Source organism: Sphaerotilus sp., assembly GCF_013299175.1.
In the GTDB taxonomy this organism is placed as follows: Bacteria; Pseudomonadota; Gammaproteobacteria; order Burkholderiales; family Burkholderiaceae_C; genus Sphaerotilus.
Genome location: NZ_JAAFKF010000018.1, coordinates 1 through 46349, shown reverse-complemented (window position 1 = coordinate 46349; position 46349 = coordinate 1). Strand labels below are relative to the sequence as shown.

Genomic DNA, 46349 nt, shown 5'->3' with positions numbered 1-46349 from the left:
CCCAGGTGTCCTTGGTGCCACCGCCCTGCGACGAGTTGACCACCAGGGAGCCTTCCTTGAGGGCCACGCGGGTCAGGCCGCCCGCCACCATCTGCACCGACTTGCCCGACAGCACGAAGGGTCGCAGGTCAATGTGACGCGGCGCCACGCCCGACTCGACGAACGTCGGGCAGGTGGACAGGCTCAGCGTCGGCTGGGCGATGTAGTTGCTCGGGTTGGCGACGAGCTGCGCGCGAAAGGCGGCGATCTCGGCCTTGGTGGACGCCGGGCCGACCAGCATCCCGTAGCCGCCCGCGCCGTGGACCTCCTTCACCACCAGCTCGTGCAGGTGGTCAAGCACGTACTGGTAGTCGTCCTTCTCACGGCAAAGGTAGGTCGGGACGTTGTTCAGGATCGGTTTTTCCCCGAGGTAGAACTCGATCATCTTGGGCACGTAGGCGTAGATCGACTTGTCGTCGGCGACCCCCGTGCCGACCGCGTTCGACAGCGTGACGTTGCCGGCCCGGTAGACCGACAGCAGCCCCGGGCAACCCAGCGTCGTGTCCGGGCGGAACACCAACGGATCGAGGAAGTCGTCGTCCAGCCGGCGGTAGATGACATCCACGCGCTTCGGGCCGCGCGTGGTGCGCATGAAGACGAAGTTGTCCTTCACGAACAGGTCCTGGCCCTCGACCAGCTCGACGCCCATCTGCTGGGCCAGGAAGGCGTGCTCGAAGTAGGCCGAGTTGTACATGCCGGGGGTCAGCACCACGACCGTCGGGTCGTTGACGCCGTTCGGGGCGACCTCGCGCAGCGTCTCCAGCAGCAGGTCGGGGTAATGCGCGACGGGGGCAATGCGGTGGTTGGCGAACAGGTCCGGGAACAGCCGCATCATCATCTTGCGGTTTTCGAGCATGTAGCTCACGCCGCTGGGCACGCGCAGGTTGTCCTCCAGCACGTAGTAGTTGCCGCTGCCATCCGGGTTGGCCGCCCGCACGATGTCGATGCCGGAGATGTGCGAGTACACGCCGCCGGGCACGTCCACGCCGATCATCTCGGGGCGGAACTGCGCGTTGGAGAGGATCTGGTCGGCCGGCACGATGCCCGCCTTGACGATCTCCTGCCCGTGGTAGACATCGTGGATGAAGCGGTTGAGCGCCGTGACCCGCTGCTTCAGCCCCTGTTCCATCTCGCGCCACTCGTGGGCGGGGATGACGCGCGGAATCAGGTCGAAGGGGATCAGCCGCTCGGTGCCTTCGCCGGAATCCTTGTCGCCGTAGACGGCGAAGGTGATCCCGACGCGCCGGAAGATCATCTCCGCCTCTTCGCGCCGTGCATGCATCACCTCGGGCGGCTGCTGGGCCAGCCAGCGCGCATAGGTCCGATAGTGTTCCCGCACCGCAGCGCCACTGGCTGCGGCCTCGGCATCGGTGGAATTCATTTCGTCGAACATCGGTCTCATGGGGGTGGTGGATCGTTGAAAGCGTTGGAGCCGGTGGAAGAAGACTTAGCAATATCAGGGCCATCCTTCAGCGCCTCCACCACCACGGGCACCGACTCGGGTCGCTGCCAGTAGCGCGGACGCTGCCTGCGGGTGCAGTCTTGGGCGCCATCGGCACTGCGCCAGTGCCATGCACCACAATGGGGCGTCTGAACCACCGCGATGCCTTGTGCGCCGTAACGCGCCATCACCGCAGGCGCCGGATGCCCGTAGCGGTTGTGCCGCCCCGCCTGCACGATAGCCCAGGTCGGCTGCACCGATTTGAGAAAATGCACCGTCGAGGAGGAGCCGCTGCCGTGGTGCGGCACCAGCAGCACCTCGGCCTTCAGGCGCTCCGGCTGTCGGATGACCAGGCGCAGCTCCTGGTCGATGCCGATGTCGGCCGTCAACAGCGCCGCCCGCCCGCGGGCCGACGCGATCCGCAGCACGCACGACACCGCGTTGGGCCGCAGCACGGCGATGCCCGGCCGGTCATGGTCAGCGGCCTCGGGGTGCAGGAACTCGAAGGCCACGCCGTCCCACACCCAGCGCGTGCCGGCGGTGCAACGCTGGTGCGGCGCGTGCTGGCGCAGCGGGTGGCCCGGCTCCAGCGAACTCTGCACCAGGCCGACCGGCAGCGCCTGGAGCACCGCCGCTGCGCCGCCGCTGTGGTCCGTGTCGCGGTGGGTGATGACCATCTGGTCTAGCCTGCGCACGCCCAGTGCCCGCAGCAGCGGCACCAGCACCCGCTCCCCCGCATTGCCCGCCTCGCCATGGCGGCCATAGGCGGGGCCGGTGTCGTAGAGCAGGGTGTGGTGTGCGGTGCGCAGGAGCACGGCGTTGCCCTGGCCGATGTCGGCGGCGAGCAGCTCGAATTCTCCTTGCGGCGGCACCGGCAACACGGGCCACCCCATCGGCAGCAGCAGCGGCAACCCCGCCAGCCGCCACCCCAGCGGCAGCGGCGCCACCAGCAAGGCGGCAGCCGCGACACCCAGCGCCTGCGCCCACAGCGGCACCGCCGGCAGATGCACGCTCGCCCAGGGCCACGCCGCCAGCGTCTGCAGCACCGCCATCAAGCCCTCGACCACCGGCAGCGCCCAGCCCCACAGCGGCGCGTACACCAGCCCGAGCAAGGCCAGCGGCGTGACCAGCAGCGTCACCACCGGAATCGCCACCGCATTGGCCAGCAGCGACACCAGCGACACCTGCTGGAAGAACAGCAGCGTCCACGGCGCCAGCCCGACCGTGACCACCCACTGCGTGCGCCAGAGGCTGCGCAGCTCGGCCAGGGCGCGTCCACGCCAACCGAGGGCCCTCGCTGTCGTGCCCGTGTCGGACGGCGCCGTGCCACCCAGCATCAGCAGCGCCACCGCGACGAAGGACAGCCAGAACCCCGCCTGCAGCAGCGCCCACGGGTCCAGCGTCACCACGCCGACGGCCGCCGCCAGCAGGATGCGCCCGCCCGACCAGCGCCACGCCCCGCTGCGCAGCCCCACGACGATGGCCAGCATCCCCACCGTGCGCTGCGCCGGCACGCCCCAGCCCGCCAGCAGGGCATACCCCACCGCCACCCCCAGCCCGCCCCAGCGCGCCACCACCGGTGCCGGCCGCACCAGCAGCCACGCACTGCGCAGCCGCCAGCACCGCCCGATCACCAGCCCGCCCAGCCAGCCCAGCAGCGTGACGTGCAGCCCGCTGATCGACACCAGATGCGCGACACCCGTGGTGCGGAACACGGCCCAGTCCCCGCGCTCGATCGCCGCCTGGTCGCCCACCGCGAGCGCGGCCAGCAGCCCCGCCGCCGGGGTGTCGCCCAGCGTCTGGCGCAGGCGGTCGCGCAGGTTCTGGCGCAACCGATCGATGGGTTCACGGCCGGTTTCCGCCAGCAGCACGGCGTTCTGTACCGTGCCCACCGCCCCCACCCCGCGCTCGAACAGCGCCAGCACCATGTCGAACCCGTGCGGATTGACCGGCCCGTCCGGCAGGCGCAGCCGCACCGACAGGCGCCACCGCTGGCCCGCCCGCGGCATGGTCTTCGCGGTGAAGCCCGCCCCATCGCCTGCGGGATACCACGCCAGACTCAGGCGAGACGGCACGCCCTGGGGTGGCACCGGATCGGCCGCATCGACCACCAGATCGAAGCGCACGCCATCCGGCCGCCACACGGGCAAACCGGACACCACACCGGTGACGGACAGCGTCTGCAGCTCCAGCGCCGGGTCCAGCCGGTCGGCCAGCCGCTGCCCGGCGCGCCAGTCGGTCAGCGACCACGCGAGCAGAGCCGCCGCCAGCAGGGTCCACACCGCGGCCCGCCATCCGGCCGTCCAGCCCGACACCTTGCCCGCCACCACCAGCCCCAGCGCCACGCTGACCGCCAGCCAGCGCCCATCCGGGCCGGCCAGCGTGGCTTGCTGCAACTGCCACGCCGTGCCGAGCAAGCCCCCGGCCCCGGCCCACACGACCCCACCGCTCCCCCGGTCTGACGCCCGCATCCGTCCTGCCCTTCCGCTCAGTTCCGCTCAGTTCCGCTCAGTTCGATTGAGCTGCGACCAGTGTAGGATCGTGCAGATGGCACACCATGGCCACTGTAGTTTTTTTCATTTTCAGCATTCCATTCCATTCCCTTCCTCTTCCCCACTGCCATGAACATCTCCGAACGCCTCCAGGACCTGGGCATCACGCTGCCGCCCGTGGCCATCCCCGCCGCTGCCTACGTGCCCTTCGTGCAGACCGGCAACCTGGTCTTCCTGTCCGGCCACATCGCCAAGCGCGACGGCCAGCCCTGGGTCGGCCAGCTCGGCAAGACCATGACCACCGCAGAGGGGCAGCAGGCCGCCCGCGCCATCGCCATCGACCTGCTCGGCACGCTGCAAGCCGCCGTGGGCGATCTGGGCCGCGTGCGCCGCATCGTCAAGGTGATGAGCCTGGTCAACAGCACCGGCGACTACACCGAGCAGCACCTCGTCACCAACGGCGCGTCGCAGCTCTTCGCGCAGGTCTTCGGCGACCAGATCGGCGCCCACGCCCGCAGCGCCTTCGGTGTGGCGCAGATTCCGCTGGGCGCCTGCGTCGAGATCGAGCTGATCGCCGAGATCGCCGACACCGAATGACCCCGATCCGCCTGTTGCAGCGCCACACCCGGCTCGCCCTGGCGCTGGTCGCGCTGGCGTGTCTGGCCAGCGTGGGTGGCGCGCTCTACGCGCAGCATGTCCACGGGATGGAGCCGTGCCCGTGGTGCATCCTGCAGCGCATCCTGTACCTGGCGATCGCCGCCGTGGCCTTGCTGGCCGCCGCACTGCCGGCCAGAAGCGCGGGGCGTGTCTCGACGGCGCTGTCCGCGGTGCTGATGGCCGCACTCGGGCTGGCGGGGGTCGCCGCGGCGCTCTACCAGAACCTGGTCGCCGCCAAGCTGCCCTCCTGTGACATGACGCTGGCCGACCGGATCGTCTCGGGCCTCGGGCTGGATGCGTGGCAACCCGAGGTGTTCGAGGTGCGCTCGTCGTGCGCGGACGCGGCGGTGTCGCTGCTGGGCGTGCCGTTCGAGCTGTGGAGTGCGGCGCTGTTCGGGCTGGTGGCGGGGCTGTCGGCCGGGCTGGTGTGGGCCGTCCTTGCCCCGGAGCCTGGGGATGCGGACCCGTGGGCACGGGGCGTTGCGGGCCGCCAGACTGGGGCTTAATGGCGCCATGAGCGAGAGCGAGCAGGAACAGACCAGAGCACTGGCGCAGGAACAGGCCGAACGGGTCGTCCAGCGCCTGATGCGGCGTTACAGCGCCGACACCCACCGCCCCGTGCCGCCGTCCGCGCAGGACAGCGCCTTCCGCGACTGGCTGGGACTCGCCAGCGGCATGCCCCCGGCCGAGCTGAGCCGGGCCACGGTCGCGCAGGTCGATACCCGCCTGATTCCCCTGGAGGTCAGCCGACAGCGCCTGTGCGTGGCCTTGCGGGCAGCGGATGGCGCGGTCGCCCTGGTGCTGGCCGACCCCTTCGACCGCGACCACCGCCTCTGGCTCGAAGCCCGCCTGCGCGACGCCGGCCACCCGCGCACGCGCTGGTATGTCACGCCAGTACAGGCACTGCTCGGCTTCGTGGACCGCATCGAGCACACCCGCCTCGCCGACGAGGCCCGCCACACGGGCGTGCGCCGGCCCGGTCGTGACGTGCCGGCCGAATCGGACGCGCTGCGCCACATCAACGGCGTGCTGCGCCAGGCCCTGAGCGCCCGCGCCACCCATGTCCACTGGCTGCAGGCTGAAGCGGGGGAAACCGGCCGCGAGGCACCTGGCACATGGCGGATGCGCGTCGAAGGCGTGCTGCACCGCGCACCGCCCCCCGCCGCCGCCGCCGCCGATCTTGACGCATCGGCACCGTCGTTCAACGCCGTGTTCGACGCACTGCAGTCGGCGGCGACGCGGGACGGGCACCTGCCGGTCGTCCACGCCGGACGGCAGTTGACGGCACAGATCACCGTGCTGTCCCGCGACACGGCGGACGGGCGCACCGAACGGGCGGCCGTGCTGCGCCTGCCGACGCACGTTGCGGCGGACCACACCCCCAGCCTCGACGCGCTCGGCCACGACAGCTCCACGCTCGACCGGCTGCGCAGCGCCCTGCAACGCGCACATGGCCTGTGGCTGCTGGTGTCGCCGCCTGGTGCAGGCAAGTCCGAGACGCTGCAGGCGCTGGCCCGCGAGCGGACAGCGGCCGGCCAGCGGGTGCTGCTGTTGCCGCAACCGACCCCGGACGTGCTGGACGCGGCCTTCGCGCAGGATCTGGATCTCCTGCTCATCGACGAGCTGGACGGGCCGGTGTCGGCGGTGCGGCTGGCCGACGAGGTGCTGCGGGGCCGGCCGGTGGTGCTGTGCGTGGCGGCGCCGGACCCGTGGTCGGCGCTGGTGCGGCTGGAGCGCCAGGGCTGGCCGGCACCGCTGCTGGCGAGTGCGCTGCGCGGGGTGCTGATGCAGAGTCTGCTGCGCCTGAATTGCCCGTCGTGCAGCCGCCCGGTGGCGCCGGCACGGGCCGGGCAGCCGCCCTCGGTGCGCGGCGCAGGCTGCGCGGACTGCGACCACACCGGGCAGATCGGCCGGCAGGTGGTGAGCCGCTGGCTGACCGTGACGCCGCTGCTGGCCGACCTGCTCGCCACGCACGCCTCGCCGCAGGCATGGAACGCCGCCGCGGCACGGGACGGCTACACCGGCCTGCACGACGCCGCGCTCGACTGGGTCACCGCCGGGCTGGTGTCGCGGGAGGAAGCGCAACGTGTCGCTGCGCTGGCGGTCTGAGCTGCTGCTGGAGCTGCGGATGCGGGGCTGCCAGGCGCAGTTGCTGGGCGCGGGCTGGACAGCGCACAGCCAGGCCTCGGCCAGCGCCGGCGGCAGTGGCGGTGCGGCCCTCTCCGCTGCGCTGGCGGCGCTGCGGCTGGCCGACGTGGACACGCTGCCCTCCATCGCCCGGCTGCGCGTCGCCGACGAATACGTGCTGCACCGGTTGATCGAGGGGGAAGGCTCGCGGGCCATGGTGCTCGCGCAGGCCCGTGCCCACTTCGACCAGGCGCTCGGGCCGGGCGAGCGCCACGTGATGCTGCTGCCGCTGGGCCGCAAGCGCCACCGCTGGCTGGCCAGCGCCATCAACACCAGTGATCTGGCGGCCTGGACGGATGCGCTCTCGCAGTCCGGGGTGTACCTGGCGGACATGCAGCCCATGCTGTTCGACGAATGGCAGCGGCTGCGCGACCAGATCCGTGACCAGGACGCCGTGCTGGTGCTGCTGCGCGACGAGGGGGCGACGCTGATCCGCCTGATCGACGGGCTGCCGGTGGACCTGCTGTGGGAGCGGTTCGATCCGGGCGATGCGGCCACGCTCGATCGCCGCCTGCGGGCCTTTGCGCGCACGCCGCAGGGCCGCAGCCTGCGCCCGGTCTGGGCACAGAGCGACCACGCCGACACTGCGCCACCGCCGACCGAGTCCACCCAGGTGATCTACCTGCTGCCCGAAAGCAAGACGCTGTGCCGCTATGTCTGGGACCGGGACGCTGTGGATCTGGCGGGCGACAGGGCGGCGGACGCAGGCGCCGCCACACCCTGAGGCGCGGTGTCGGTCGGCTCGTCGGGGTCGGAACCCGCCAGCCGCATGCCCACTTGCACCCGCAGGCCGCCCAGCTCCGGCGAGCGGTCCACCTCCACCGACAGGTGCAGCGCCAGCGCGATGCGGCGCACGATGGACCAGCCCAGGCCGCTGCCCGGCCGCTCGTTGCCCAGCGCGCGGAAGAAGCGTTCGCCCAGCCGCGCCAGGTGTTCGGGCGGCAAGCCGGGGCCGCTGTCCTCGACCACCAGCATCACCCAGTCCGGCATCACCGGCACCACGGAAACACGCACCGTCGCCCCCCGCGGGCTGTAGCGCAGCGCGTTGTCGATCAGGTTACGCAGCAGCACTGCCAGCAGCGTCGGTTCGGCCCGCACCTGCAGCCAGCCCACGTCCTCCGGCGCGTCGAGCTGCAGCTCCTGCCCTTCGTCGAAGGCGCACGAGGCGATCTCGACCACTTCGTCCCGCGCCAGCACCACCAGATCGACATGGCCCAGGCGCGCCTGCGGCTCGGCCTCCAGGCGGGCCAGCGTGAGCAACTGCTGCACCAGCCGCGTGGCCCGGTCGCAGCCGACCAGCGTGGCCTGGAGCGCATGGCGGCGCGCAGCCGGGTCGTGGACGGCCAGCGCCGCCTGCGCCTGGGCGCGGATGCCGGCGATCGGCGTGCGCAGCTCGTGCGCGGCGTCGGCGGTGAAGCGGCGCTCGGACGCCAGCAGCGCGGTCGTCCGGTCGAACAGCTCGTTGAGGGCGCTCACCAGGGGCAGCAGCTCGGTGGGGGCGTCGTGCATCTGGATGGGGTCGAGCGCGGCCGGGTCGCGGCCCGCCAGCTCCTTGCCGAGCCGGTCCAGCGGCACCAGCCCGAGCCGCACCGCCCACCACACGCTCAACCCCAGCAGCGGCAGCGCCACCAGCAACGGCAGGAGCGAGCTGCGCAGCACCGCCTGGAGGATCTCGGCCCGCGAATAGCTCAGCTCGCCGACCAGCACGATCACGTCGGACTGGCTGGGCCGCGCCGCGAAGACACGCCAGTCCCGTCCGGCCAGCCGTGTGGCGTGGAAACCGGGTTGCAGGGGCGCCAGCGGCTCGGCCGGCGCGTTCCACGAGTGCAGGTCGAGCTGGCCCGCTCGCCAGACCTGGAAGGCCACCCGCGGCGAGTACCGGTGCAGGTTGTTGGCCGGCGGCAGCAGCACTTCGCCACCGTCCTGCAACTGCAGCGCCACCAGCAGCGCCGCCGACTGCGCCAGGTGGCCGTCAAGCAGGTCATCGAGTTCGCGGCGCGTGTCGGCCCAGGCCAGCACCGCCGCCAGCAACCACAGCAGCGACACTCCCGCCAGCACCCGCCGCAGCAGCCGCGTGCGCAGCGAGCTGCTGGCCACGCGGGTGGTCACAGCGGTGCGAGACCGCTGTCGGTGCCGGTGACGGTGTCGCCCGTGCCTGCCGGGCTGGACTGGGCGGCAAACGCGTAGCCGACACCGCGCACGGTGCGGATGCGGTGGGAGCCGAGCTTGCGCCGCAGGTGGTGGACGTGGACCTCGATGGTGTTGCTGCCGACTTCCTCGCCCCAGCCGTAGAGGTGGTTTTCGAGCTGCTCGCGGGTGAGCACCCGGCCGGGGCGCAGCATCAGCACATGCAGCAGGCTGAACTCGCGGCTGGAGAGCTTGACCACCTCGCCGTCCGCCCAGACTTCACGGGACGCGGGTTGCAGATCGACGCCGTTGCAGCTCAGGCGGTCCTGGGCCTGTCCATGCGAGCGGCGCACCAGAGCGCGCAGGCGGGCGGCAAGTTCATGCAGATCGACGGGCTTGACCACGTAATCGTCTGCCCCGAGGTCGAGCGCCTGGATGCGCTGGGGCACGGCGTCGCGCGCCGTCAGCACCAGCACGGGGGTCGCCACGCCGCGGGTGCGCAGGTTGTGCAGCACGTCCATGCCATCGACGCGGGGCAGGCCCAGATCGAGGATTGCCGCGGTGTAGGTCTGGTTCAGCAGCTCCCGTTCGGCGGCCACCCCATCGCGCACCCAATCGACCTGGAAGCCCAGGGCTTTCAACCCGGCGCGCAAACCATCGCCCAGCAAGGGGTCGTCTTCCGCCAGCAGCAATCGCATGATTTGAAAATATCCCTCAGTCTCGGTGAATGCCCCGATGGTACCGGCTGGGAATGAAGGCGGCCTTAGTTTGAAACAAAAAGAAGGCCCGACCAAAATGGGCCGGGCCTGAAAGCCCGCGCCACCGGAGTGGCACGGTGCGGGGGAACTGGAGAATCAAACTAAATTCACGACAGTTACGAATTTAACACAACAATGCGCGTGAAACCAACAGCAGCCTACACAGACCACCTTAACGAAGATTAACCAAATCGGCGATTTATCAGTTACAGCGCCCGTAATATCAAAATCCATCCCAATCGTGGTACTCGCTTAATCAAACTGCTGGCGAGGGTGCAGAAATCGCCTGCACCTTCATCGTGGTGTCGATGGCGCGGCCCTTGCGCGCACGCCGGCCCACATAGGCAGCAAGCGCCGCCGGCCGCAAATCCTCGTCGCGGGCCTTGGCGCCGCGCCCGACACCGCTGACCCGCAATCCGGTCGAAAACGGCACCACCATGCGCAGCGGATCGGCGGCATCGACCTCCATCAGCGTCAGCCCGCGACCACCGTTGGGCTGGTGCTTGAGTTCACCCAGCCCGAACACCAGCAACCGCCCGCCTGCGGACAAACAGGCCACCTGCGTGTGCTTCGGCTCCACCGCGACCGGCGGGAACCACTGCTCGCCCGCCTCCAGCGCGAGGTAGCTCTTGCCGCCCTTCTGCCGCGTGACGAGATCGCCGAGTTTCGCCAGCAAGCCCGTGCCGCCGCTGTGGGCCAGCAGCAGCAGCCGGTCGGCCGACCCCGCCAGGTAATGCAGGATCTGCGTGCCCGACTCCATCTCGACCAGCGAGGTGATCGGCGCACCATCGCCCCGCGCCCCCGGCAAGGCGCTGACCGGCACCGAATACACCCGCCCGTTGCTGCCGCAGACGATGAGCGGATCGACCGTGCGGCACTCGAACGTCCCGTACAGCCCGTCGCCCGCCTTGAACGCGAAACCCGCCGCGTCATGCCCGTGGCCGGTACGCGCCCGCACCCAGCCCTTCTGGCTCACCACCACCGTCACCGGCTCATCGATCACCTTCACCTCGGCGACGGCTTTCTTCTCGGCCTGGATCAGCGTGCGGCGGTCGTCGCCGAACTGCTTGGTGTCGGCCTCGATCTCGCGGATGACCAGCCGGCGCAGCGAATTCGGGTTGCCGAGGATGTCGTCGAGCTTGCCCTGCTCGGTGCGCAGCTCCGACAGCTCCTGCTCGATCTTGATCGCCTCCAGACGGGCGAGCTGGCGCAGGCGGATCTCCAGGATGTCTTCGGCCTGCCGGTCGCTCAAGCGGAAGCGTTCGATCAACGCCGCCTTCGGCTCGTCGCTCTCGCGGATGATGCGGATCACCTCGTCGAGGTTGAGCAGGACCGTCTGCCGCCCTTCGAGGATGTGGATCCGGTCGTGTACGCGGGCCAGCCGGTGTTCGGTGCGTCGGCGCACGGTGGCGAGCCTGAAGCCGATCCACTCGGCAAGCATCTGACGCAGGCTCTTCTGCGTCGGGCGGCCGTCCGCGCCGACCATGGTGAGGTTGACCGGGGCGGAGCTTTCGAGACTGGTGTGCGCCAGCAGCGTGGTGATCAGCTCCTGCTGGTCGATGGCACGGCTCTTCGGCTCGAACACCAGCCGCACGGCCGCGTCCTTGCTCGACTCGTCGCGCACGCCATCGAGCACCGACAGCACCGTCGTCTTGAGCTGCACCTGCTCGGGGGTGAGCGCCTTCTTGCCGGTCTTGACCTTCGGGTTGGTCAGCTCCTCGATCTCTTCGAGCACGCGCTGGCTGCTGGCGCCGGGCGGCAGTTCGGTGACGACCAACTGCCACTGCCCCCGCGCCAGATCCTCGATCTTCCAGCGGGCGCGCACCTTGAGCGAGCCGCGGCCGGTGCGGTAGGCGTCGCGGATGTCGCTCTCGCTGCTGATGAGCTGGCCACCACCGGGGTAGTCCGGGCCGGGCAGCAGGGCGTGCAGCGCGTCGTCGCCGAGGTGCTCGTCGCGGATCAGCGCCACCACGGCGGCCGAGACCTCGCGCAGGTTGTGGCTGGGAATCTCCGTGGCCAGCCCGACCGCGATGCCGGACGCACCGTTGAGCAGCACGAACGGCAAGCGGGCCGGCAACTGGCGCGGCTCCTCGGTCGAGCCGTCGTAGTTGGGGATGAACTCGACCGTGCCCTCGTCGATCTCGTCGAGCAGCAGGCGGGAGATCGGGGCCAGCCGCGCCTCGGTGTAGCGCATCGCCGCGGCGCCGTCGCCATCGCGCGAACCGAAGTTGCCCTGGCCGTCGATGAGCGGGTAGCGCAGCGCGAAGTCCTGCGCCATGCGGACCAGCGCGTCGTAGGCCGCGGTGTCGCCGTGCGGGTGGTAGCGGCCGAGCACGTCACCGACGACACGGGCACTCTTGACCGGCCGGGCGCCGCTGGTCTGGCCGCTGGTGCTGCGCGAGGTGGTCAGACCCATGCGCTGCATCGCGTAGAGGATGCGGCGCTGCACGGGCTTCTGTCCGTCGCACACATCGGGGAGTGCCCGGCCCTTGACGACGCTGAGCGCGTATTCCAGATAGGCACGCTCGGCGTAGTGCGCGAGTGTCAGGGCGTCATCGCCGGGGCCAGGGTGGCGGGCGGGCGCGGAAGAGAAATCGATCGTGGTCTGGTCCATCTTGCGGCAGTCGGGTCACGGCATGACCCGCCGCCTCAGCGGAAACCGGCACGGGTCACGTCAGGCAAAGGGATGCGCCTGCGGCACGATTGTGCAGGACATTGCCGCCGCCATCGCCCGCAGCGGGGTGGGCCGCACCACGCGCGGGGTCTGCACCGGTGCGTCGATCGCCCAGCCGAGGTCCACCGGATCGGGCGTGCTGTCCAGCGCAACGTGGTCGGTCTGGGCCGACCAGTCGGACAGGCTGAAGCGGGTGTCGGGCGCTTTGCCGGTGGCCGGTGCGACCTGCGCCCAGTCGGCACAGGTGTCCGCGAAACACGGCGGCAGCAAGTCCTCGCAGACCAGGCTGTCGGCGGACAACTGCCTCGGCGGACGGGCCACCGTCGGCGGCAGCTCGGCCAGAACGGGCACAGACGGCAGCGAGGGGCGGGGCATGGGCACACCCATGGCGGCAACCGGCAGCAGGGCCGCACTGCCAGGGTGCTGGTTGCGCTGCTCGCGCCGGGCCTTCAGGTGGCGCTGCCCGGCGAACAAGGTCACGAGGACAAAGATGAGCAGCAGTTGGGCCAAGATCGAGGCGGTACCGAGTTCCATGTGCAGTGTTCCCCTGCGTGTGTAGGTGTGTGTGTTGGTGCTGTAGCCACTGACACTGCCGCATTCACACCGCGGTCTGCGCATCAGCTTCCATCCCCCGACAGTCGTCTTTCTCGTTGTTCTGGAAAAAGACCCTCCCTGTCAGTTGTCGTTACCTGCGAGCCATCCGCGGGGGGGAGGATGTGCAGCTCGCCAATGGATGGTAGGTGGCCCTGTTCTGCACAGTACCGGGCAGAGGTCCGGTCGGCGCCAAGACTTTGGTCTGGACAACCCTCGCCCACCAAACCACACCACACCTCACCTCACCATGCTGCCTGGTACGAGCGCGGGTTGAAGCGCGGGTGCCGCGTGATCGCGCCGATGTCCACGAACTCGAAGTCGTTGAGCTTCATGTGCTGGATCTGCCAGACCGTCAGGGGGTTCCAGCGTTCGTCCGGGTCGCCTTGCACGAAGAAGTCCGAGCCGATGTCCGCCACGTACAGGCCGTATTTCTGCATCGCGCGCGCCAGCACCTTGGCCTGTGCCGTCCACCAGAACGGGATGTCGAAGTCCGCCCGCAACCGCAGCAGCGCGCCGAAGGGGATGCCGTCGGCGCGGGTCGTGCCGGCGGAGTGGCTGGCGGGCCAGGTGTGGCGGCGGTCCAGCACGGCATCGCGGAAGGTCACGCGCAGCGCATGGGGGATGACGCCCGCCTCCACCTCGTCGATGCGCGCCAGCAGCGGCAGGATGGGCAAGCCCGCCGCGTCGGCCGAGGTCCAGCCGTCCGGGCGCATCTCCATCGACTTCAAGTCCCAGGCGGCGGTGGCGTAGGCGCTCCAGCGGCCGTTGACCTGGTAGCTGAAGTAGCTTTCCCAGAGGCGGCAGGCGCCCTGCTCCAGCACCAGCACATGGCGGTCACCGCAGGTGGCGGGGTCGTTGCAGGCGCCGCGTTCGGCCTTCAGCAAGGCGTCGAGCGGATAGGGAAAGCGCCGCCGTGTCGGGATCACGCCATCGCAGCCGCGCAGGATCGCCGGCGTGCCCTGGTCGCCGACGGCGCAGTCGCTCTCGGCGGGCACGCCCTGGCCATTGGAGTCGCGCACATCCTGGATGCCGTGGCTCACCAGCGGCCAGCGGGTGGTGGCGGGGGTGCCATCGACCACGTTGACGGGGATGCCGTAATAACGCTCGGTCTGCAGGGGATCGACGGTGCGGCCCCAGTCGGCGTGCAGCTTGCGGCCCGGGCCGATGGAGCCGAGCCAGGCGGTGCTGCGGGCGTGGGGCGGGAAACGCTGCACATCGTCGATGCGCTGGCTGAAGATGGCACCGGGGGGGAAGAGTTCGCAGCCGGCGAGGGCCGGTGCGGCCTGCGCGGCCGGTGCGAGCAGCGGGGTCAGTGCGCAAAGCACCCTGGACGCGGCCAGCACGGCGGAGCGGAAAAACGGATGGACAGACATGGGCAGAGCGGCAGCAGCCGGGTGGAGACATCGATCACCCAGTATCGATCCATCGCCACTGCCCCGAGAACCCGAAGCGAGAATCTGGCAGATTCCTGTTGTTTGAAAAAATTCCTCCCTGCCAGTTATGTTCCCTGCGAGCCGTCCGCGGGGGGGAGGACATTGCAGCTCGCAGACAGCATGGTAGGCGGGAGCCTCGGCCGCACCGCCAGCCCAAGGGTGGGTGCGGACCCAGACCTAAGTCGGGACTCAGTTGGGTGGCACCAGCTTGTGGCGCAGCGCCAGCAGCACCGCCTCGGTGCGGTTGCTCACCCCCAGCTTGCTGAGGATGTTGGTGATGTGGAACTTGACGGTGGGCAGCGCGATGCCGAGCTGGTCCGAGATGTCCTGGTTGCTCAGGCCGCGCGCCATCAGCGCCAGCAGCCCGCGCTCGCGCTGGGTCAGGTCGGCACCCGGTGCGGCGTTCTGCGACACGCTGATCAGCGCCTCGGTCGCCTCGGCGGACAACACGCGCCGCCCGCCATACGCCGCGCGGATCGTGTTGACCAGCTCGTGCGCCGACGCCGTCTTGGTCAGGTAGCCGACCGCCCCGGCCGCCAGTGCCCGCTGCACCTCGCCCGGCTCGGTCAGGCTGGTCAGGATGAGGAACCGCGTCTGCGGCGCCAGCGGGCGCAACTGCCGGATGGCCTCGATGCCGTCCATCTGGGGCATCAGCAGGTCCATCAGCACGACATCGGGCTGCAGCGCCGGGATCATCCGCACGGCATCCGCGCCGTGCCCGGCTTCGCCGACGCAGTGGAAGTCGCTCTCGCCCATGATCATCCCCACCAGACCGGCGCGGATCATGGGGTGGTCATCGACGATGAAGACGCTGATGCGCGCCGAAGGAGTAGCGTGGGTAGCGTGTGGGGTCATGTGAGTTCCAGCCGGATGTCAGTGCCCTCGTCCGGTCCCGAGGTGATGAGCCAGGTCGCGCCGATTTCGGCGGCCCGCTCGGCCATGTTGCTCAGGCCGAAATGGCCCGGCGGCGACACACCGGGGTCGAAACCATGCCCGTCGTCGGCGATGCGCAGCCGCCCGCCCCGCCCCTGTTCGGGCACGATCCATTCGATCACGGCGTGGCTGGCGCCGCTGTGGCGGGCGATGTTGGACAGCGCCTCCTGGGCGATGCGGTAGATCTGGATGCGCGTGGCGCTGGGCAGGCGGTCTTCGCGGGCCAGCCGGTGGGTGACGTCGATCGCGCCACGGCAGGCGAGCGCGTCGATGGCGTGCTGGAGCAGATCGGCCAGCGGCAGGTGCTGCAGCGCGTCCGGCCGCAGCTCGAACATCAGCAGCCGCATCTCGGACAGCGCGCCCTTGTTGAGCCGCTCCAGCGCCTCGGCCTGCTGCTGCAGCGCCGCCGCCGCACAGGCGTCCTCGCCCTCCAGCAGCCGCGCCGCCAGCCGGCCGAGCGTGCCAGCGATCACGTTGGCAGCGAACAGCGTCTGCGACACCGCGTCGTGCAGGTCGCGCGCGATGCGGTTGCGCTCGGCCACCACCGCCTGGTCCTTTTGCTGGGCCAGCAGTTGCGCGTGCCGCATCGCCAGTCCCGTCTGGCTGCCCACCGCGGTGAGCAGGCGAATGCGCTCCGCGTCGAAAAAGTCAGGCTCTTCGTGGTCCACCCGCAGCACGCCCATCACCGCCTCGCGTGACTTCAGCGGCACGGCCATCCATGCCTTCGTGCCCCGGTACAACCCCGAGGTGCGCGCATCGTCCGACAGCCACGACAACAGCCACGACAACAGGCTCTGGCGCACGCGGTTCTCGACGATGGCTTCACCTTCGCGCTCGATGTGCTCGTAATGTTGCAGGTTGGAGCGCGAAAGACGCATGCCGGTCAGGTCATCCTCGGGTGCCTGACTGGCGTCGTCGTTCTGCCTGTAGCCCATCAGCACGACCTGGCCGCCCTCGTCGCGGGCGGTGCGTGACCAGACCGAGGCGCTGGTGTAGGCCATGGTCTGCTCCAGCGCGCTCAGGGCTTCGGCGACCAGCTCGTGCAGCTCCGTCTTGCTGGCCAGCCCGATCGAGAGATCCTGCAAGGTGGAGAGTTCGTGCGTGCGCAGGGCCAGCCGGCGGCCCAGCGACTCGGTTTGGGCCAGCAGATCGCGCTGACGCCGGCGCCAGACCTCGATCAGCCGGCGCAGACCCGCGCTGGCGCGCTGCAGCTCCGAACTGCCAGTCTGCAGGGGCAGGTTGATGTCATCGACCGGCTCGCTGCGCCGCACCAACTGGGTCGCCGCGATGAGCTGCCGCAGCGAATGGCTCACCCGGTAGGCCAGCGCGGCGCTGGCAGCGGCGCACAGGGTGGCGGTGACCAGCATCGTCCCGACCAGCTCGGGCGAGACCCGTCCACCCCAGTGCAACCCGGCCGCCGCCAGCAGCGCCGGCAGCAGGATCACGGCCACGGACTGCCACACCAGCGAGTGGCTGTCGAAATGGCGGCGGCGCAGTCGGACCCACATGCCGTGCTCCACCCGCACTCAGTCGGGGAACTGGATCGGCGGGGTGTCGGTATCGGGCGGCGTGGTGCGCAGGGCCTCCACGGCTTCTTCGAGCAGACGCCCTGCCACATGCCGACCTCCGACACCCACGGCCACCGCCGCACCCACCGCGATCGCCCCCACCACCGAACCGAAGGCGATGCCCACGATGTCGCCCGGCAGCCCCGCCTGGCGCAGCGCCAGCGCCGCCGTGAAGAACAGGATCGCGCCGCGCACCAGATTGGCCAGCGCGGGGGCATTGGCGGCCGATCCCGCCTTGATGAGTCCGGCCACCCAGTTCGACAGCCACAACCCGCCAATCATCACGACGCCCGCCACGGCCACCCCTGCCAGCACCGCGCCAAGATTGACCACGAGCTTCGTCAGGATGGCAAAACCGAGCACCTCGCACGCCTGCATCACCGCCACGATCACGATGGAGAACATCACGACCGAGCCGGCCAGCTCCGAGGGGGTGCGGGCGCCGGCGCGGGTGGTGCTGCCCAGCCCGAGGTGTTGCGAGAGCTTGTTGAAGCCCATGCCGCTGAGCACGCCGGTGACGATGCCGGCGACCGCCCGCCCGATCAGCGCCGCCACCGCGATGATGATGGTCGAGGCCGTCACCTTCGGGATCAGCGCGATCACGGTGTCCAGCAGGTTGCTCACCGGCTTGGTCACGGCGTCCAGCCCGAGCGGCTCCAGCGCCGCGGCCAGCACCGGCAGCATGATGAACGAGAACACCACCGCGCCAACCAGCCCGGCCAGCCCGCCCTCGCCCAGCGACGCGGCCAGCCCCATGCGCTCGGCCACCTTCTCGGAGCCGGCGGCGCGCAGCATGCCGGTGGTGATCTGCCGCACGATCCGGGCCACGAGGAAGCCGATGCCGAACACCACGATGGTGCCGACCAGATTCGGCACGAACCCCATGATGCGCGACACCATGACGTTGACCGGGTCGAGCAGGCCCTTGAGTTCGAGTGTCTCCAGCAGCCCCGGCAGCGTGAACAGCCACACCACGCCGACGCCGACATTGGCCAGCATCGCCGAGAAACCCGGTGACTGCAGCTTCTCGTCCAGCCCGCGCGTCTGGCACAGCCGCCCGATCGCCGTCCGCACCAGCCGACTGCCGATCCACGCGACCAGCACCATCACCAGCGCGCCGATCACCTTGGGCGCATACGGCCCCAGACCACTCGCCACCGAACCCAACACACCACTGAATTGATCCATCGCTCTATCCCCGATCCCCGATCCCCGTCCCGGCGCCAGCCAGAACCCTCAGACATCCACGTCCACGGCGTCCCCGTGCAGCTCCATCAGCTCGCGCCGCGAGGCCGCCTCCCCCTTGCCCATCAGCTTGGTCAGCGCGGCGGTCGTGGCCGCCGTGCCGAGCGCGCCGCAGTCCACGCGCAGCAGCCGGCGCGTGTCCGGATTCAGCGTCGTTTCCCACAACTGCTCGGCGTTCATCTCGCCCAGCCCCTTGAAGCGGCTGATGTTCCATGACCCGTCGCGCGCGCCTTCCTTGCGCAGCTTGTCAAGTATCGCCTGCAATTCACCCTCGTCGAGTGCGTAAAACTTCGCGGCCGGCTTCTTGCCGCGGGCGGAAGCGTCCACGCGGTACAGCGGTGGCTTGGCGATGTAGAGGTTGCCGTTGTCGATCAGCCGCGGGAAATGGCGGAAGAACAGCGTCAACAGCAGCACCTGGATGTGCGAGCCGTCCACGTCCGCGTCGCTGAGGATGCAGATCTTGCCGTAGCGCAGACCCGACATGTCCGGCTGGTCGTTGGCCCCGTGCGGATCGACACCGACCGCCACCGCGATGTCGTGGATCTCGTTGTTGGCGAACAGCCGGTCGCGCTCCACCTCCCAGGCATTGAGCACCTTGCCGCGCAGGGGCAGCACGGCCTGCGTCTCCTTGTTGCGGCCCATCTTGGCGCTGCCCCCGGCCGAGTCGCCCTCCACCAGGAAGACCTCGTTCATCGACAGGTCTCGGCTCTCGCAGTCGGTCAGCTTGCCCGGCAGCACGGCCACGCCCGAACCCTTCTTCTTCTCGACCTTCTGCCCCGCGCGCTGGCGGGCCTGCGCCTGCCTGATGACGAGTTCGGCGAGTTTCTTGCCGTGTTCGACGTGCTGGCTCAGCCACAGCTCCAGCGTCGGCTTGACGAACGACGACACCAGCCGCAGCGCGTCCCGGCTGTTCAGCCGCTCCTTGGTCTGGCCCTGGAACTGCGGGTCGAGCACCTTGGCCGACAGCACGTAGCTGGCCCGCCCGAACACGTCGTCGGGCATCAGCTTCACGCCCTTGGGACACAGCGCATGCATCTCGACGAAGCCCTTCACCGCCTGGAACAGCCCGTCCTTCAGGCCCGCCTCGTGGGTGCCACCGGCAATCGTCGGGATCAGGTTGACGTAGCTCTCGCGCAGGTTGGTGCCCTCTTCGCTGAAGGAGACGCACCACGCGGCGCCCTCGCCTTCCGCGAAGGTCTCGTCGGCACCGCTGCTGGCGTACTGCGCGCCCTCGAACAGCGGAATCAGCGGCTCGCCGTTCAGGTGCTGCGCCAGGTAGTCGCGCAGGCCCCCCTGGTACAGCCAGGTCTGCACCTCGCCGGTCTTCTCGTGCGTCAGCGTGACCGTCACACCCGGCATCAGCACCGCCTTGCTGCGCAGCAGGTGGACGAGTTCGTGCTTCGGAATGTCGGCCGATTCGAAGTATTTCGGGTCCGGCCAGACGCGCACCGTCGTGCCCTGCTTGCGATCGCCGGACGAGGCCGGGCCGGCTGGCCGGATCACCAGCGGCTCCACCACGTCGCCGCCCGCGAAGGCCAGCGTGGCGACCTGTTTCTCGCGCCACACCGTCACCTGCAGCCGCGTCGCCAGCGCGTTCGTCACCGACACGCCAACGCCGTGCAGGCCGCCCGAGAAGCTGTACGCACCGCCCGAACCCTTGTCGAACTTGCCGCCCGCGTGCAGCCGGGTGAACACGATCTCGACCACGGACACGCCTTCTTCCGGGTGCAGGCCGAAGGGGATGCCGCGGCCGTCGTCCTCGATGCTGACCGAGCCGTCGCCGTGCAGGGTCACGCCGATGCGCTTGCCGTGGTGGGCGAGGGCTTCGTCGGCGGCGTTGTCGATCGCCTCCTGCACCATGTGCAAGGGGTTCTCGGTGCGGGTGTACATGCCGGGGCGCTGCTTGACCGGCTCCAGGCCCTTGAGGACGCGGATCGAGGCTTCGCCATAGGCGGCGGGAGAAGTGGAAGTCGGGGTCTTGGTGGCCATGGCGGCGGATTGTAGGGACCGTGGTCCGCGAAGTTCGCTACAGTCTGCGGGATGCGCGCCTCCTCACCCCTGCCTGCCGAAGCCCCTGCCCGCCTGTCGATGGTGCAGGTGCTGCTGTGCGGCGCGCTCATCGTCACGCTGTCGATGGGCATCCGCCACGGCTTCGGCCTGTGGCTGGCCCCCATCACGATGGAGCGCGGCTGGACACGCCAGACCTTCGCCTTCGCGATGGCGGTACAGAACCTCTCATGGGGTCTGGCCGGGCCGATCGCCGGGATGCTGGCGGACCGCTTCGGCGCCTTCCGGGTGCTCATGGGGGGCAGCCTGCTCTACGCGGGCGGGCTGGTGCTGATGTCGCTGTCCACCACCGGGCCGGCCTTCATCGCCAGCACGGGCCTGCTCATCGGCATGGCGCAGTCCGGCACGACCTACGCGGTGGTCTACGGCGTGATCGGCCGCCAGATCGACCCGATGAAACGCTCCTGGGCGATGGGCGTGGCGGCGGCGGCCGGTTCGTTCGGACAATTCCTGATGGTGCCGGTCGAGAACTGGCTGATCGGACACCTCGGCTGGCAGCAGGCGCTGGTGGTGCTGGGCTGCGCGGCGCTGGTCATCATTCCGCTGGCCTGGGGTCTGCGTGAACCGCAACTGCCCGGCGGCCCGACGCGCCCGCAGCAGAGCATCGGCGCCGCGCTGCGCGAGGCCATGGGCTACCGCAGCTTCCAGTTGCTGATGGCGGGCTACTTCGTCTGCGGCTTCCAGGTGGTGTTCATCGGCGTCCACATGCCCAGCTACCTGAAGGACCACGGCATGGCGCCCGAGGTGGCCACGACGGCGCTGGCGCTGATCGGCCTGTTCAACGTGGTGGGCACCTACGCGGCCGGCTCGCTCGGCCAGCGCATGGCCAAGCGGCACATCCTGGCGGCGATCTACCTCGCGCGCTCGGTGGTGATCGTGGCCTTCCTCGCCGCACCGCTGACACCGATGAGCGTCTACATGTTCGCCGCCGTGATGGGCGTGCTGTGGCTGTCCACGGTGCCGCCGACCAACGCGGTGGTGGCGCAGATCTTCGGGGTGCAGCACCTGTCGATGCTGGGCGGCTTCGTGTTCCTGAGCCACCAGATCGGCTCGTTCCTGGGTGTCTGGCTGGGTGGTGTTCTCTATGACCGCACCGGCAGCTACGACGTGGTGTGGGGCATCGCGGTGGCGCTGGGCGTGTTCGCCGCGGTGGTGAACCTGCCGGTGCGCGAGACCGCCATCGCCCGCCCGATGGGGCAACCGGCATGAGGCCGACCGTGCGCCATGCGCTGGTGGGCGCCGTGGCAGCGGTGGCGCTGGGGCTGGTGTTCGCGGCCTACCTGCAACCGGCGCTGATCGTCGATCTGGGCAACCGCCTGTGGAGCTGCTTCTGAACGCCTCGCCCTGGATTGTTCGCCATGCCGGCCTGATCCCCGGTTCAGCACACGATGCCCACCCAGCCCGTGTGCTGGACTTGGCCTGTGGTTCCGGCCGGCATGTGCGCTTCCTGGCCGCACTCGGCGCCCAAGTCACGGCGGTGGACCGGGACGCAGCGGCACTGGACACCCTGCGCGGCGTGGCGGCCGAGGTGATCGTCGCCGACATCGAGGCCGGGCCGTGGCCGCTGGACGGGCGGATCTTCGACGCCGTCATCGTCACGAACTACCTGTGGCGCCCGCTGCTGCCCAGGATCGTGGCCAGTGTCGCGCCCAGCGGCGTGCTGCTCTGCGAAACCTTCGCCCACGGCAACGCCAGTGTGGGCAAGCCGTCGCGCCCGGATTTCCTGCTGCAACCGGGCGAGTTGCTCGATGCGGTGCGCCCGGCGCTGCGCGTCATCGCCTACGAGGACGGCTTCCTCGACACCCCTGCGCGCTTCGTGCAGCGCATCGCCGCCGTGCGCCCGGCGCCAGCCGATGCGTCAGCCAAGCCGGTGCGGTGGCCGTTGCACGCCAGTTAGAATCCCGAGACCACAAGGACTATTTCACATGAACCCGATCATTGGCAGCATCGTCGCACTCGTCACGCCGATGCATGAAGACGGCAGCGTGGACTACCCCAGCCTGCGCCGCCTGATCGACTGGCACATCGCCGAAGGCACGGCCTGCATCGGCGTCGTCGGCACCACCGGCGAGTCCCCCACCGTGTCGGTGGAAGAGCACTGCGAGATCATCCGCGTCGCCGTCGAGCAGACCGCCGGCCGCGTGCCCGTGATGGCCGGCGCGGGCGGCAACTCGACCCGCGAGGCCATCGAGCTGTCGAAGTTCGCCCGGCAAGTCGGCGCCGACTGCACGCTGAGCGTCGTCCCCTACTACAACAAGCCTTCGCAGGAAGGCATGTTCCAGCACTTCAAGGCCATCACCGAAGCCGTGGACATCCCCGTGATGCTCTACAACGTGCCCGGCCGGACGGTTGCGGACATGCTCCCCGAGACGGCGCTGCGTCTGGCCAAGCTGCCCGGCGTGATCGGCATCAAGGAAGCGACCGGCAACATCGAGCGCGCCTGCTGGCTGGTCAAGCACGCCCCGAAGGGCTTCGGCGTCTACTCCGGCGACGACGGCACGGCGATTGCGCTGATGCTGATGGGCGGCCAGGGCAACGTGAGCGTCACCGCCAACATCGCTCCACGTGCCATGGCAGACCTGTGCGCCGCGGCGGTCGCGGGCGATGCGAATACCGCCCGCGCGATCCACTTCAAGCTGCTGTCGCTCAACAAGCTGCTGTTCGCCGAACCCAACCCGGTGCCGGTCAAGTGGGCGATGCAGCGCATGGGCCTGTGCGGTGGTGCGCTGCGCCTGCCGATGGTGCCGATGTCCGACAGCCTGATCCAGCCGCTCGAAGGCGCGATGCGCGAAGCCGGCCTGCTCTGAGATGAAAAGCCACCCGATGTTCATGCGTCACCCTGTGCGTGCCTCGCTGGCCGCAGCCCTGTTCGCTTGTGGCCTGGGCGGCTGCACGGCCGTGTCGGACTCCTTCACATCGCGCAAGATCGATTACCGCTCGGCGGCAGCCACCCCCGCGCCCACGCTGCAGGTACCGCCAGATCTGACCCAGTTGTCGAGCGACCCGCGCTACCAGCCCCCCGCAGGCGGCGCCATCAGCGCCAATGCGATGCAGGCGGCTGAATCCACCCAGCCACTCGCTGCGACAAGCGCCAGCCCCGCCACGGCACCGCGGGCCAGCGACGAGGTCCGCATCGAACGCTCGGGCAACCAGCGCTGGCTCGTGGTGCGCCAGACGCCCGACCAGGTCTGGGGCACGCTGCGCACCTTCTGGCGAGAGAGCGGCTTTGCGCTGACCGTCGATACGCCGCAGGTCGGCGTGATGGAAACCGACTGGACCGAAAATCGCGCCAAGCTGCCCGATGATGTCATCAGCCGCACTGTTGGCAAGGTGTTCGACAAGCTGCGCGACACGGGCGAACGCGACCGCTACCGCACGCGGGTCGAGCGCAATGGCGACGTGACCGAGATCTACATCAGCCACCGTGGCATGGAGCAGGTCGGCAGCATCGAACGCACAGGCGAATCCCTGCGCTGGCAAGGCCGACCCAGCGATCCCAGCCTCGAAGCCGAGATGCTGGCCCGGCTGATGCTCAAGCTGACGGGCGCGGAAGACATGGGCAAGTCAAGCAGCGCCCAAGCCGTGGAGTCCGCCACCCGTGCCGTCAGTGCAACACCATCGGCCGCACCGCGGGCACGGGTGCTGGACGCTGCACCGGGTGCATCGTTGCAAATTGACGACAACCTGGAGCGGAGCTGGCGCCGGGTCGGCCTCGCGCTGGACCGTGGCAGCTTCACCGTGGAAGAGCGTGACCGCGCACAAAACGTGTATCTGGTGCGCTACGTCGATCCCAAGCTGGCTGGCCAGGAAGACCCGGGCTTCTTCTCGCGGGTATTCGGTGGCGCACGCAAGGAAGACCTCAGGGGCACGCGGTACCGTCTCAAGTTGACAGCCGACGGCAGCACCACCACGGCGGTTTCGATACTCGACGACAAGGCTGCAACCACCAAGGATGAGGGCGCACGCCATATTGTCCAGTTACTGGTCAACGAGTTGCGTTGAGGTTTCTGGCGGCGCGACCCCGCGCCGCATCCAAGCTCCATGCAAACGAAAAAAAGCCGCCTCACGGCGGCTTTTTCATGTGCGGACGGTTGCTTACTTGGAAGCAGCAGCGTCCACAGCGGCCGAAGCGGCACCCGCCACAGCAGCAGCAGCGCCGGAAGCGGCGTCAGCCACGCTGGCAGCAGCCGAAGCGGCAGCGTCAGCAACAGCCGATGCAGCCGGAGCAGCCATCGAAGCAGCGGCGTCCACAGCCGGAGCGGCAGCAGCAGCAACTTCTTCTTTCTTGCCGCAAGCGGCCAGGGCAACAGCAGCGATCACGGCGGCCATCAGGAGCGACTTGTTCATGATTTATTCCTCAGTCAAAGAGTCTAACAATTACCGGTAATTGACGGCCTCTCTGACGAGTTGCTTAGCCAGCATCCAGTCATCAAGCGCCTTCACGGGAATGAAAAGCTCGAGCATTTCCATACCCAGCCTTCCATTATACATAACGAAACCATTGCGGCTTCTTACGGCCCCGGTCAGTCCAAGAGCGCCGGACCGCCTCCACTCCGTACTAGAGGATGGTGCGGCCCGGCTGCTATGCGGCAATCATGCTACCGCGCTGGCGTGCCCAGCCTGACGCGCTTGCAGCCGTGCCACCCACGAGTGTGTCATCCACGCGACGCCAAAGGGTGTACCCAACCGTCGTCACACCACTGCTCCAGCAGCGCCCGCACCACATCGCTGACCGCTGCCATCTCCACCGCATCCAGTTGACGCGCATCCGCCAGCCGCCGCAGCACCTGGGCATCCGCATCTGCCGCATGCCAGGCATCGCCGTTCATGAAGATGTGGTGCTCGTCATACAGCAGACAACTGCGTGCATCCAGCACGACCCCACAGCCGGCGGGCAGCGGATCACCGAACGCGAAGCTCACGCTCGGTTTCGGCTCGCTCAGGTATTCGCCCAAGGCCCGCTCCAGCGCACCAGGCTCTTCCAGCACACGCCGCAACCCGTCGGCTGCAAACCGCACCAGCCCAGCCGGAATGCGCCCGGGCTCGGCGGTGGCCGTCTGTCCAGGATCGGCATAGACGGCGGGGCGGGCGCCCTCTTGCGCATCATCGTCCTCGACAGCGTCGGCCAGACGCAGCAAGGTTTCACGGGCCAGCTCGGCCTGCGACGGAGAGCGGAACCCCACCGAGCACGTCATGCACTCGCCGTCCACCGCATCGCCGTCATGTGCCCAGCCCGGCGGCAGGTAGAGCATGTCCCCCGGCGAGAGCACCCATTCCTGCTCCGGCTGGAAGTTCTCGATGATCTTCACTGGCAGGTCCGGGCGGATGCGTGCATCCGCCATGCGACCGATGCGCCAGCGGCGCTGGCCCTGCACCTGGATCAGGAACACGTCGTAGGAATCGAAATGCGGCCCGACTCCGCCGCCCTCCGCTGCCCAGGAAATCATCAGATCGTCCAGCCGGGCCTGCGGGATGAAGCGGAACTGAGCAAGCATCGCCTGCGCACTCGGCAGGTGCTGCTCCAGCCCTTGCACGAGCACGGTCCAGTCCGGCTGCTTCAGCGGCGGCAGGCGACGCCGCGCCAGCGGGCCGCGTTCAAGCTGCCACGATTCGTCGGCACCACGGCCGCGGCGCGTCACGAGCCGGGATTCGACCTCCTCGCCCTCGGCCAGCTTGAACAGCTCGGCACGCGTCAGCGGCGGCTGCACACCCGGCAGGGCCTGGCGCACGAGCAGCGGTGCGCGCTGCCAGTGTTGCTGCATGAAGTCGGACGGACTCAGACCACCCAGCAGCACAGCGGGTTGGTCGAGCGAAGGGACGGCGGCATCGGGGTGTTGCCGCAACGGGAGGCCGGAAAGTGGGTTCATCCCCACATTGTGCCGGCCCGCTGGCACCGGCTCGCGGGCGCGCGCGACATGCGATGATGTCGCCCATGCAAATCTCAGCCCCTTGTGTCGTCAGCCTGACCTGGCGACTCGAAGACGCCCACGGCCAATTGATCGATGATCTTGGCGATCCGGTCGAGTTCTATTTCGGTGGCGACGACCTGTTCGCCAAGGTCGAAGAAGTCCTCACCGGCCAGGGTGTCGGATACCAGAACACCCTCCACCTCGAACCCGAGCACGCCTTCGGTGAATACCACGCCGAGCTGGTCTTCTTCGAAGAACGCACCATTTTCCCGGACGAGGTGTCCCCCGGCATGCAGTTCGAGGGACCACCGCCCGGCAGCGCCACCCCCGACATGCCCGCCGACGTGATCTACACCGTCACCGAGGTCTACGACACCCACGTCGTGCTGGACGGCAACCACCCGCTGGCCGGCGTGGCGCTGGTGCTGCAGTTGGAGGTCCGCGGCGTGCGCGAGGCCACCGAGGCCGAGATCGCCCAGGGCAGCGTCGGCGACGGTGCGGGCGAAGGGGGTCTGTTCAGCGTGGTGCCACCCGGAACCACCCTGCACTGACTGGCCCTGCCCGGTTCACACCACGCGCTCAGGCGGGCGCGCTGGTCACACCGGTCGAACCGAATCCACCCACGCCCCGCTCGCTGCTGGCCGCGAACTCGTCCACGACGACCAGCCGCGGCCGCAGGATCGGCACGAACAGCATCTGCGCAATGCGGTCGCCTGGCTGGATGACGATGGGTTCACCCGCGGGGTTGCGGTTCCAGACACTCACGTAGCACTGGGCCATGTAGTCCGCGTCGATGACCCCGATGCTGTTGCCCAGGATCAGCCCCTTCTTGTGCCCCAGACCCGAGCGCGGCACGATCACGGCGCAGAAGCCCGCGCTGTTCATGTGCAGCGCCAGCCCGGTGGGAATGAGCTGGGCGGGGGCCTGCGGATGGATCTCCAGCGGCGCATCCAGACACGCGATCAGGTCGATGCCCGCCGCCTGCTCGCTCTGGTAGCGCGGCAGCCCCCAGGTCTGCAGCCGTGCATCCAGCACCTTGACCTCGACATCCGGCCCGAACACCGCTCAGGCTCCGGTGGCGAGTGCCGCGATGCCGGCGCGTGCGACCTGTGCATCTTCGCTGGACTTGACGCCGCTGACCCCCACGGCACCGACACAGACACCCTGCACCAGGATCGGCACGCCACCTTCCAGCAAGCCCGCCACCGCCGGCACGCTCAGGAACGAGACCCGGCCCTGGTTGATCATTTCTTCGTAGACCCGCGACTCGCGCTGGCCGAGGGCGGCGGTGTGGGCCTTGGCGGGCGCGATGTGGGCGGACAGCGGGGCGGCACCATCCAGGCGCTGCAACCACAGCAGATGCCCACCGTCATCGACGATCGCGATCGTCACGGCCCACTGGTTGCGTGCGGCTTCGGCTTCAGCGGCCTGGGCGATGCGGCGGGTGTCGTCCAGCGTCAATACGGGCTTGGTCTTCATGGGAATGGTCCTGTCGAGAAAAGGCGAAACCCCGCACTTTACCTTTGCCGCGCCGGTCCCTGCCAACGTGCGCTGGTTTAGTACTCACCGCCGTAGCTGCCCGGCGCCAGATTCTCGAACTTGGTCAGCGGTTTCATGAAGGCGAGCTTCACCGTGCCGACCGGGCCGTTTCGCTGCTTGCCGATGACGATCTCGGCGACACCCGGTTCTTTGGACTCCTTGTTGTAGTAATCATCTCGGTAGATGAACATAATTACGTCTGCATCCTGCTCAATAGCACCAGATTCGCGAAGATCGCTCATCATCGGCCGCTTGTCGGTCCGTGTTTCCACCGACCGGTTGAGCTGCGACAGCGCGATCACGGGGCACTGCAACTCCTTCGCCAGCGCCTTCAGACCGCGTGAAATCTCGCTGATCTCGGTTGCCCGGTTCTCGCCGCTGCTGGAGCCGGAGCCGCTCATGAGCTGCAGGTAGTCCACCACGATCAGCCCGAGCTGCCCGAACTGGCGCGCCTGCCGGCGGGCACGGGCACGGACTTCACCCGGCGTCAGCGCAGGCGTTTCGTCGATGAACAGGTGAACGCCGTGCAACAGGTCCAGCACCTCGGACAGCCGTCCCCACTCGTCGTCATTCAGCGCGCCGGTGCGCAGGTGCTGCTGGTCGATGCGGCCCAGCGAGCCGACCATCCGCAGCGCCAGTTGCGACGCACCCATTTCCATCGAGAACACGACGACGGGCTTGCGCTCCTTGACGGCGACGTGTTCGGCGATGTTGAGCGCAAATGCGGTCTTCCCCATCGAGGGCCGCGCCGCCAGGATGATCAGATCCCCGCCCTGGAACCCCGCCGTCATGCGGTCGAGGTCGATGAAACCGCTGGGCACGCCCGTCACTTCGCCAGCCCCACTGTCGGCCAGTTCCTGCACGCGGTCGATCAGCGAGACGACCAGGTTGTCGAGCGAATGGAAGCCTTGCTTGTTGCGCGAGCCTTCCTCGCCGATCTTGAAGATCTTGCTCTCGGCCTCGTCGAGGATGATCGACACGGGCGTGCCCTGCGGGTTCAGCGCCTTGGTGGCGATCTCGTCGCTGGTCTCGACCAGCTTGCGCAGGATGGCCCGCTCGCGGACGATCTCGGCGTAGCGGCGCAGGTTGGCCGCACCGGGCACGCTGTTGGCCAGGGCGTTCAGGTAGCCCAGGCCGCCCACATCGTCGGACTTGCCCAGACTTTGCAGGTGCTCGAACACCGTGATCACGTCGGCGGGCTTGTTGCCGCTGATGAGGGCCATGATGGCCGCGTAGATCAGCTTGTGTTCGTAGCGGTAGAAATCGTTGTCGGTGAGCAGGTCGCCAGCGCGGTCGGAGGCGCTGTTGTCGAGCAGCAGACCGCCCAGCACGCTTTGCTCGGCTTCGACCGAATGGGGAGGGACGCGCAGGCGCGCCACCTCGTCGTCACCGCCACGGGAGGACGGCATCATGGATCCGGATGACAAGGAAGACATCGTTCGATGATAGGTCGGCAGGTGGGCGGTGGACAGCGGACAAGCCAGAGACCTGCGCGCCAGGGGAGCATGAAAAAAGCCGGCATGAGCCGGCCTTGGGGAGCGCCGTGGCGAGCACGGCGCAGACGCTGGGACTGGGAAATCAGTCCGTGGCGCCGACGACAGCGATGGTCACATCGACCACGACGTCATGGTGCAGTGCAACGGCCACGGTCTGTGCGCCAACAACCTTCAACGGGCCATTGGGCATGCGGACCTGGGCCTTGGCCACGGTGAAACCAGCCGCCTTGAGGGCTTCGGCCACGTCGGCGTTGGTGACGGATCCGAACAGGCGACCATCGACACCAGCCTTCTGGGCGATGGTGACGGTCTTGCCAGCCAGCTTTTCGCCTTCGGCCTGTGCGGCAGCCAGCTTGTCGGTCAGCACTTTTTCGAGTTCGGCACGGCGGACTTCGAATTCCTTGAGGGCCTTTTCGGTGGCACGGCGTGCAGCACCCTTGGGGATCAGGAAATTGCGGGCGTAGCCGTCCTTGACCTTGACCACGTCACCCAGGGTGCCGAGGTTGGCCACTTTTTCGAGCAGGATCACTTGCATACCGGACTCCTCAGACCTTGTGCTGGTCGCTGTACGGCAGCATCGCGAGGAAGCGCGCACGCTTGATCGCGGTGGTCAGCTGACGCTGGTAGATCGCACGGGTGCCGGTCAGGCGGGCCGGGGTGATCTTGCCGTTTTCGCCGACGAAATCACGCAGGATGTCGAGATCCTTGTAATCGATCGATTCGACACCGGCGACGGTGAAGCGGCAGAAACGCTTGCGCTTGAACAGCAGGGATTGCTGGTTGCGCTTGACCTTGCGGTCCTTGGAAAACTTACCACGTGGCGGGGGCATGACAACCTCCTAAGTCAATGCTGGAACGTTGGGACTGGTGTCGAGCTGACTGATGTGAAACATGACGCCTCGACCGCTGCGCTGCTTGCCCAGGAATCCGCTGAACACTGCGGATTCGCCGATCGCCAGTCTTTCGAGCTGGCGGGCAGTGTCCCCAAGAGCAGTCGCGTGGATTTCCACGCTGACCTGCCTGGGGTGTCCGGCGTGCTCGATCTGCGAGGCGTGAGCCAGCCGCACATCCAGCGCCGGCAGACCTGCCGGGGTATAGCGCATGGCCGCACGCTCGATGACCTGGGCTGCGAGCAGCACCTGGTTGACCACCGGAGCGTGGCAGGCGTCTGCCGACATCAGTTGCTCGTTTCCTGCTGGGACGACGACTTGCGCGCTTCTTCCTTTTCCACGCGCTTCATCATCGACGAAGGGCCGGTTTCGGCCTTGTCGCGACGAACCGTCAGGTGGCGCAGGACTGCGTCGTTGAAGCGGAAGCCGGTTTCGATTTCAGCCAGGGTTTCCTTGCTGCATTCGATGTTCAGGCACAGGTAATGCGCCTTGGCCAGCTTGTTGATCAGGTAAGCCAACTGGAAGCGACCCCAGTCTTCGACGCGGTGGATCTGACCACCGGACGCGGCCACCAGAGCCTTGTAACGCTCCAGCATGGCTGGAACTTGTTCGCTCTGGTCCGGATGGACCAGCAGCACGATTTCATAGTGACGCATGGAGACTCCTCATGGGTTCCGGTTGCGGAAGCTGCCCCGTCGCGTCAAGAAACGGGTGCAGCAAGAGAAAAGCCCACGATTATAGCCCGATTCCGATGCGGACCGGCCACCGGACGCGCTAGGACCACGTCGGCGTGCGCAGCCGATCGACGACGGCCTGTTCGGCGGGGCCGGGCGGGCGGGTCAGCAGGCTCGCGATCACCAGCACCAGCGCCCCGGCCGGCGCCCCGAACACCCCCGCCGCCACCGGCTCGATGCCCCACCACGCGCAGTCGTGCAGCGGCCGGGTGACGCCGAACAGCCGGCGCAGCAGCTCATGGTTGGTCACCATGTAGTAGCTGCACACGCCCAGCCCGGACAGCATGCCCAGCACCGCGCCCGTCCGGTTGGCGCGCCGCCAGAAGATTCCCATCACCAGCGCAGGAAAGAACGTCGCCGCCGCGAGCGAGAACGCCGCAGAGACGAACTGCAGGATGTCGGCGAAGCGCATCGAGGCGATGAACGCCGCCAGCAGCGCCACCACCAGCACCAGGAACTTGGACAGCATCACGCGCCGCATGGCCGGCGCCCGCGGGTTGATGAGGCGGAAATACAGGTCGTGCGACAGCGCGTTCGAGATGGTCAGCAGCAGCCCGTCCGCCGTGGACAACGCCGCCGCCAGCCCGCCCGCCGCCACCAGGTACGTCACCACCAGCGGCAGCCCGCCGATCTCCGGCGCCGCCAGCACGATCACGTCACCGCCCAGGTGCAGCTCGGCCAGTTGCAGCAGGCCATCGCCGTTGATGTCCTCGACCGACACCAGCGTCGGATCCAGCTTGGACCAGCGCCGGATCCAGCCCGGCAACTGATCGAAGGGTGTACCGACAAGGTTGGTGAAGACCTCGTACTTGACCATCACCGCCAGCGCCGGCGCCGCCAGATAGAGCAGCGCGATGAAGAACAGCGACCACGCCACCGAGCGCCGCGCCTCGCTGACCGAGGGCGTCGTGTAGTAACGCGTCAGCACGTGCGGCATCGCGGCCGTGCCCAGCATCAGGCACAGCACCAGCGCCAGAAAGTTGCGGCGGCCGACCTCGTAGGCCTCGCGCGCCGAGGCATCCCCGAGCGGATTGCCCGCCGCGATCGGCTGCGCCTGCGGCGGCATCCCTCCCAGCGGCAGCGCACGCTGGCGGGCATCGTCGTATTCCTGCTGGTAGGCGGTGCGGGCCACGTCTTCGGTCTGCGGGCGGCTCAGCAGGCGGCGCTCGGCCTGCTGCACCCGCGCCGGGGAGGTGTCCGCCGTCTGCAGGGCCCGCACCTGTGCTGCCAGTGTCTCGGCATCATCGACCATGGCCTGGCGCACGTCGTCGAGCTTGCGCAAGGCGTCGTCGGCGCGCACCTGCAACTGGCGGATCACGGTGAGTTCCGCAGGGTCGCGCTTGAGTTCCTCCTCGCGCTGCGTGACATGCTCCAGTTGCTGTCCATACGAGAACAGCGGGAACACATTGCCGGTCTGGTTCAGCGACAGCCACACCACCGGCGTCAGGTAGGCCAGGATCAGGATGATGTACTGCGCCACCTGCGTCCAGGTCACGGCCCGCATCCCGCCCAGGAACGAGCACACCAGCACCCCGCCCAGCCCGACGAAGATCCCGATCTCGAAGCTGAAGCCGGTGAGGTGCGAGGTGATCAGCCCGACGCCGTAGATCTGCACGACCACGTAGACGAACGACACCAGCGTCACCGCCACCACGCCGACCAGCCGCGGCCACTCGCCGCCGTAGCGTGCGCCCAGGAACTCGGGGATCGTGAAGCACCCCAGTCGGCGCAGGTAGGGGGCCAGCAGCAGCGCCACCAGACAGTAGCCGCCCGTCCAGCCGAGGATGTAGGCCAGCCCGGCGAAGCCCTGCAGGTAGAGCACGCCCGCCGTGCCGATGAAGGACGCGGCCGACATCCAGTCCGCGGCGGTGGCCATGCCGTTGAAGATGGCAGGCACGCGCCGGCCGGCGACGTAGTACTCGGCTTCGTCGGTCGTGCGCGACATCAGCCCGATGGCCGCGTACACCGCCACGGTCGCGATCAGGAAGGTGCCGCCGATCCAGCCCCGCGGCCAGCCCAGGCGCTCCATCGCCCCCAGCCCCAGGATGAAGGCCAGCACGCCGAGCGTGTAGTAACCATAGCGCCGCCCCAGCACCCGCGTGAAGGCCCGCGTCTCCTCGGAAGCCCCGAGCACCGGATCAGCCATGGCGCTCGTCGGCCTCGGTCAGCACCCTGCGCTCCAGCCGGTCCATGCCCCAGCCATGGACCACGATGATCAGCAGGTACACCCCGATCGCCCCTTGTGTCGCCCACCAGTAGCCCGCCGGCATCCGCCCGACATGCCAGACATCCAGCGCGTGGGCCCACCACGACACCCCGAACGTGACTGCAAACCACAGCACCAACCCCAGCAAGGTCCACAGGCACACGCGGCGCCAGTAGCGGGTCTCGGGGGGAAGGTCGGGGGTCTTCTGGTCCATGCAGTCACCTTGGGCGTGCGTTGGCGGGAATTGTGCGCAGCCGCTGCCCACTGCGCCACGGGATTGACACCAAGGTGAACCATGCAAAGCAGCAGCCCACCGGAATGGGTGGGCTGCAGGGGAGGAAACGGCGGCCGATGCGCCGCGCGTGGTGGATCCGGTCAGCGTTTGGCGAGACGTTGCCACGTCTCGACGACCGAGTCCGGGTTCAGCGAGATCGACACGATGCCCTCCTGCGCCAGCCAGTCGGCAAAGTCGGGGTGGTCGCTGGGGCCTTGGCCGCAGATGCCGATGTACTTGCCGTGCGCCCGGCAGGCGGCGATCGTGCGGGAGATCAGCGCCTTGACCGCCGGATCGCGTTCGTCGAAATCGGCGGCCAGGATCTCCAGCCCGGAATCACGGTCCAGCCCCAGCGTCAACTGGGTCAGGTCGTTCGAGCCGATGGACATGCCATCGAAGAACGCCAGGTACTGCTCGGCGAGGATGGCATTGCTCGGGATCTCGCACATCATGATCAGCCGCAGCCCGTTCTGGCCACGCTTGAGACCCTGGTCCGCCAGCATGCCGACGACCCGCTCGGCCTGCTTGAGCGTCCGCACGAAGGGCACCATGATCTCGACGTTGGTCAGCCCCATGTCGTGGCGCACCCGGCGCATCGCCTCGCACTCCATCGCGAACGCCTCGCCGAACTCGGCGCTGACGTAGCGCGCCGCGCCGCGGAAGCCCAGCATCGGGTTCTCTTCCTCCGGCTCGTAGCGGCTGCCGCCGATCAGCTTGCGGTACTCGTTCGACTTGAAGTCCGACAGGCGCACGATCACCGGCTTGGGCCAGAAGGCCGCGGCGATGGTGGAGATGCCCTCGACCAGCTTGTCCACGTAGAACGCCCGCGGGCTGGCGTGGCCGCGCGCCACCGACTCGACCGCCTTCTTCAGGTCGGAGTCGATGTTCGGGTAGTCGAGGATCGCCTTCGGGTGGACGCCGATGTTGTTGTTGATGATGAATTCGAGGCGGGCCAGACCGACACCCGAGTTCGGCATCTGGCAGAAATCGAACGCGAGCTGCGGGTTGCCCACGTTCATCATGATCTTGACCGGCGAGTACGGCAGCTCGCCGCGCTGCACCTCGCTGACCTCCATGTCGAGCAGGCCGTCGTAGATGTAGCCGGTGTCGCCTTCCGAGCAGGCCACCGTGACGAGCTGGCCATCCTTCAGGTACTCGGTCGCATCGCCGCAGCCGACCACCGCCGGGATGCCCAGTTCACGCGCAATGATCGCCGCGTGGCAGGTGCGCCCGCCGCGGTTGGTGACGATGGCGGCGGCGCGCTTCATCACCGGCTCCCAGTTCGGATCGGTCATGTCCGTGACCAGCACGTCGCCGGGCTGGACACGCTCCATCTCGGCGATCGAGTGGACCAGCCGCACGGGGCCGGTGCCGATCTTCTGGCCGATGGCACGGCCTTCGGCGACGATGGTGCGGTCGGTGCTGTTCTTGAGCTTGTAGCGGTGCTCGACCTTGCCGCCCATCTGGCTCTTCACGGTCTCGGGACGCGCCTGCAGGATGTAGATCAGCCCGTCGCTGCCGTCCTTGCCCCACTCGATGTCCATCGGCCGCTGGTAGTGCTGCTCGATGATCAGTGCGTAGCGGGCCAGTTCGGTCACGTCGGCGTCGTTGAGCGAATAGCGGTTGCGCATCTCCGGCGGCGTGTCCACGGTGCGCACCAGCTTGCCGGTGGCGGCCTTCTCTTCCGGCGTCGCGAACTCCATGCGGATCAGCTTGGAGCCAAGGTTGCGGCGGATCACGGCGGCCTTGCCGTTGCGCAGCGTCGGCTTGTGGACGTAGAACTCGTCCGGGTTCACGGCACCCTGCACCACCGTCTCGCCCAGGCCGTAGCTGGAGGTGATGAAGACCACGTCCTTGAAACCGGACTCGGTGTCCATCGTGAACATCACGCCCGCTGCACCCAGGTCCGAGCGCACCATGCGCTGGATGCCGGCCGACAGCGCGACATCGGCGTGCGCGAAGCCCTTGTGGACGCGGTAGGAGATGGCGCGGTCGTTGTAGAGCGACGCGAACACCTCGCGGATCTTGTGCAGCACGCTGTCAATGCCCACGACGTTGAGGAAAGACTCCTGCTGGCCGGCGAACGAGGCGTCCGGCAGGTCTTCCGCGGTGGCGGACGAGCGCACGGCGAACGACGCGCCGGGATTGCCCTCGGTGAGCTTGATGAACTCGGCGCGGATCTGCGCCTCGAACTCGGCCGGGAACGGCGCAGCCTCGACCCAGCCACGGATCTCGGCACCCGCCTCGGCCAGCGCCCGCACATCGTCGGTGTTGAGTGCGTCGAGGCGGGCGTTGATCTTCTCGGTCAGGTGGCTGGCGGTGAGGAACTCGCGGAAGGCTTGGGCGGTGGTCGCGAAACCGCCAGGCACCCGGACGCCGGAGGCAGCGAGCTGGCTGATCATTTCGCCCAGGGAAGCGTTCTTGCCGCCGACCGATTCGACATCGGTCATGCGCAGGTGCTCGAAGGGAACTACCAGGGGGGTCGCCAGAGAGGTGAAAGACATGACAAAGCTCCGTGATGTAAAAAATCCGGGGCTTCCCTGCGGCGAACGCCAGCCGTCATCCCCCACCCGCTTTGTGGTGGTTGTTGGTGCGAGAGGGGGATCGGGCGTGGCATGGCGAGAAGCGATTGGGTGCCATTCTAGGGGCAGGCCGGCCTATGATGTACCCAGCTTGTACCCATTTCCTGCGCATCTTGAACGCACCTTCCTCCATGTCCAATCGCACCGTCTTCTTCGTCTCCGATGGCACCGGCATCACCGCGGAAACCTTCGGCAAGTCCATCATGGCCCAATTCCCCGCCGGACACCGCCAGATCCGCCGGCCCTTCATCGACACCCAGGAAAAAGCCGAGCACGTCGTCCAGGAGATCAACCAGCTCGCGCTCCAGGAAGGTCAGCGCCCGATCGTCTTCATCACGCTGGCCAAGGAGGACGTGCGCGACATGGTGAGCGCACAGTGCAACGCGCTGGTGCTGGACATGTTCCGCACGTTTGTAGAACCGATCGAGGTCGAACTCGGCGTCAAGAGCAACCACCGCATCGGGCGCTTCTCGGACGTGGCCAAGAGCCAGGAGTACCACGACCGCATCGAGGCGATCAACTTCTCGCTGGCGCACGACGATGGCCAGTCGGCACGCAACCTGGCCGAGGCGGACGTGATCCTGGTGGGCGTGAGCCGCTGCGGGAAGACGCCGACCTCGCTCTACCTGGCGATGCAGCACGGCATCAAGGCCGCCAACTGTCCGCTGATCCCCGAGGACTTCGAGCGCGACAGCCTGCCCTCGATGCTCAAGCCGCACAAGCGCAAGTGCTTCGGCCTGACCATCGACGCGGATCGCCTGAGCCAGATCCGCAACGAGCGCCGGCCGGGCAGCAAGTACGCCGCGCTGGAGAACTGCCGCGCCGAGATCAACGAGGCCGAGCGGATCATGAAGCGCGAGGGGATCGCGTGGCTGTCCTCGACGCACAAGTCGATCGAGGAAATCGCGACGACGATCCTGCGGGATATCCGGCCGGATCGGCTGATCTACTGAGCGGACGCGTCCTCGGCCACAGGCACCGCTGGCGTCACCACCACCGGCAGCGTCCAGCCATCGACCCGCTCGAACACCGCGATCGACTCGACATGCGCCGTGTGCGGGAACATGTTGACCACGCCCGCCGCGACGCAGCGGTACCCCGCCTGGTGGACCAGCAGCCCCGCATCCCGCGCCAGCGTGGCCGGGCTGCAGCTCACGTAGACGATGCGCTGCGGCGGCGTGTAGCCCTCGATCGGCGTCTGGCGCACTTCGGCCAGCGCCTTGACCAGTGCGAAGGCACCCTCGCGCGGCGGATCGACCAGCCAGCGCGTCGCCGAACCATGCGCCGCCAGATCGGCCGCGGCCATCTCGAACAGGTTGCGCGTCTCGAAGCTCGTCTTGGCAGCCAGCCCGTTGAGGGCCGCGTTCTCGCGTGAGCGTTGCACCAGGGTCTCGCTGCCCTCGATGCCCAGCACCTCGCGGGCCTGCGTGGCGATCGGCAGCGTGAAGTTGCCCAGGCCGCAGAACCAGTCGATCACGCGCTCGTCCGCCCGCGCTTCCAGCAGCTTCAGCGCCTGCGCCACCAGCACGCGGTTGATGTGGTGGTTCACCTGCGTGAAATCGGTCGGCTTGAACGGCATCGCCACGCCGAACTCCGGCAGCGTGTAGGCCAGCACCGGACCGGCCGCCTCGCCCGTCTCCAGCAGGTGGACCGTGTCCGGCCCCTTCGGCTGCAGCCACCACTGGACCGCATGCACGGCCGCGAAGTCGCGCAGCTTCTGCACATCGCCCGCGCTCAGCGGATCCATGTGGCGCAGCACCATGGCGTTGACCAGCCCGTCCGGGGATTCGCCGAGCGCCAGCTCGATCTGCGGCAGCCGCTCGCGGGCGTCCATCGACAGGACCATCGCCCGCAGCGGCACCAGCATCGCGCTGATGTGCGGCGGCAGCACGCGGCATTCGGTCATGTCGGCCACGTAGCGCGACTTGCGTTCGTGGAAGCCGATCAGCACGGCACCCTTCTTGACCACATGCCGCACCGACAGCCGCGCCCGGTAGCGGTAGCCCCAGGTCGGCCCCTCGATCGGCCGCATCACGCGCTCGGGATGGACCTTGGCGAGGTGCCAGAGGTTGTCCTCCAGCGTGCGTTGCTTGACGGCGACCTGTGCCGCCGGGTGGAAATGCTGCATCTTGCAGCCACCACAGGCACCGGCGTGCAGGCCGAAGTTGGGGCAACCGGGCGTGACACGCTGCGCACTCTCGCGGCGGATCTCGACCAGCGCGGCCTGTTCCCAGTTGTTCTTGCGGCGGCCGGTCTGGACCCGCACCTTCTCGCCGGGCAGCGCGCCGTCGATGAAGACGACCTTGCCCTCGGCATTGCGGGCCACGCCCTGGGCGTCGAGGTCGAGTGCGTCAACCGTCAGCCATTCGTTGATATCGGTCATGGAGTCTCGGGAGCGTCTCAGCGGGCCGGCAGCACCTTGGTCGGATCGATCGGCTTGCCACGGCGGCGCACCTCGAAATGCAGCTTCACGCGGTCGGTGTCGCTCGATCCCATTTCGGCGATCTTCTGGCCACGGCGCACGACCTGGTCCTCGCGCACCAGCAACGCCTGGTTGTGGGCATAGGCCGTCAACAGGGTTTCGTTGTGCTTGATGATGACCAGATTGCCGTAGCCGCGCAGGCCGGAGCCGGCGTAGACCACGCGTCCGTCGGCCGCAGCGTAGACCGGGTCGCCCAGCTTGCCGCCGATGGCCACGCCCTTGTTGCGGGTGTCCTCGAAGGAGCCGATCACGCTGCCTTGTGCGGGCCACATCCAGTTGACGTTGTCGTCGCCTTCGCGGGCCGGTGCGGGGGTGGTGGCAGCAGCCGGCGCGGGCGTGGGGGCCGGGGCCGATGCGGCGGCGGCACTGCCTGCGGCAGAAGCCGCACCGGTCGCGGAAGCCGGTGGCGTTGCCGTGGCGGCAGGCGCCGGCTTGGTGTCGATGGGCCGTGGCTCGATGCGCGGGGTCACGACCGGGCGGGTCGCCACCTGGGTCGCATCCTGGCCGGGTGGCACCACGCGCAGCACCTGACCCACTTCGATCAGGTCGGGGTTGTCCAACTGGTTCCAGCGCTGGATGTCGCGCCAGTTCTGACCGGATTCCAGACCGACACGGATCAGCGTGTCACCGGCCTTGACCGTGTAGTAGCCCGGTTTGCCGGCGTTCTCGGCACCGGGCAGCACGCGCTCGGGTTGTTCGGTCGTCACCGCTGGGCGGGTCGCGCCCGCACGGTTATCGACCGGCGCCGGGGGGCGCAGATGGGACGCACAGCCGGTCAGCGTGATCGCCAGCACGGCACTGAGGAGCAGCCTGAAGCCAGGTGCCTGGTAGGGGGGAGTCGTCATGGAGTATCGGGAAGGCCCGCAGCCTCAGGTGGGGTCGGACGGGGTGGTGGGCATCACCTCAGGAAAGTCCGAAATCGCTAGTGCCGGATTCTAAAGGGACGAACCGTACCGCTTCATGGATGCGTTGCACGATGCTGCCATCGGCGAGCTTGTCGATGACCATCAGCACTTGCGTGCCGAGGGCCGGATCCTGCACCGGCGCCACCAGCCGACCGCCACGGGCAAGCTGTTCCAGCCAGGCACCGGGCAGGTCTCGGCCACCCGCAGCAGCGATGATGCCGTCATAGGGGGCAGCGGGCGCGTGACCCAGCCGCCCGTCGCCGTAGACCAGCGTGATGCCGGGCAGTTGCAGGGGGGCGAGCTGGCGCTGTGCCCGGTCGTGGAGTCCGCGCAGACGCTCGATGCTGATGGTGCGGCCCGCCACATGCGCCAGCACCGCCGCCTGGTAGCCGCAGCCGGTGCCGATCTCCAGCACGCGCTCCAGCGCCAGACCACCGGGCCGCTGGCGCAGCAGCTCGATCATGCGCGCCACGACCGACGGCTTGGAGATGGTCTGGCCGAGGCCGATGGGCAGGCTGGTGTCCTCGTAAGCTTGGGTGGCCAGTGCGCTGTCCACGAACAGATGCCGGGGAACCGCGTTCATGGCCGCCAGCACCCCCTCGTCTCGGCACCCTGCCTGGCGCAGCCGCAGCACCATGTTCTGCCGGAATGCCTGCAGATCGCTGTGGTTGGCCGGGGCCGAGCGCACCCGGTTGGCCTCGCGCAGCGCGTCGGACAGGGGCCGCTGCGGGCGCAGGGTTTGCGCATCGGCGGTGGTCATGGCGCGCATGCCCGCAGCCTTGGTCGGGCGCTCCATCCGGTCCAGGCTGAGGGGCCAGTGCCGGGAGTGGCCCGAGCGGGGTTTGCGCGTGGCCGAATCGGACATGGCGACGCGCGCCGGTCTCAACCGCCCGCAGCAGATGCGACCCAGCGCGCCCACTGTGGGGCCGCAGCGTGGTCGGTCAGGTCAATCTGCAGCGGCGTGATCGAGATGTGGCCATGGGCGGTGGCATGGAAATCGGTGCCGACACCCGCTTCGCGCACATCGCCTTGTGCGCCAATCCAGTAGAGCGGATCGCCACGCGGGCTGAGCTGGCGCACCACTGGCTCGCTGGCGTGGCGCCGGCCGAGGCGCGTGACCTGCACCGGCAAGGTCGCGGCGTCGGCCCGGCTCGGGATGTTGACATTCAGCAGCCAGGGTGCCGCCGCCGGAGGCCGCAGCAGCACCTCCGCCAGCAAGCGCCGCACGGCGGCCGCGGCAGCGTCCAGGTGCTGCCAGCCGTGCTCGACCAGCGAGAACGCGATCGCCGGGACGCCGAACAGATAGCCCTCGGTGGCGGCGGCCACGGTGCCGGAGTAGAGCGTGTCGTCGCCCAGGTTGGCGCCGTTGTTGATGCCCGACACGATCAGGTCCGGACGGCGGTCCAGCAGGCCGGTGAGCGCCACATGGACGCAATCCGAGGGCGTGCCGTTGACCACCCGCACGCCGTCGGATGCCGTCCACACCGACAGGGGGCGGTGCAGCGACAGGGCGTTGGAGGTGCCACTGGCGTTCTGTTCGGGGGCGACGACATCGACATCGGCGAATTCGCGGCACACCTGGGCCAGGGCCAGCAGACCCGGTGCAAGGTACCCATCATCATTGGCTACGAGTATGTGCATCGGGTCGATTGTAGGCAGTGTGCCCCGCAGGCGCGTGCCCACCGACCACCTTCTTTCGCGGCCCGGCCCCTGGTACCAAGGGCAACGGACACGGCGCACAGCCCTGATAATCGGGCACCAAATCCCCCGTCAAGGATCCCATCCATGTCCATCCGTGCGCTGATCGTTGAAGACAACGCCGTCGCCCGCAGTTTCCTGACCCGTGTCGTGCGGGAGAGTTTCAGCGACGAGATCCGCTTCAGCGAAGCCAGCGATCTGGAGTCGGCGCGCGCGCTGCTCGGCATCGGCGCAGGCGAGCGCGCACGCGCCGACGCGGACAGCTTCCGCCTCATCCTGTGTGATCTGGAACAACCCGACAGCGCCGGGCTGGAGCTGCTGGCACAACTCAGCGACTACCCGGCCATCAAGATCGCCACCACGCTGCACTCGGACGACGAGCACCTCTTCCCCGCCCTGCTCTGCGGCGCGAATGGCTATCTGCTCAAGGAAGACCGGTTCGAGGTGCTGGTGGAGGAGCTGCAGCGCATCGTGCGGGGCCAGCCGCCGTTGTCGCCCGCGATGGCGCGTCGCCTGCTGGGGCATTTCCGCCAGCACGACAGCCGGTTCTCCCCATTGGAGACGGGACCAGGTGCGCTCGAAGGCACGCTGTCGGACAGCCTGAATGCGCGCGAGAACGAGGTGCTGACCTACCTCAGCAAGGGCTACACGATCAAGGAAATCGCGCGCCACATGGGCATCAAGTGGCAGGCAGTGAACGACCACATCCGCGTGGTCTACCGCAAGATCGCCCTGGCCAGCACGCCGGAGGAGGGTCTGCAGGTCGGGCGCCAGACGGACACCTGATCCGTTACACCCTGCCTTTCGCCCATGAAAAAAGCCAGCCCGGTGAGGAGCTGGCTTTTTTCTGCATCAAGTGGGGTGACTGATGGGGTTCGAACCCACGACAACCAGAATCACAATCTGGGACTCTACCAACTGAGCTACAGCCACCGCAGAGATTGCTATTGTAGATCAGAACATTCTGGGCATGCCAGTTTTTGGCGTATTTATTTTCTGCCCCTTCTGACCCACCACTGACCTACCACTACCACCACCATCACTTCGCTGAGGACGACGCGGCGGCCGACTCCTCGGTCGCCTTGGCCTTCGCGCTGTCGAGGACCACGGCCTTGTAGCGCGTGCGCAGCGCGGTGTAATACGCCTCGCTCTCGGCCTGCGCCCACAGTTGCGCGACCTGCTCGCGCGCCTTGTCGAGCGAACCCGCCTCGGCCAGATCGGCCGGCAGCACCTTCTCGATGACCACCACCGCGTAGCCTTCGTCACCCAGATCGACACCGACCCAGGCCGGCAGCGCATCCGCCTTCGCTTTCAGCACCGCCTCGACCACCGCACGCGGCAGATTCTGCGTCTTGACGCGCGACAGCGTGACCGCCGCGGGCAGCGCACCGGCCGCCGCTGGCTGCGTCTTCCACAGCGCCAGCTTGGCCGCGCCTTCGTCCCGTGCCGCCTGCGCCGCCTTGGCCTGCAGCACGCCCGCCTTCACCTGCTCGCGCACCTCGGCCAGCGCCTGCTTGCGCGCCGGCTGGTGCTCGGTGACACGCAGCGACAGCAACTGGTTGGCGCCGATCTCCACCGCCAGCGTGTTGCGCTTGCTGCGCAGGTTGTCGGCCAGGAACGCAGCTTCAGCCACCTTCGGATTGGCCAGCGCGCTGCCCGGCTCGGCCTTGAATCCGCGCGTGAACCGCTCGGCGCGCTGCACTGTCAGCTTGAGCTTGTCCGCCACCGGCTGCAGCGTGTCTTCCTGCTCGACCAGATTCGAGAACTGCTCCGCCACTTCGGCATAGCGTTTTTGCGCCAGCGATTTGCGCACTTCCGCTTCGATCTCGGTCTTGACCGACTCGAAACTGCGCTTGTCGCCACCCCGGAGGTCATCGAGCTTGAGGATGTGGAAGCCGAAATCGCTCTCGACGACACCGCTGACCTCGCCCTTCTTCAGCGCGAAGGCCGTGTCCTCGAACACCTTGACCATGGCACCGCGGCCGAACCAGTCCAGATCCCCGCCCTGCTTGGCCGAGCCGGAGTCTTCGGAATTGGCCTTGGCCAGATCGGCGAAACCGGCCGGGTTCTTGCGCACTTCGGCCAGCAGCGCCTCGGCGCGGGCCTTGGCCTTGGCTTTCGCCTCGGCAGGCGCACCGGCATCCACCTTGATCAGGATGTGGCGGGCGCGGCGTTCCTGCGGCTGCTCGTAGCGGGCAGCGTTCTCGGTGTAGTACTTGCGCAGGTCGTCCTCGGGCACGCTGATGCCGCGGGCGATCGTCGGCAGGTCAAGCACCACGTACTCGAAGCTCGCCGACTCGGGCGACTGCAGGCGCGCAGCGTGCTTCGGATCGTCGTAGTACGCCTGCAGATCGGCGTCGCTGGCCTGTACCTTGGCCAGATGGTCCTTGGCGGCGAAGGTCTGCACGCGCACGTCGCGGCGCTGGTAGAACGCGTCCACCGCGCTGCGGGCCACGGCGTTCGGCACCACCGCCGTCCCCCCCACGCCCAGCAGCACCTGGTTCAGCGCCATGTCCTGGCTGAGGCGGGAGGCGAACTGCTGCGAATTCATGCCCTGGGCAGCCAGCAGTTCCTTGCGCACCGTGCCATCCGGATTGCGCAGGTTGGCGAACTGCGGATCGGTCTCGAACAGGCGCTTCAGGCGCTCGTCGGTGGGCACGAGGTGCAGGTCACGCGACGCGGCGAACAGCACGCGCTGGCGGATCAGGTCGTCGAGCACGCGCTTGCGCACGTCCGGCGTGTCGAGCAGCTTGACATCGACGTTGGGCATCTGGGCGCGCAGGCGCTCGATCTGGTTGCGGTGGGCCTGGTCCCACTCGCCGCGGGTGATGGACTGGCCATCGACCTTGGCGACCTCGTCCTTGCCCTGCGAGAACTTGTCATAGCCCTGGATGCCGAACACCACGAAGGACGGCACGATCAGCAGCAGCAGCAGGAACTGCAGGACGCGGGTATGGCGACGGAAAAAATCGAACATCTGAGCTTCCTAGGGAGCACTGCAAGCAACAGCGCCAGACACGACAAAGGCGAACCGGGGTTCGCCTTTGAAGAGAAATGACCGCAACCCGTCGCGGCGGAACACATGACAGGAACCCGTGTGGTGGGTGCTGAGGGGCTCGAACCCCCGACCTACGCCTTGTAAGGGCGCCGCTCTACCAACTGAGCTAAGCACCCGGGTACCGTCCGTCCGGCGAGTCCGCAACTGTATCAGCTCAACGCGTCGAGCAACACCTTGCCGGGCCGAAACCGGGGAATGCGTGCTGCGCGGATGTGGACGGGGGCGCCGGTGCGCGGGTTGCGGCCTTCGCGGGCGGCACGGCTGGACACGACGAAGGTGCCGAAACCGACCAGCGCCACCGGCTCGCCTTTTTTCAGCGACTGCGACACCCCGGAGATCATGGCGTCCACGGCACGGGCAGCGGCGGCCTTGGAAATGTCGGCCTGCAGCGCAATGTGCTCGATCAGTTCGGTCTTGTTCACGCGGAACCCCTGGTGCCTGGTGGGAAGGGAACGGATTCTAGGAGAGCTGCCCGGTACCCGGCTTCAGTGCGCCTTGGCACGGATCTCGGGCAGCGCCTTCTGCAGGTAGTACACCATCGACCAGATCGTCAGCACCGCCGCGATCAGGATCAGCACCGTGCCGCACAGCCGCGTCGGGATCACGCCGAACAGCCGCCCGTCGTAGAGCAGGAAGGGGATCGCCACCATCTGCGCCGTCGTCTTGAGCTTGCCGATCATGTGGACGGCAACGCTGCGGGACGCGCCGATCTGGGCCATCCACTCGCGCAGCGCCGAGATGGCGATCTCGCGGCCGATGATGACCAGCGCCACCATCGCGCTCACCCGGTCGAGCTGCAGCAGGATCAGCAGCGCCGCGCAGACCAGGAACTTGTCCGCCACCGGGTCAAGGAAGGCGCCGAACGACGAGGTCTGGTTCAGTTTTCGCGCCAGCCAGCCGTCGAGCCAATCCGTCAGCGCCACCACGACGAAGAGCACGGTCGCCATCAGGTTGCGCGTCGGCATGTCGATCGGCAACTCGTAGATGCCGACGATCAGTGGAATGGCGACGATGCGCGCCCAGGTCAGCAGCGTGGGGAGGGTCCAGAACATGCGCGCATTGTGCATGGTGTAACGAAACGCCGGGCGTTCGGTCCCCGCAGGTACACGGCCGCACCCCTCCACGCAGGGTCAGCGCAAGGCCCGGTAGATCTCCTCGGCCAGTTCCGCCGAAATGCCTTCCACGCCCGCCAGATCCTCCACCGACGCCGCCGCCACGCCCCGCACGCCACCAAACCGCTGCAGCAGCCGCGCCCGCTTCTTCGGCCCGACGCCGGCGATGTCCTCCAGCCGGCTGCCCCCGGTGCGAACTGAGGCCCGCTTGGCCCGCATGCCGGTGATGGCGAAACGGTGTGCCTCGTCGCGGATCTGCGCCACCAGCATCAGCGCGGCCGAGTCGTGGCCGAGGTAGACCTTCTCCCGCCCGTCGGCGAAGACGAGTTCTTCCAGCCCGACCTTGCGGCCCTCGCCCTTTTCCACGCCGACCAGCAGCGACAGGTTCAGCCCCAGCGTGGTGAACACCTCGCGCGCCACGCCGATCTGGCCGCGCCCGCCGTCCACCAGCACCAGATCGGGCAAGCGCCCCGTGCCCTGCTGCACCGCGTCCACCAGCTTGGCGTAGCGCCGCGTGAGCACCTGGCGCATCGCGGCGTAGTCGTCGCCGCCGGTGATGCCGGCGATGTTGTAGCGGCGGTACTGGCCGGGCTGCATCTTGTGGCCCTCGAACACGACGCACGACGCTTGTGTCGCCTCGCCCGCCGTGTGGCTGATGTCGAAGCACTCGATGCGCAGGCCGTCCAGCCCGGTGTCGATGCCCTCCGGCGCCAGATCGAGGGCTTCGACCAGCGCCCGCGTGCGCGCCTGCTGCGAACCCTCTTCGGACAAGAGCCGCGCCAACGCCAGCTCTGCGCCCTTGATCGCCATGTCGAGCCAGGCGCGGCGGTTGTCGCGGGGCTGGTGCTGGGCGCTGACCTTGTGGCCGCGGTGGTCGGTCAGCGCGGCGATCAGTTCGCGCGCCACCGGGTGGCTCGTCACCAGCACGGGCGGGCAGTCAGCACCGAGGTAGTGCTGCGCGATGAAAGCTTCGAGCACCCGGACCTCGACGGGGCGGGCCTCGTCTGCCACCGTGTCCTGTGGTGCTTCCAGCGCCGCATCGTCCGCCTCGTCGCCCACGTCCACCGCCACCGCGTCCTCGACATGCGCCGGAAAGTACGCCCGGTCCCCCAGGTGCCGCCCACCGCGCACCATCGCCAGGTTCACGCAGGCCCGCCCGCCCTGCACCTTCACCGCCAGGATGTCCGTGTCGCGGTCCTCCTGCGTGAACACGGACTGCTGCTGCAGCACCTTGGACAGCGTGGCGATC

Annotated in this window: 43 protein-coding genes and 2 tRNA genes; 12 read left to right on the top strand and 33 right to left on the bottom strand. The window is 68.4% G+C overall.

The annotated features are described in order from the left end of the window. Nucleotides 1–1441, bottom strand: a 1441-nt coding sequence (locus tag QZW52_RS05210; protein WP_293996022.1) for a circularly permuted type 2 ATP-grasp protein, incomplete at its 3' end; no start/stop codon positions are given. Further along, on the bottom strand, nucleotides 1438–3918 hold the full coding sequence (locus QZW52_RS05205; protein WP_293996020.1) for a DNA internalization-related competence protein ComEC/Rec2: 2481 nt from the start codon (nucleotides 3916–3918) through the stop codon (nucleotides 1438–1440). The genes QZW52_RS05210 and QZW52_RS05205, both read right to left, overlap by 4 nt. A 183-nt stretch (nucleotides 3919–4101) precedes the next feature. Between QZW52_RS05205 and QZW52_RS05200 the strand changes: the two genes are divergently transcribed. From QZW52_RS05200 to QZW52_RS05185, 4 genes are read left to right on the top strand one after another with little or no spacing between them, the layout of a single operon-like run. Next, nucleotides 4102–4569, top strand: coding sequence for a RidA family protein (locus tag QZW52_RS05200; RefSeq protein ID WP_293996018.1), 468 nt, complete (start codon nucleotides 4102–4104; stop codon nucleotides 4567–4569). Beyond that, nucleotides 4566–5135 carry a disulfide bond formation protein B gene (locus QZW52_RS05195; protein WP_293996016.1) on the top strand — a complete coding sequence of 190 codons (570 nt, stop codon included), beginning with the start codon at nucleotides 4566–4568 and terminating at the stop codon, nucleotides 5133–5135. The genes QZW52_RS05200 and QZW52_RS05195 overlap by 4 nt, the downstream gene beginning before the upstream one ends. Nucleotides 5136–5142: 7 nt before the next feature. Beyond that, nucleotides 5143–6738: an ATPase, T2SS/T4P/T4SS family gene (locus QZW52_RS05190; RefSeq protein ID WP_293996014.1), complete on the top strand. Its 1596-nt coding sequence runs from the start codon at nucleotides 5143–5145 to the stop codon at nucleotides 6736–6738. Next, nucleotides 6716–7540, top strand: coding sequence for a hypothetical protein (locus QZW52_RS05185; RefSeq protein ID WP_293996012.1), 825 nt, complete (start codon nucleotides 6716–6718; stop codon nucleotides 7538–7540). Before QZW52_RS05190 ends, QZW52_RS05185 begins: the two co-directional genes overlap by 23 nt. On the opposite strand, the gene QZW52_RS05180 is transcribed toward QZW52_RS05185, so the two are convergent. From QZW52_RS05180 to QZW52_RS05140, 9 genes are all read right to left on the bottom strand, one after another. Next, complete coding sequence (locus tag QZW52_RS05180) at nucleotides 7468–8925, bottom strand: ATP-binding protein (RefSeq protein ID WP_293996010.1); 1458 nt, start codon at nucleotides 8923–8925, stop codon at nucleotides 7468–7470. The two genes, QZW52_RS05185 and QZW52_RS05180, sit on opposite strands and share 73 nt — an antisense overlap. Further along, nucleotides 8922–9641 (bottom strand): winged helix-turn-helix domain-containing protein, encoded by a 720-nt coding sequence (locus QZW52_RS05175; protein ID WP_293996008.1) that lies wholly within the window; start codon nucleotides 9639–9641, stop codon nucleotides 8922–8924. The genes QZW52_RS05180 and QZW52_RS05175 overlap by 4 nt, the downstream gene beginning before the upstream one ends. 316 nt (nucleotides 9642–9957) lie before the next feature. After that, the gene (gene parC / locus QZW52_RS05170) at nucleotides 9958–12315 is read right to left on the bottom strand and encodes a DNA topoisomerase IV subunit A (protein ID WP_293996006.1); all 2358 of its coding nucleotides are present in this window, start codon (nucleotides 12313–12315) and stop codon (nucleotides 9958–9960) included. Between the two features lie 60 nt (nucleotides 12316–12375). Then, a complete protein-coding gene (locus tag QZW52_RS05165; RefSeq protein ID WP_293996004.1) occupies nucleotides 12376–12909 on the bottom strand; it encodes a hypothetical protein in 534 nt (177 codons plus the stop codon). Nucleotides 12910–13211: 302 nt separating this feature from the next. Continuing rightward, the gene (locus tag QZW52_RS05160; RefSeq protein WP_293996003.1) at nucleotides 13212–14342 is read right to left on the bottom strand and encodes a hypothetical protein; all 1131 of its coding nucleotides are present in this window, start codon (nucleotides 14340–14342) and stop codon (nucleotides 13212–13214) included. Nucleotides 14343–14591: 249 nt separating this feature from the next. Beyond that, nucleotides 14592–15257: a response regulator gene (locus QZW52_RS05155; RefSeq protein WP_293996001.1), complete on the bottom strand. Its 666-nt coding sequence runs from the start codon at nucleotides 15255–15257 to the stop codon at nucleotides 14592–14594. Next, nucleotides 15254–16843 carry a GAF domain-containing sensor histidine kinase gene (locus QZW52_RS05150; RefSeq protein ID WP_293995999.1) on the bottom strand — a complete coding sequence of 530 codons (1590 nt, stop codon included), beginning with the start codon at nucleotides 16841–16843 and terminating at the stop codon, nucleotides 15254–15256. The genes QZW52_RS05155 and QZW52_RS05150 overlap by 4 nt, the downstream gene beginning before the upstream one ends. Before the next feature lie 18 nt (nucleotides 16844–16861). Then, complete coding sequence (locus QZW52_RS05145; protein WP_293995997.1) at nucleotides 16862–18091, bottom strand: mechanosensitive ion channel; 1230 nt, start codon at nucleotides 18089–18091, stop codon at nucleotides 16862–16864. A gap of 48 nt (nucleotides 18092–18139) precedes the next feature. Next, nucleotides 18140–20137: a DNA topoisomerase IV subunit B gene (locus QZW52_RS05140; RefSeq protein ID WP_293995995.1), complete on the bottom strand. Its 1998-nt coding sequence runs from the start codon at nucleotides 20135–20137 to the stop codon at nucleotides 18140–18142. Nucleotides 20138–20188: 51 nt separating this feature from the next. Here QZW52_RS05140 and QZW52_RS05135 point away from each other — a divergent pair, with 51 nt between their 5' ends. From QZW52_RS05135 to bamC, 5 genes are read left to right on the top strand one after another with little or no spacing between them, the layout of a single operon-like run. Then, entirely contained in the window at nucleotides 20189–21424 is a 1236-nt protein-coding gene (locus tag QZW52_RS05135) for an MFS transporter (protein WP_293995993.1), read from the top strand. After that, nucleotides 21421–21549, top strand: coding sequence for a hypothetical protein (locus tag QZW52_RS05130; protein ID WP_293995991.1), 129 nt, complete (start codon nucleotides 21421–21423; stop codon nucleotides 21547–21549). Before QZW52_RS05135 ends, QZW52_RS05130 begins: the two co-directional genes overlap by 4 nt. Further along, the gene (locus tag QZW52_RS05125; protein ID WP_434738276.1) at nucleotides 21534–22112 is read left to right on the top strand and encodes a class I SAM-dependent methyltransferase; all 579 of its coding nucleotides are present in this window, start codon (nucleotides 21534–21536) and stop codon (nucleotides 22110–22112) included. The genes QZW52_RS05130 and QZW52_RS05125 overlap by 16 nt, the downstream gene beginning before the upstream one ends. 28 nt (nucleotides 22113–22140) lie before the next feature. Further along, nucleotides 22141–23022 (top strand): 4-hydroxy-tetrahydrodipicolinate synthase, encoded by an 882-nt coding sequence (gene dapA / locus QZW52_RS05120; RefSeq protein ID WP_293995989.1) that lies wholly within the window; start codon nucleotides 22141–22143, stop codon nucleotides 23020–23022. A gap of 22 nt (nucleotides 23023–23044) precedes the next feature. Continuing rightward, a complete protein-coding gene (gene bamC / locus QZW52_RS05115; RefSeq protein WP_293995987.1) occupies nucleotides 23045–24217 on the top strand; it encodes an outer membrane protein assembly factor BamC in 1173 nt (390 codons plus the stop codon). Between the two features lie 93 nt (nucleotides 24218–24310). Here the strand turns inward: bamC and QZW52_RS05110 are convergent, their stop codons facing one another. Both QZW52_RS05110 and QZW52_RS05105 read right to left on the bottom strand, forming a co-directional pair. Further along, nucleotides 24311–24562 (bottom strand): hypothetical protein, encoded by a 252-nt coding sequence (locus QZW52_RS05110; protein WP_293995985.1) that lies wholly within the window; start codon nucleotides 24560–24562, stop codon nucleotides 24311–24313. A 308-nt stretch (nucleotides 24563–24870) separates the two neighbouring features. Continuing rightward, nucleotides 24871–26082 carry a cupin domain-containing protein gene (locus QZW52_RS05105; RefSeq protein ID WP_293995983.1) on the bottom strand — a complete coding sequence of 404 codons (1212 nt, stop codon included), beginning with the start codon at nucleotides 26080–26082 and terminating at the stop codon, nucleotides 24871–24873. A 65-nt stretch (nucleotides 26083–26147) separates the two neighbouring features. Between QZW52_RS05105 and QZW52_RS05100 the strand changes: the two genes are divergently transcribed. Next, nucleotides 26148–26675, top strand: coding sequence for an FKBP-type peptidyl-prolyl cis-trans isomerase (locus QZW52_RS05100; protein ID WP_293995981.1), 528 nt, complete (start codon nucleotides 26148–26150; stop codon nucleotides 26673–26675). Between the two features lie 28 nt (nucleotides 26676–26703). On the opposite strand, the gene dut is transcribed toward QZW52_RS05100, so the two are convergent. The 10 genes from dut to ppsA all read right to left on the bottom strand — a co-directional run bounded on the left by dut (nucleotide 26704) and on the right by ppsA (nucleotide 35767). Then, a complete protein-coding gene (dut, locus tag QZW52_RS05095; protein WP_293995979.1) occupies nucleotides 26704–27186 on the bottom strand; it encodes a dUTP diphosphatase in 483 nt (160 codons plus the stop codon). Nucleotides 27187–27189: 3 nt separating this feature from the next. Then, complete coding sequence (locus tag QZW52_RS05090; protein WP_293995977.1) at nucleotides 27190–27603, bottom strand: GlcG/HbpS family heme-binding protein; 414 nt, start codon at nucleotides 27601–27603, stop codon at nucleotides 27190–27192. 77 nt (nucleotides 27604–27680) lie between these two features. Beyond that, entirely contained in the window at nucleotides 27681–29099 is a 1419-nt protein-coding gene (gene dnaB, locus QZW52_RS05085) for a replicative DNA helicase (RefSeq protein ID WP_293995975.1), read from the bottom strand. A gap of 142 nt (nucleotides 29100–29241) precedes the next feature. Beyond that, a complete protein-coding gene (gene rplI, locus QZW52_RS05080) occupies nucleotides 29242–29694 on the bottom strand; it encodes a 50S ribosomal protein L9 (RefSeq protein ID WP_293995973.1) in 453 nt (150 codons plus the stop codon). 10 nt (nucleotides 29695–29704) lie between these two features. Further along, nucleotides 29705–29989, bottom strand: a complete 285-nt coding sequence (gene rpsR / locus QZW52_RS05075) for a 30S ribosomal protein S18 (protein ID WP_179635080.1) — start codon at nucleotides 29987–29989, stop codon at nucleotides 29705–29707. Between the two features lie 9 nt (nucleotides 29990–29998). Further along, nucleotides 29999–30337: a primosomal replication protein N gene (gene priB, locus QZW52_RS05070; protein WP_293995969.1), complete on the bottom strand. Its 339-nt coding sequence runs from the start codon at nucleotides 30335–30337 to the stop codon at nucleotides 29999–30001. Continuing rightward, on the bottom strand, nucleotides 30337–30705 hold the full coding sequence (gene rpsF / locus QZW52_RS05065) for a 30S ribosomal protein S6 (RefSeq protein ID WP_179635079.1): 369 nt from the start codon (nucleotides 30703–30705) through the stop codon (nucleotides 30337–30339). Before rpsF ends, priB begins: the two co-directional genes overlap by 1 nt. A gap of 118 nt (nucleotides 30706–30823) precedes the next feature. Next, complete coding sequence (locus QZW52_RS05060; RefSeq protein ID WP_293995966.1) at nucleotides 30824–32929, bottom strand: sodium:solute symporter family protein; 2106 nt, start codon at nucleotides 32927–32929, stop codon at nucleotides 30824–30826. Further along, nucleotides 32922–33203, bottom strand: coding sequence for a DUF4212 domain-containing protein (locus QZW52_RS05055; protein ID WP_293995963.1), 282 nt, complete (start codon nucleotides 33201–33203; stop codon nucleotides 32922–32924). The genes QZW52_RS05060 and QZW52_RS05055 overlap by 8 nt, the downstream gene beginning before the upstream one ends. Nucleotides 33204–33364: 161 nt before the next feature. Continuing rightward, nucleotides 33365–35767 carry a phosphoenolpyruvate synthase gene (gene ppsA / locus QZW52_RS05050; RefSeq protein WP_293995961.1) on the bottom strand — a complete coding sequence of 801 codons (2403 nt, stop codon included), beginning with the start codon at nucleotides 35765–35767 and terminating at the stop codon, nucleotides 33365–33367. 209 nt (nucleotides 35768–35976) lie between these two features. Between ppsA and ppsR the strand changes: the two genes are divergently transcribed. Continuing rightward, nucleotides 35977–36798, top strand: coding sequence for a posphoenolpyruvate synthetase regulatory kinase/phosphorylase PpsR (ppsR, locus tag QZW52_RS05045; RefSeq protein WP_293995959.1), 822 nt, complete (start codon nucleotides 35977–35979; stop codon nucleotides 36796–36798). Here ppsR and rlmD read toward each other — a convergent pair. Genes rlmD through surE form a run of 4 tightly spaced genes read right to left on the bottom strand, consistent with a single transcriptional unit; the run spans nucleotide 36792 to nucleotide 40873 of the window. Continuing rightward, the gene (rlmD, locus tag QZW52_RS05040) at nucleotides 36792–38228 is read right to left on the bottom strand and encodes a 23S rRNA (uracil(1939)-C(5))-methyltransferase RlmD (RefSeq protein ID WP_293995957.1); all 1437 of its coding nucleotides are present in this window, start codon (nucleotides 38226–38228) and stop codon (nucleotides 36792–36794) included. The genes ppsR and rlmD overlap by 7 nt on opposite strands. A 17-nt stretch (nucleotides 38229–38245) precedes the next feature. Further along, nucleotides 38246–39172 carry a peptidoglycan DD-metalloendopeptidase family protein gene (locus QZW52_RS05035; protein ID WP_293995955.1) on the bottom strand — a complete coding sequence of 309 codons (927 nt, stop codon included), beginning with the start codon at nucleotides 39170–39172 and terminating at the stop codon, nucleotides 38246–38248. Between the two features lie 58 nt (nucleotides 39173–39230). Then, nucleotides 39231–40097: a protein-L-isoaspartate(D-aspartate) O-methyltransferase gene (locus tag QZW52_RS05030; RefSeq protein WP_293995953.1), complete on the bottom strand. Its 867-nt coding sequence runs from the start codon at nucleotides 40095–40097 to the stop codon at nucleotides 39231–39233. 17 nt (nucleotides 40098–40114) lie between these two features. After that, nucleotides 40115–40873 (bottom strand): 5'/3'-nucleotidase SurE, encoded by a 759-nt coding sequence (gene surE, locus QZW52_RS05025; RefSeq protein ID WP_293995951.1) that lies wholly within the window; start codon nucleotides 40871–40873, stop codon nucleotides 40115–40117. A 144-nt stretch (nucleotides 40874–41017) separates the two neighbouring features. On the opposite strand from surE, the gene QZW52_RS05020 reads away from it, so the two are divergent. Next, the gene (locus tag QZW52_RS05020) at nucleotides 41018–41716 is read left to right on the top strand and encodes a response regulator (protein ID WP_293995949.1); all 699 of its coding nucleotides are present in this window, start codon (nucleotides 41018–41020) and stop codon (nucleotides 41714–41716) included. A 71-nt stretch (nucleotides 41717–41787) separates the two neighbouring features. On the opposite strand, the gene QZW52_RS05015 is transcribed toward QZW52_RS05020, so the two are convergent. From QZW52_RS05015 to QZW52_RS04990, 6 genes are all read right to left on the bottom strand, one after another. After that, a tRNA-His gene (locus QZW52_RS05015) sits at nucleotides 41788–41863 on the bottom strand. 106 nt (nucleotides 41864–41969) lie between these two features. Next, nucleotides 41970–43907: a SurA N-terminal domain-containing protein gene (locus QZW52_RS05010; RefSeq protein ID WP_293995947.1), complete on the bottom strand. Its 1938-nt coding sequence runs from the start codon at nucleotides 43905–43907 to the stop codon at nucleotides 41970–41972. Nucleotides 43908–44028: 121 nt separating this feature from the next. Further along, nucleotides 44029–44104 (bottom strand) — tRNA-Val (locus tag QZW52_RS05005). A gap of 33 nt (nucleotides 44105–44137) precedes the next feature. Then, nucleotides 44138–44410 carry an HU family DNA-binding protein gene (locus QZW52_RS05000; protein ID WP_293995945.1) on the bottom strand — a complete coding sequence of 91 codons (273 nt, stop codon included), beginning with the start codon at nucleotides 44408–44410 and terminating at the stop codon, nucleotides 44138–44140. Between the two features lie 63 nt (nucleotides 44411–44473). Further along, entirely contained in the window at nucleotides 44474–45040 is a 567-nt protein-coding gene (gene pgsA / locus QZW52_RS04995) for a CDP-diacylglycerol--glycerol-3-phosphate 3-phosphatidyltransferase (protein WP_293995943.1), read from the bottom strand. Between the two features lie 78 nt (nucleotides 45041–45118). Beyond that, nucleotides 45119–46349: excinuclease ABC subunit UvrC (locus tag QZW52_RS04990; RefSeq protein WP_293995941.1), on the bottom strand; the 1231-nt coding region annotated here is incomplete at its 5' end.

Excerpts from the sequence above, each read along its gene's own strand:
- QZW52_RS05195 (WP_293996016.1), top strand. The coding sequence starts at position 4,566 with ATGACCCCGATCCGCCTGTTGCAGCGCCACACCCGGCTCGCCCTGGCG.
- bamC (WP_293995987.1), top strand. The coding sequence starts at position 23,045 with ATGCGTCACCCTGTGCGTGCCTCGCTGGCCGCAGCCCTGTTCGCTTGT.
- QZW52_RS05010 (WP_293995947.1), bottom strand. The coding sequence starts at position 43,907 with ATGTTCGATTTTTTCCGTCGCCATACCCGCGTCCTGCAGTTCCTGCTG.
- rlmD (WP_293995957.1), bottom strand. The coding sequence starts at position 38,228 with ATGACCGATATCAACGAATGGCTGACGGTTGACGCACTCGACCTCGAC.
- dapA (WP_293995989.1), top strand. The coding sequence starts at position 22,141 with ATGAACCCGATCATTGGCAGCATCGTCGCACTCGTCACGCCGATGCAT.
- QZW52_RS05140 (WP_293995995.1), bottom strand. The coding sequence starts at position 20,137 with ATGGCCACCAAGACCCCGACTTCCACTTCTCCCGCCGCCTATGGCGAA.
- QZW52_RS05055 (WP_293995963.1), bottom strand. The coding sequence starts at position 33,203 with ATGGACCAGAAGACCCCCGACCTTCCCCCCGAGACCCGCTACTGGCGC.
- QZW52_RS05030 (WP_293995953.1), bottom strand. The coding sequence starts at position 40,097 with ATGTCCGATTCGGCCACGCGCAAACCCCGCTCGGGCCACTCCCGGCAC.
- QZW52_RS05110 (WP_293995985.1), bottom strand. The coding sequence starts at position 24,562 with ATGAACAAGTCGCTCCTGATGGCCGCCGTGATCGCTGCTGTTGCCCTG.
- QZW52_RS05145 (WP_293995997.1), bottom strand. The coding sequence starts at position 18,091 with ATGGATCAATTCAGTGGTGTGTTGGGTTCGGTGGCGAGTGGTCTGGGG.
- dnaB (WP_293995975.1), bottom strand. The coding sequence starts at position 29,099 with ATGTCTTCCTTGTCATCCGGATCCATGATGCCGTCCTCCCGTGGCGGT.
- QZW52_RS05105 (WP_293995983.1), bottom strand. The coding sequence starts at position 26,082 with ATGAACCCACTTTCCGGCCTCCCGTTGCGGCAACACCCCGATGCCGCC.
- rpsR (WP_179635080.1), bottom strand. The coding sequence starts at position 29,989 with ATGCCCCCGCCACGTGGTAAGTTTTCCAAGGACCGCAAGGTCAAGCGC.
- QZW52_RS05160 (WP_293996003.1), bottom strand. The coding sequence starts at position 14,342 with ATGTCTGTCCATCCGTTTTTCCGCTCCGCCGTGCTGGCCGCGTCCAGG.
- QZW52_RS05175 (WP_293996008.1), bottom strand. The coding sequence starts at position 9,641 with ATGCGATTGCTGCTGGCGGAAGACGACCCCTTGCTGGGCGATGGTTTG.
- ppsA (WP_293995961.1), bottom strand. The coding sequence starts at position 35,767 with ATGTCTTTCACCTCTCTGGCGACCCCCCTGGTAGTTCCCTTCGAGCAC.
- ppsR (WP_293995959.1), top strand. The coding sequence starts at position 35,977 with ATGTCCAATCGCACCGTCTTCTTCGTCTCCGATGGCACCGGCATCACC.
- rplI (WP_293995973.1), bottom strand. The coding sequence starts at position 29,694 with ATGCAAGTGATCCTGCTCGAAAAAGTGGCCAACCTCGGCACCCTGGGT.
- QZW52_RS05060 (WP_293995966.1), bottom strand. The coding sequence starts at position 32,929 with ATGGCTGATCCGGTGCTCGGGGCTTCCGAGGAGACGCGGGCCTTCACG.
- QZW52_RS05135 (WP_293995993.1), top strand. The coding sequence starts at position 20,189 with ATGCGCGCCTCCTCACCCCTGCCTGCCGAAGCCCCTGCCCGCCTGTCG.
- QZW52_RS05165 (WP_293996004.1), bottom strand. The coding sequence starts at position 12,909 with ATGGAACTCGGTACCGCCTCGATCTTGGCCCAACTGCTGCTCATCTTT.
- pgsA (WP_293995943.1), bottom strand. The coding sequence starts at position 45,040 with ATGTTCTGGACCCTCCCCACGCTGCTGACCTGGGCGCGCATCGTCGCC.
- rpsF (WP_179635079.1), bottom strand. The coding sequence starts at position 30,705 with ATGCGTCACTATGAAATCGTGCTGCTGGTCCATCCGGACCAGAGCGAA.
- QZW52_RS05020 (WP_293995949.1), top strand. The coding sequence starts at position 41,018 with ATGTCCATCCGTGCGCTGATCGTTGAAGACAACGCCGTCGCCCGCAGT.
- QZW52_RS05155 (WP_293996001.1), bottom strand. The coding sequence starts at position 15,257 with ATGACCCCACACGCTACCCACGCTACTCCTTCGGCGCGCATCAGCGTC.
- priB (WP_293995969.1), bottom strand. The coding sequence starts at position 30,337 with ATGTCGGCAGACGCCTGCCACGCTCCGGTGGTCAACCAGGTGCTGCTC.
- QZW52_RS05100 (WP_293995981.1), top strand. The coding sequence starts at position 26,148 with ATGCAAATCTCAGCCCCTTGTGTCGTCAGCCTGACCTGGCGACTCGAA.
- QZW52_RS05035 (WP_293995955.1), bottom strand. The coding sequence starts at position 39,172 with ATGACGACTCCCCCCTACCAGGCACCTGGCTTCAGGCTGCTCCTCAGT.
- parC (WP_293996006.1), bottom strand. The coding sequence starts at position 12,315 with ATGGACCAGACCACGATCGATTTCTCTTCCGCGCCCGCCCGCCACCCT.
- QZW52_RS05090 (WP_293995977.1), bottom strand. The coding sequence starts at position 27,603 with ATGAAGACCAAGCCCGTATTGACGCTGGACGACACCCGCCGCATCGCC.
- QZW52_RS05190 (WP_293996014.1), top strand. The coding sequence starts at position 5,143 with ATGAGCGAGAGCGAGCAGGAACAGACCAGAGCACTGGCGCAGGAACAG.
- QZW52_RS05150 (WP_293995999.1), bottom strand. The coding sequence starts at position 16,843 with ATGTGGGTCCGACTGCGCCGCCGCCATTTCGACAGCCACTCGCTGGTG.
- surE (WP_293995951.1), bottom strand. The coding sequence starts at position 40,873 with ATGCACATACTCGTAGCCAATGATGATGGGTACCTTGCACCGGGTCTG.
- QZW52_RS05130 (WP_293995991.1), top strand. The coding sequence starts at position 21,421 with ATGAGGCCGACCGTGCGCCATGCGCTGGTGGGCGCCGTGGCAGCGGTG.
- QZW52_RS05200 (WP_293996018.1), top strand. The coding sequence starts at position 4,102 with ATGAACATCTCCGAACGCCTCCAGGACCTGGGCATCACGCTGCCGCCC.